The sequence below is a fragment of the Amnibacterium flavum genome, from assembly GCF_003097495.1.
Classification (GTDB): domain Bacteria; phylum Actinomycetota; class Actinomycetes; order Actinomycetales; family Microbacteriaceae; genus Naasia; species Naasia flava.
Map to the genome: position 1 here is coordinate 111,352 of NZ_QEOP01000004.1, position 57,671 is coordinate 169,022.

50 protein-coding genes (1 of these 50 running past the window's edge) are annotated in these 57,671 nt (G+C 69.9%); 26 read left to right on the forward strand and 24 right to left on the reverse strand.

What is annotated here, in order from left to right; genetic code table 11:
- Positions 1-89: 89 nt before the first annotated feature.
- Entirely contained in the window at positions 90-458 is a 369-nt protein-coding gene (locus DDQ50_RS15730; RefSeq protein ID WP_377940272.1) for a UBP-type zinc finger domain-containing protein, read from the forward strand.
- 465 nt (positions 459-923) lie between these two features.
- Here the strand turns inward: DDQ50_RS15730 and DDQ50_RS15735 are convergent, their stop codons facing one another.
- Together DDQ50_RS15735 and DDQ50_RS15740 are read right to left on the reverse strand one after the other, a co-directional pair.
- Positions 924-1,883 carry a Dyp-type peroxidase gene (locus DDQ50_RS15735; RefSeq protein WP_116757750.1) on the reverse strand — a complete coding sequence of 320 codons (960 nt, stop codon included), beginning with the start codon at positions 1,881-1,883 and terminating at the stop codon, positions 924-926.
- The gene (locus DDQ50_RS15740) at positions 1,880-2,665 is read right to left on the reverse strand and encodes an aquaporin (protein ID WP_240614469.1); all 786 of its coding nucleotides are present in this window, start codon (positions 2,663-2,665) and stop codon (positions 1,880-1,882) included. Before DDQ50_RS15740 ends, DDQ50_RS15735 begins: the two co-directional genes overlap by 4 nt.
- 215 nt (positions 2,666-2,880) lie before the next feature.
- On the opposite strand from DDQ50_RS15740, the gene DDQ50_RS15745 reads away from it, so the two are divergent.
- Both DDQ50_RS15745 and DDQ50_RS15750 read left to right on the forward strand, forming a co-directional pair.
- Positions 2,881-4,137 carry an NAD(P)/FAD-dependent oxidoreductase gene (locus DDQ50_RS15745; RefSeq protein ID WP_116757751.1) on the forward strand — a complete coding sequence of 419 codons (1,257 nt, stop codon included), beginning with the start codon at positions 2,881-2,883 and terminating at the stop codon, positions 4,135-4,137.
- Between the two features lie 175 nt (positions 4,138-4,312).
- The gene (locus DDQ50_RS15750) at positions 4,313-5,494 is read left to right on the forward strand and encodes a class I SAM-dependent methyltransferase (protein WP_116757752.1); all 1,182 of its coding nucleotides are present in this window, start codon (positions 4,313-4,315) and stop codon (positions 5,492-5,494) included.
- A 51-nt stretch (positions 5,495-5,545) separates the two neighbouring features.
- Here the strand turns inward: DDQ50_RS15750 and DDQ50_RS15755 are convergent, their stop codons facing one another.
- Complete coding sequence (locus DDQ50_RS15755; protein WP_165829859.1) at positions 5,546-6,727, reverse strand: polysaccharide pyruvyl transferase family protein; 1,182 nt, start codon at positions 6,725-6,727, stop codon at positions 5,546-5,548.
- Between the two features lie 166 nt (positions 6,728-6,893).
- On the opposite strand from DDQ50_RS15755, the gene DDQ50_RS15760 reads away from it, so the two are divergent.
- Together DDQ50_RS15760 and DDQ50_RS15765 are read left to right on the forward strand one after the other, a co-directional pair.
- Positions 6,894-9,050 (forward strand): glycosyltransferase, encoded by a 2,157-nt coding sequence (locus DDQ50_RS15760; protein WP_205663674.1) that lies wholly within the window; start codon positions 6,894-6,896, stop codon positions 9,048-9,050.
- A complete protein-coding gene (locus DDQ50_RS15765) occupies positions 9,047-10,354 on the forward strand; it encodes a glycosyltransferase (protein ID WP_116757754.1) in 1,308 nt (435 codons plus the stop codon). The genes DDQ50_RS15760 and DDQ50_RS15765 overlap by 4 nt, the downstream gene beginning before the upstream one ends.
- Here the strand turns inward: DDQ50_RS15765 and DDQ50_RS15770 are convergent.
- The 6 genes from DDQ50_RS15770 to DDQ50_RS15795 form a co-directional block, all read right to left on the reverse strand.
- On the reverse strand, positions 10,297-11,022 hold the full coding sequence (locus DDQ50_RS15770; protein WP_116757755.1) for a glycosyltransferase family 2 protein: 726 nt from the start codon (positions 11,020-11,022) through the stop codon (positions 10,297-10,299). The genes DDQ50_RS15765 and DDQ50_RS15770 overlap by 58 nt on opposite strands.
- A 25-nt stretch (positions 11,023-11,047) precedes the next feature.
- Positions 11,048-11,380: a hypothetical protein gene (locus DDQ50_RS15775; RefSeq protein WP_116757756.1), complete on the reverse strand. Its 333-nt coding sequence runs from the start codon at positions 11,378-11,380 to the stop codon at positions 11,048-11,050.
- A gap of 122 nt (positions 11,381-11,502) precedes the next feature.
- Positions 11,503-11,733, reverse strand: a complete 231-nt coding sequence (locus tag DDQ50_RS15780) for a hypothetical protein (RefSeq protein WP_116757757.1) — start codon at positions 11,731-11,733, stop codon at positions 11,503-11,505.
- A 148-nt stretch (positions 11,734-11,881) separates the two neighbouring features.
- Positions 11,882-12,265, reverse strand: coding sequence for a fluoride efflux transporter CrcB (gene crcB / locus DDQ50_RS15785; RefSeq protein ID WP_116757758.1), 384 nt, complete (start codon positions 12,263-12,265; stop codon positions 11,882-11,884).
- A complete protein-coding gene (locus tag DDQ50_RS15790) occupies positions 12,262-12,762 on the reverse strand; it encodes a fluoride efflux transporter FluC (protein WP_240614471.1) in 501 nt (166 codons plus the stop codon). Before DDQ50_RS15790 ends, crcB begins: the two co-directional genes overlap by 4 nt.
- 4 nt (positions 12,763-12,766) lie before the next feature.
- The gene (locus DDQ50_RS15795) at positions 12,767-13,672 is read right to left on the reverse strand and encodes an aldose 1-epimerase family protein (protein ID WP_338065169.1); all 906 of its coding nucleotides are present in this window, start codon (positions 13,670-13,672) and stop codon (positions 12,767-12,769) included.
- Between the two features lie 89 nt (positions 13,673-13,761).
- Here DDQ50_RS15795 and DDQ50_RS15800 point away from each other — a divergent pair, with 89 nt between their 5' ends.
- Complete coding sequence (locus DDQ50_RS15800; RefSeq protein ID WP_116757760.1) at positions 13,762-14,184, forward strand: pilus assembly protein CpaE; 423 nt, start codon at positions 13,762-13,764, stop codon at positions 14,182-14,184.
- A gap of 8 nt (positions 14,185-14,192) precedes the next feature.
- On the opposite strand, the gene DDQ50_RS15805 is transcribed toward DDQ50_RS15800, so the two are convergent.
- On the reverse strand, positions 14,193-15,191 hold the full coding sequence (locus DDQ50_RS15805; protein WP_165829860.1) for a DUF4349 domain-containing protein: 999 nt from the start codon (positions 15,189-15,191) through the stop codon (positions 14,193-14,195).
- 185 nt (positions 15,192-15,376) lie between these two features.
- Between DDQ50_RS15805 and DDQ50_RS15810 the strand changes: the two genes are divergently transcribed.
- The gene (locus DDQ50_RS15810; protein WP_116757762.1) at positions 15,377-16,360 is read left to right on the forward strand and encodes an aldo/keto reductase; all 984 of its coding nucleotides are present in this window, start codon (positions 15,377-15,379) and stop codon (positions 16,358-16,360) included.
- Positions 16,361-16,466: 106 nt separating this feature from the next.
- On the opposite strand, the gene DDQ50_RS15815 is transcribed toward DDQ50_RS15810, so the two are convergent.
- Positions 16,467-17,264, reverse strand: a complete 798-nt coding sequence (locus tag DDQ50_RS15815; RefSeq protein WP_116757810.1) for an aldo/keto reductase — start codon at positions 17,262-17,264, stop codon at positions 16,467-16,469.
- A 166-nt stretch (positions 17,265-17,430) separates the two neighbouring features.
- Here DDQ50_RS15815 and DDQ50_RS15820 point away from each other — a divergent pair, with 166 nt between their 5' ends.
- Positions 17,431-17,985, forward strand: a complete 555-nt coding sequence (locus DDQ50_RS15820; RefSeq protein ID WP_116757763.1) for an NADPH-dependent FMN reductase — start codon at positions 17,431-17,433, stop codon at positions 17,983-17,985.
- A gap of 187 nt (positions 17,986-18,172) precedes the next feature.
- On the opposite strand, the gene DDQ50_RS15825 is transcribed toward DDQ50_RS15820, so the two are convergent.
- Positions 18,173-19,381, reverse strand: a complete 1,209-nt coding sequence (locus DDQ50_RS15825; RefSeq protein WP_116757764.1) for an MFS transporter — start codon at positions 19,379-19,381, stop codon at positions 18,173-18,175.
- 544 nt (positions 19,382-19,925) lie between these two features.
- Between DDQ50_RS15825 and DDQ50_RS15830 the strand changes: the two genes are divergently transcribed.
- From DDQ50_RS15830 to DDQ50_RS15840, 3 genes are all read left to right on the forward strand, one after another.
- Complete coding sequence (locus tag DDQ50_RS15830; protein WP_116757765.1) at positions 19,926-21,479, forward strand: MDR family MFS transporter; 1,554 nt, start codon at positions 19,926-19,928, stop codon at positions 21,477-21,479.
- Positions 21,480-21,615: 136 nt separating this feature from the next.
- Positions 21,616-21,924, forward strand: coding sequence for a PadR family transcriptional regulator (locus DDQ50_RS15835; RefSeq protein ID WP_116757766.1), 309 nt, complete (start codon positions 21,616-21,618; stop codon positions 21,922-21,924).
- A 332-nt stretch (positions 21,925-22,256) separates the two neighbouring features.
- Positions 22,257-23,630: an HNH endonuclease signature motif containing protein gene (locus DDQ50_RS15840; RefSeq protein WP_165829861.1), complete on the forward strand. Its 1,374-nt coding sequence runs from the start codon at positions 22,257-22,259 to the stop codon at positions 23,628-23,630.
- An 18-nt stretch (positions 23,631-23,648) separates the two neighbouring features.
- On the opposite strand, the gene hrpA is transcribed toward DDQ50_RS15840, so the two are convergent.
- Complete coding sequence (gene hrpA, locus DDQ50_RS15845; protein WP_116757811.1) at positions 23,649-27,536, reverse strand: ATP-dependent RNA helicase HrpA; 3,888 nt, start codon at positions 27,534-27,536, stop codon at positions 23,649-23,651.
- A gap of 185 nt (positions 27,537-27,721) precedes the next feature.
- On the opposite strand from hrpA, the gene DDQ50_RS15850 reads away from it, so the two are divergent.
- Positions 27,722-30,919, forward strand: coding sequence for an ATP-binding protein (locus DDQ50_RS15850; RefSeq protein ID WP_116757768.1), 3,198 nt, complete (start codon positions 27,722-27,724; stop codon positions 30,917-30,919).
- Between the two features lie 10 nt (positions 30,920-30,929).
- Here the strand turns inward: DDQ50_RS15850 and DDQ50_RS15855 are convergent, their stop codons facing one another.
- Together DDQ50_RS15855 and DDQ50_RS15860 are read right to left on the reverse strand one after the other, a co-directional pair.
- A complete protein-coding gene (locus tag DDQ50_RS15855; RefSeq protein ID WP_116757769.1) occupies positions 30,930-31,748 on the reverse strand; it encodes an ABC transporter permease in 819 nt (272 codons plus the stop codon).
- Positions 31,745-32,776, reverse strand: a complete 1,032-nt coding sequence (locus DDQ50_RS15860) for an ATP-binding cassette domain-containing protein (protein ID WP_116757770.1) — start codon at positions 32,774-32,776, stop codon at positions 31,745-31,747. The genes DDQ50_RS15855 and DDQ50_RS15860 overlap by 4 nt, the downstream gene beginning before the upstream one ends.
- 170 nt (positions 32,777-32,946) lie before the next feature.
- On the opposite strand from DDQ50_RS15860, the gene DDQ50_RS15865 reads away from it, so the two are divergent.
- From DDQ50_RS15865 to DDQ50_RS15880, 4 genes are all read left to right on the forward strand, one after another.
- Positions 32,947-33,792 (forward strand): aldo/keto reductase, encoded by an 846-nt coding sequence (locus DDQ50_RS15865; RefSeq protein ID WP_116757771.1) that lies wholly within the window; start codon positions 32,947-32,949, stop codon positions 33,790-33,792.
- Positions 33,793-34,060: 268 nt separating this feature from the next.
- On the forward strand, positions 34,061-34,885 hold the full coding sequence (locus tag DDQ50_RS15870; RefSeq protein ID WP_116757772.1) for a sulfite exporter TauE/SafE family protein: 825 nt from the start codon (positions 34,061-34,063) through the stop codon (positions 34,883-34,885).
- Positions 34,882-36,732 (forward strand): thioredoxin domain-containing protein, encoded by a 1,851-nt coding sequence (locus tag DDQ50_RS15875; RefSeq protein ID WP_116757773.1) that lies wholly within the window; start codon positions 34,882-34,884, stop codon positions 36,730-36,732. The genes DDQ50_RS15870 and DDQ50_RS15875 overlap by 4 nt, the downstream gene beginning before the upstream one ends.
- Before the next feature lie 85 nt (positions 36,733-36,817).
- Positions 36,818-37,207 (forward strand): hypothetical protein, encoded by a 390-nt coding sequence (locus DDQ50_RS15880; RefSeq protein WP_133245990.1) that lies wholly within the window; start codon positions 36,818-36,820, stop codon positions 37,205-37,207.
- 104 nt (positions 37,208-37,311) lie between these two features.
- On the opposite strand, the gene DDQ50_RS15885 is transcribed toward DDQ50_RS15880, so the two are convergent.
- Positions 37,312-38,979, reverse strand: a complete 1,668-nt coding sequence (locus DDQ50_RS15885; protein ID WP_240614472.1) for a dolichyl-phosphate-mannose--protein mannosyltransferase — start codon at positions 38,977-38,979, stop codon at positions 37,312-37,314.
- An 80-nt stretch (positions 38,980-39,059) separates the two neighbouring features.
- Here DDQ50_RS15885 and rsmI point away from each other — a divergent pair, with 80 nt between their 5' ends.
- From rsmI to DDQ50_RS15920, 7 genes are all read left to right on the forward strand, one after another.
- Positions 39,060-39,875, forward strand: coding sequence for a 16S rRNA (cytidine(1402)-2'-O)-methyltransferase (rsmI, locus tag DDQ50_RS15890; RefSeq protein ID WP_116757812.1), 816 nt, complete (start codon positions 39,060-39,062; stop codon positions 39,873-39,875).
- 188 nt (positions 39,876-40,063) lie between these two features.
- Positions 40,064-40,984: an NADP-dependent oxidoreductase gene (locus DDQ50_RS15895; RefSeq protein WP_205663675.1), complete on the forward strand. Its 921-nt coding sequence runs from the start codon at positions 40,064-40,066 to the stop codon at positions 40,982-40,984.
- 76 nt (positions 40,985-41,060) lie between these two features.
- Positions 41,061-42,668 carry a methionine--tRNA ligase gene (gene metG / locus DDQ50_RS15900; protein ID WP_116757776.1) on the forward strand — a complete coding sequence of 536 codons (1,608 nt, stop codon included), beginning with the start codon at positions 41,061-41,063 and terminating at the stop codon, positions 42,666-42,668.
- Positions 42,669-42,672: 4 nt separating this feature from the next.
- On the forward strand, positions 42,673-43,632 hold the full coding sequence (locus DDQ50_RS15905) for a TatD family hydrolase (RefSeq protein ID WP_116757777.1): 960 nt from the start codon (positions 42,673-42,675) through the stop codon (positions 43,630-43,632).
- Positions 43,633-43,642: 10 nt separating this feature from the next.
- Entirely contained in the window at positions 43,643-44,494 is an 852-nt protein-coding gene (rsmA, locus tag DDQ50_RS15910) for a 16S rRNA (adenine(1518)-N(6)/adenine(1519)-N(6))-dimethyltransferase RsmA (RefSeq protein WP_116757813.1), read from the forward strand.
- 90 nt (positions 44,495-44,584) lie between these two features.
- On the forward strand, positions 44,585-46,018 hold the full coding sequence (locus tag DDQ50_RS15915) for a sialidase family protein (RefSeq protein WP_133245991.1): 1,434 nt from the start codon (positions 44,585-44,587) through the stop codon (positions 46,016-46,018).
- A 121-nt stretch (positions 46,019-46,139) separates the two neighbouring features.
- Complete coding sequence (locus DDQ50_RS15920) at positions 46,140-47,069, forward strand: 4-(cytidine 5'-diphospho)-2-C-methyl-D-erythritol kinase (RefSeq protein WP_116757779.1); 930 nt, start codon at positions 46,140-46,142, stop codon at positions 47,067-47,069.
- Positions 47,070-47,209: 140 nt separating this feature from the next.
- On the opposite strand, the gene DDQ50_RS15925 is transcribed toward DDQ50_RS15920, so the two are convergent.
- The 4 genes from DDQ50_RS15925 to DDQ50_RS15940 all read right to left on the reverse strand — a co-directional run bounded on the left by DDQ50_RS15925 (position 47,210) and on the right by DDQ50_RS15940 (position 51,947).
- Positions 47,210-48,145 (reverse strand): linear amide C-N hydrolase, encoded by a 936-nt coding sequence (locus tag DDQ50_RS15925; protein WP_116757780.1) that lies wholly within the window; start codon positions 48,143-48,145, stop codon positions 47,210-47,212.
- Positions 48,146-48,330: 185 nt separating this feature from the next.
- Entirely contained in the window at positions 48,331-48,861 is a 531-nt protein-coding gene (locus DDQ50_RS15930) for an MOSC domain-containing protein (protein ID WP_116757781.1), read from the reverse strand.
- Positions 48,862-48,917: 56 nt separating this feature from the next.
- Positions 48,918-50,513, reverse strand: coding sequence for a hypothetical protein (locus DDQ50_RS15935; protein WP_116757782.1), 1,596 nt, complete (start codon positions 50,511-50,513; stop codon positions 48,918-48,920).
- A gap of 9 nt (positions 50,514-50,522) precedes the next feature.
- Entirely contained in the window at positions 50,523-51,947 is a 1,425-nt protein-coding gene (locus DDQ50_RS15940; protein WP_116757783.1) for a glycosyltransferase family 87 protein, read from the reverse strand.
- A 90-nt stretch (positions 51,948-52,037) separates the two neighbouring features.
- Between DDQ50_RS15940 and DDQ50_RS15945 the strand changes: the two genes are divergently transcribed.
- Entirely contained in the window at positions 52,038-53,303 is a 1,266-nt protein-coding gene (locus DDQ50_RS15945) for a molybdopterin-dependent oxidoreductase (protein WP_116757784.1), read from the forward strand.
- Positions 53,300-53,746 (forward strand): hypothetical protein, encoded by a 447-nt coding sequence (locus tag DDQ50_RS15950; RefSeq protein ID WP_116757785.1) that lies wholly within the window; start codon positions 53,300-53,302, stop codon positions 53,744-53,746. Before DDQ50_RS15945 ends, DDQ50_RS15950 begins: the two co-directional genes overlap by 4 nt.
- Here DDQ50_RS15950 and DDQ50_RS15955 read toward each other — a convergent pair.
- The 3 genes from DDQ50_RS15955 to DDQ50_RS15965 are packed head-to-tail and all read right to left on the reverse strand — an operon-like array spanning position 53,695 to position 55,723.
- Positions 53,695-54,393, reverse strand: a complete 699-nt coding sequence (locus DDQ50_RS15955; protein WP_116757786.1) for a class I SAM-dependent methyltransferase — start codon at positions 54,391-54,393, stop codon at positions 53,695-53,697. The genes DDQ50_RS15950 and DDQ50_RS15955 overlap by 52 nt on opposite strands.
- Positions 54,390-55,034 (reverse strand): TIGR04282 family arsenosugar biosynthesis glycosyltransferase, encoded by a 645-nt coding sequence (locus DDQ50_RS15960; protein WP_116757787.1) that lies wholly within the window; start codon positions 55,032-55,034, stop codon positions 54,390-54,392. The genes DDQ50_RS15955 and DDQ50_RS15960 overlap by 4 nt, the downstream gene beginning before the upstream one ends.
- A complete protein-coding gene (locus DDQ50_RS15965; protein ID WP_377940309.1) occupies positions 55,031-55,723 on the reverse strand; it encodes a glycosyltransferase family 2 protein in 693 nt (230 codons plus the stop codon). The genes DDQ50_RS15960 and DDQ50_RS15965 overlap by 4 nt, the downstream gene beginning before the upstream one ends.
- A 225-nt stretch (positions 55,724-55,948) precedes the next feature.
- On the opposite strand from DDQ50_RS15965, the gene DDQ50_RS15970 reads away from it, so the two are divergent.
- The gene (locus DDQ50_RS15970; protein WP_116757789.1) at positions 55,949-56,635 is read left to right on the forward strand and encodes a hypothetical protein; all 687 of its coding nucleotides are present in this window, start codon (positions 55,949-55,951) and stop codon (positions 56,633-56,635) included.
- 69 nt (positions 56,636-56,704) lie between these two features.
- Here the strand turns inward: DDQ50_RS15970 and DDQ50_RS15975 are convergent, their stop codons facing one another.
- A protein-coding gene (locus DDQ50_RS15975) for an NAD-dependent epimerase/dehydratase family protein (RefSeq protein ID WP_116757790.1) crosses the window boundary here: on the reverse strand, positions 56,705-57,671 show its 3' portion. The gene runs 98 nt beyond the window's last position; only the last 967 of its 1,065 coding nucleotides appear in the window; its start codon lies off the right edge, out of view; the stop codon is at positions 56,705-56,707.

Consider the following 57,671-nt stretch of genomic DNA (forward strand, 5'->3'; position numbering starts at 1 on the left):
ACAGGGTCTGGACGGAACGAGCGTGCGGGGCGATGCTGTGACGAGCGATCGTCGGCCCTCGACGCAGTCGTCGACCCGAGGAGGTCCCCGTGGCAGACCTGGCCCAGTTCATCGATCCGTCGGTGCCGCCCAGCGGTGCGGGATGCGTCGAGTGCGACGCGGAGGGCAGCTGGTGGGTGCACTTGCGACGGTGCGCCTTGTGCGGGCACATCGGCTGCTGCGACGACTCGCTGAATGCGCACGCGACGGCCCACTTCCGGGCGACCGGTCACCGGATCATGCGGAGTTTCGAACCGGGTGAGGACTGGTTCTGGGACTACGTCGCCGATGACTACACGGAGGGACCCGAGCTGGCCCCGCCGACGAGTCACCCCGAGTCGCAGTCCACGCCGGGCCCCGCCGAGCGCGTCCCGGTCGACTGGCAGCTCATCCTGGCGGAGCACCGCGCCGAGGGCTGACCTCGTCGAAGTGCCCTGCGTTTCGCTGCGCTCAACGGGCGGGGGTGCCCGCTCACTGAGCGGAGCGAAGTGAAGGGCGTTCGGGCCCGCTCACTGAGCTCGTCGAAGTGGAGGGTCTTCGTTTCGACGGGCTCAACGGGCGGGGTGCTCGCGGAGCTCGTCGGAGTGTCCTGCGTTTCGCTGCGCTCAACGGGCGGGGGCGCCCGCCCACTGAGCGGAGCGAAGTGAAGGGTGTGCGGGCCCGCTCACTGAGTTCGTCGAAGTGGAGGGTCTTCGTTTCGACGGGCTCAACGGGCGGGGGGCTCGCGGAGCTCGTCGAAGTGTCCTGCGTTTCGCTCTGCTCAACGGGCGGGGGTTGCCCGCCCACTGAGCGGAGCGAAGTGAAGGGTGTGCAGGCCCGCTCACTGAGCTCGTCGAAGTGGAGGGGCTTCGTTTCGCTGGGCTCGACGGGCGGGCGGCGGCGGGTCAGTCGGCGAAGGTCTCGAGGACCGCGTTCGCCGGGGCGAAGAAGTTGCCGCCGGTGACGGCCTTCGAGAAGTCGAGCATCCGGTCGTACGAACCCGCGGGGTCGCCGATGAACATGTTCTGCAGCATCTTCTCCGTCACCCACACGTCGCGCGAGTAGCCGATGAAGTAGGTGCCGTACTCGCCGTGCCCGGGTCGCCCGAACGGCATGTTGTCGCGCAGGATGTCGTGCTCGACCCCGTTGTCGTCGACGATCGTCGCGAGGCTCTTGTGGGACTTGCGTGGTGCCGCGTCATCATCGAGTTCGACGTTGTCGAGTTTGGTGCGGCCGATGATCATCTGCTGGAGCTCGGTGGGGAGGGCGTCCCAGCCGGCGAGGTCGTGCAGGTATTTCTGCACGACGACGTAGCTGCCGCCGGCGTTGGCGTGATCGTCGTCGGGGCTGACGAGAGCCCAGTGAGCCATGCCCGATCCGGTGGGGTTCTCGGTCCCGTCGACGAACCCGAGCAGGTCGCGGCTGTCGAAGTACCGGAATCCGACGGTCTCGTCGACGACGGTGACCGAATCGCCGAGAGCGTTGAGGAGGAGCCGCTCGAACTCGAAGCACATGTCCTCGCGCTCCGCCCTGATGTGGAACAGCACGTCCCCGGGGGTCGCGACGGCGGTGTGACGGATGCCCTTGACCTCGACGAACGGGTGCAGCTGGGCGGGTTTCGGGAGGCGGGCGACGCGATCCCACGCATCCGACCCGATGGACACGACGCACGACAGGTGACCCGCGAGGTCGCGGAACCCGACCGCGCGGACGAGCCCGCCGATGTCGCCGATGACGCTGCGTGCCCTGTCGGCGGCGTCGGCCGCGTCGGACAGGGTGACCGTGAGGAACACCGCGGAGCGCGACAGGGGAGCATCGACGCTCTGCGGTTCGATCGGGACCCGCGACCATGTCTCACTGCTCATGCAGCCACCGCCTCGTCTTTCGGTGCGAAGAGTCTCGGGTAGACGAGCGCCGCGAGGGCGCCGCCGATGACCGGGACCAGGATGAAGACCCACACTTGCACGAGCCAGTCTCCACCGCCGAACAGCGCGGTGGCGAGCGAACGGGCGGGGTTCGATGACGCGTTGTCGATCGGCAGGGCGACGAGGAGCATCGAGCTGAGCGTGAGCCCGATGACGAGCGGGGCGGCGGGCGTGCCCTTGGTCGGATGCATGGTCGCGAGGACGACGAAGAGGAGAACCGCCGTCGCGATGAATTCGACCGCGACGACGGGGAGGAGACCGAACCCGCCGGGGGAGAGGTCGGCGTACCCGTTCGAGGCGAACCCGGATGCGATGGCGGTGTCGAGGAATCCGGAGCTGCCACCCGCGATCAGCCCGAAGACGGAGGCCGCGCCGGCGACGGCTCCCACGAACTGGGCGATCAGGTACAGCGGGACGAGCCTCCATGGCAGCCGTCCGGCGATCGCGACGCCGACCGTGACGGCCGGGTTGAAATGGCCGCCCGAGATCGGGCCGAACGCGTATCCGCCGGCGGTCACGGCGAGGCCCAGCGCCAGAGCGACGCCGAGGAGCCCGGTGCCCGGCTGCGAGCCCGCGCCGTTCGTGTCACCCGAGGTCAGCAGCGCCGCTCCGACGAGCCCGAAGACGAGGAGGAAGGTTCCCGCGACCTCGGCTGCCGCGCGCGAATACGGTCGGATGCCGCCGGGAACGGGGCGTTCTGCGGGTTCGTCATGCCCGGACACTAGGGCGGCCGTTACGCCGGACGCTCGGACCGTTGTCGCAAGGTCCCTCGACCCGGCGCGGAGGGACGAGCCCGCTGACGGGGACAAGAGCATCGCGCGAGTCGAGCCGGCCGAGCGTGGGATCAGCACGGTCTATCCAGGCGCCCGCGCGGCATCTACGGTGGCAACCAGCACGGAGTGTTCCGTCAGGAACGATCGGAGAGGAGGACGTCGCGATGGTCGCCCCGCACGCCGACAAAGTCAGGCTCTACGGTCACCGCCGAAGCCGCGACGCCTACGCGATCCGCGACTTCCTCACCCGCAGCGTCGTCCACTTCACCTGGATCGAGGTCGACGACGATGCCGCATGCCTCCGCCTGCTCGGACTGCCGCTGCGCGACGCTCGGCTGCCCGTCGTCGACCTGCCGGATGGGACGCGCCTCATCGACCCGAGTGTCGAGGCGATCGCCGCGCACCTCGGCTGGATCGCCCGGCCGCGGCTGACGGAGTACGACCTCTCCATCTACGGCGCCGGCCCGGCCGGCCTGTCGGCAGCGGTGTATGCGGCGTCGGAAGGGCTCGACGTCGTGCTGGTCGAGCGCGAGACCGTCGGCGGTCAGGCCGGATACAGCAGTCTCATCGAGAACTACCTCGGCTTCCCGGCCGGGGTGGCCGGTGCCGATCTCGCCGAGCGCGCCCGCCAGCAGGCCGTGAAGTTCGGTGCGGAGCTGCTCCTGATGCGGGGCGGGATCCGCGGCCGCTTCGAGGGCGGGCGCCTTCACGCCGACCTGACCGATGGCACGCGGATGGTGTCGAGGTCGAACATCTGCGCCACGGGTGTGGAATGGCGCAGGCTCGGCCTGGAGCGGGAGGACGACTTCCTCGGCGTCGGCCTCTACTACGGCGCAGGCACCAGTGAGGCCGCCGACTGCACGGGTGACGACGTGGTCGTCGTGGGCGGCGGCAACTCGGCGGGGCAGGCGGTCATGAACCTGTCGGCGTACGCGCGTCGGGTCACCATGGTGGTCCGCGGGTCCGATCTGTCGTCGACCCTCTCGGACTATCTGGCGCAGCGGGTGCTGCGGGCGCCCAATGTGGAGATCCGACTCGACACACGTGTCACCCGGCTCGACGGTGACGAGACGCTCAGTGGTGTGCGCCTCGAGAACACACGGACCGGCCTGGCCGAGGATCTGGCGGTCGGGCGGATGTTCGTCTGCATCGGCGGTGAGCCCGACACGGAGTGGGCGACCGACACCCCGATCGTGCGCGACGAGCTCGGTTACCTCGTCACGGGTCCCGACCTGCGCGGGCGCGTGGCCGACGGAGTCTGGCCTCTGCGGCGCGACCCGTTCTTCCTGGAGACGAGCGTGCCGGGTTCGTTCGCCGTGGGGGATGTGCGCCACGGCTCGGTGAAACGCGTCGCGAGCGCCGTGGGGGAGGGTGCGATGGCGGTCACGTTCGTCCACCGCTACCTCTCCGAGACCTCGTGACCCCCGCCCGCTGAGCGCAGCGAAGCGAAGGGGTCTCGGTACGCGCCGCGCGCTGCTCGACCTCCGGCGGTAGCCCGCCCGCTGAGCCCGTCGAAACGAAGGGGTGGATGGGTCTCGGTCCCGCCCACTGAGCGCAGCGAAGTGAAGGGTCCCGGCCGACCCGTATGGTGGGGCGGTGGCTGAGTTCTCGTTCGATCTTCTGCGGCGGAGGCCCGACGTGGAGGCGCCGAACCTGTTCGCCGTCGACGCGAGCGACCGACTGATTCTCGACGAGGCCGCTGAGGCGCTCGCATCGGCGAAGCCCGGCGAGGTCGCTGTGCTCGGCGACAGATACGGCGCCCTCACCCTCGGAGCTGCGGCGCTCCACGGGGCGACCGGGATCCGCGTCTACCAGGACGCCCTCGTCGGCGAACGCGCGCTCGACCGGAACGCCGCCGAGCAGGGGTTCGGCGGCGCCTACACATCTCATCCGCTCGATGCCGGACTGCTCGACGGTGCGCGGGTCGTCCTCCTGCAGCTGCCGCGCAGCCTCGCCGAACTCGGGGAGTGGGCGGAGGCGATCGCACGGCTCGCCTCCCCGGACGTGGTCGTCGTCGCGGGCGGACGCATCAAGCACATGACGCTCGCGATGAACGAGGTCCTCGCGGGCTCGTTCGGTCGAGTCGATGTGGGCCGGGCGCGCCAGAAGTCGCGGACACTGACCGCGACGCTGCCCCGGACCGCCGCCGCGACCGCCGGCTACCCCGTCCGCCGCGAGGTGTCCGCCCCGGAACTGCCCGGTGGCCGGGCGACGGTCGTCGCGCACGGGGGAGCGTTCGCCGGGGCGGCGCTCGACATCGGAACCCGGTTCCTGCTCGGCTTCGTGGCCGAGATGGGCGTGCCGTCCACCGACTCGGCGGGCCGCCCCCGCGGACGCACCGCGCATGATGCCATCGACCTGGGCAGTGGGACCGGCCTGCTCGCCGTGGCGCTCGCCGCCACCCATCCCGAGCTGCGCGTCGTCGCGATCGACTCGTCTCGCGCCGCTGTCGCTTCGACGACCGCGACGGCGGAGGCGAACGGAGCCGCCGATCGGATCGTCGCGGTGCGCGAGGACGCGCTCTTCGAGCGCCCCGACGAGAGCGCCGACCTGATCGTCTGCAATCCGCCGTTCCACAGCGGCGCGACGGTCCAGGCCGAGGTCGCCCTCCGCCTGCTCGAGGACGCCGGTCGTGTGCTGCGCCCGGGCGGGGAGCTGTGGACCGTCTTCAACACGCACCTGGCCTATCGCGACGCGCTCGTGCGCATGGTCGGCCCGACCAATGTCGCCGGTCGCGGCGACAAGTTCACGGTGACGGTCAGCCGCAAGCCGGTGTGACGTGCGGCCGTGTCCCGGTCGCCGGTGATCGGTCGGCGGTGACCGGTCCTGTCAGAACTGAGCGGCGACCCGGTCCCACCAGGCGGCGGATGCGTCGCGATGGCTGATCGATCGGATGATCCCATCCTCGCGGATGGTGGCGCGGTCCCGCCATACCTGCGCGGCGAGGCCGTGCCCGTCGCCCGCGATCAGGGCGTCGATGCCGAGAACCGAGCTCTGCCCGAAGCCGCCGAGCGCGCCGGTCAGTTTGACGACCGTGTAGGAGTCGGTCGAGATCCCGATGGTCGGCACCCCTGCAGGAACAGCGAACACGGCCGGATGGTAGCGACCGGTCACGAGCAGCCCGGCCCCCCGGGCGAGGCGGGCCGCGTGCGCCGAGTCGACCGTGGGAACGACCTCCGACCCGGCCTTCATCGCCTGGCGGACCTCGTCGTGCAGGATCGAGTCCCCGCGCACGGAGGAGGGATCGAGTGCCGCCCAGTGCGCGTGGAAGCGCACCTCCAGCCCGGTGTCGTGGGCCACGCGGTCGAGCACTGAGGCGAGAGCTGCGACGAACGCGGGCCGGTCGCGTCCGGCCAGGTGCGTCGAGAGGCTCACGAGGAGGTAGCCGCTGTCGGCCGCCGCGTCGTCGACGAGGAAGCTCGCGTCGTCGACCGTGCGCTGCAGCCGGTCGGCCGGAACGCCGAGTCGGGCGGCGAGGGCGGCTGATGCATCCTCGCGGGCGCCCACGACGCGCGACTCCCCGAGCAGCTCGGCGACGAGGTCGACGTCGGTGCCGGTCAGTTCGGGACCGAACGTCTGACCCGACACCGCGCTCGGAAGTCCGAGCGCCGTCGCGATGCCGACGAGAGCGCGCCGTTCGTAGATGTGGACCGGCCAGGTCGACGCCAGATTGCCGCCGCCTGCGACCGCGACTCCGGAGGACGAGCGGACGGCGTCGATGACGGTGAGCGCCGGATCGTCGTCGGCGAGAGTGCTCTCCCCGGTGGCGGCGCGGATCACGCGTCCGAGGCGCTCGTCGGCGGCGGGCCGCCCGAGGGACAGGTCGAAGCCGATCCGGGGCACGGTGTCGATCCCGTACCTGACCGCCGTCTCGGCCGGCTCGGAGGAGACCCCGACGACCTCGACCCCGCGACTGCCGAGCTCGGTGACGAGGGCTTCGAACATGGCCTCGTCGCCGATGTGGATCATGTCGTCGCGAACCCCGACATCGCCGACGGTGACGATCTGCACGGGCATTCCTCTCAGCTGCGGCGCTCGAGCTGATGCAGGTGCGCGGTCGACCCATCACGGTAGCCGAAACCCCGCGCAGTCAGTTGTCGCTTCTCATCGCTATCATTCAGCTTGCCGCCACCGGATCACCGGCGATCGTGGCGTGGATCATCAGGTGGGGAGCGACGTGGGTATTCAGACCTCACTCGATGCGGTGCGCGGTGCCGAACGCGTCGTCGACGCCATGCGCCTCGCCGACGAGCTCGCGTTCGAGAGCAGCCGCGATCCGGGCGTGCGGACCATCCGAGTTCTGAAGTCCACCCTTCGCGACGACGACCAGATCGCCGCCATCTCCGCAGTCCACGGCCTTGCGCTCATCTCCGACGAGGAGGCCGCCCGATCGCTGGCGGGGCTCCTCTCGAGCGAGCGCCTCTTCCTCCGCGAGCACGCCGCCTGGGTGCTCGGCACCCGACTGCCGCGGGCCGATTCCACGGCTCGGCTGATCAGCATGATCGCGGGCGGCGGCTTCGGCGGCATGCTCGCCCAGCGCTCGCTCGAGCAGTGGTCGTCGGGAGCGCCCGAGCAGATCGCCGTCGGGCTCGAATCCGCGCTCCTCGGGGTCGACGAACCCGGCGCGAGGGCTCGCCTCGTTGAGACCCTCGGCCTCGTGCGCCACGTCATCACGATCCGCCCCCTCGTGAGCATCGCGGGCGACCGCGGCGAGAGCGAAGAGGTGCGGATCGCCGCGATCGCGGCCCTCGGACAGCGCCGCGGCGACACCGGCGTCGCCAGCGTGCTCATCGACCTCGCCATGGGCTCCGACATCCTCGCGGATGTCGCCCGCCTGTCGCTCATCGATCTCGATGCCGCCCTCCCGGTCAGCGACGAGATCCGCGACGGTCTCACGGTCGGTCAGCTGTTTCTCCATGCGGACATCGACGCCGATCTCACCTCGGCCGGCGCCGGCGACAACGGCGGTATCGCCACGCTCCTGGTCCGTCTGGGCGACGCACTCGTGGCCCCGGGCCGGCAGGTCGCCACGCCCGTCAGCCGGGTCATCACGATGTCCCGGGGGTCCGTCACCCAGGCCGCGGCCGATCTCGACGCCCTGGGTGCCGCCGGCCACCTGTACGGTCGGGTGCCGCTGCTGCGCGATCCCGTTCCCTCCGCGGCGGCGTGGCCGCTGCGCGTCGCCGCACGCCGAGGCATCCGGCGCGTGCTCCGGGCGGCCGGCGGCGTCGACATGCTGCACCTGCGCATGGCCGACGTCGGAAGCCTCGCCGCGGCCGATGTCGCGCGCGAGCTCGACATCCCCGTCATCTTCACCGTCGCCCCCGACCCGCACGCGGTCATCCAGTCGCTCGATCTCGCCGGTCGACTGACCCGCGAGAACTTCGGCGACGTCGACGAGAGCGAGCACTTCTGGTTCCGGGTTCGCCTGGTCCAGCAGCTCGCCGCCAACGCGGCGCACACCGTGCTGTTCCCGCGCCCGTCCCTGCGACGCGACATGCGCCAGCTCGTCGGCATCGACATCACCGCGCGCCCCGAACGGCACACGATCGTGCCGGAGGGCGTCGACCTCCAGGTCATCGACTCCGCCGTCGCCGAGGCGACCGCGCACATGGCGGGCGAGGCCCCGTCCGACGCCGTCCGGGAACTTCGCGGTCTCGTCGAGGAGCTCCCGATCGAGCGGCGCGGGCTGCCCCTCATCGTGAGCGTCGGCCGACTGCATCGCGTGAAGGGCATGGCCTCACTCGTCTCCGCCTGGGCGCAGAGCGGACTGCACGAGCGCGCCAACCTCCTCATCGTGGGCGGCGATCTCGCCGACCCGTCCGACGACGAGCGCGAGCAGCTCGACCTCATCGACACGGTCGTACCGGCCGATCAGCGCGCGCAGGCGGGTCTCCTGCTGCCCGGGCACCGCCGCAACGACGTCGTCGCCCGCTGGGTGGCCGCCGCGCGCACCGGGCTCCCCGGCCTGACCGCTCCCGGCGGCATCTACGTCTGCGCGAGTCTCAAGGAGGAGTTCGGCATCGCCCTCCTCGAGGCGATGGCGTCCGGTCTCCTCGTCGTCGCACCCGACGGAGGCGGCCCCGCGACCTACGTCGTCGAGGGCGTCACCGGTTATCTCACCGCCACCTGGGACACGGCGCGCCTCAGCGAGGCCATGGTGTCGGCGCTCGATGCCTCCCTGGCCGAGACCGACCGGCGCCGGGCGGACAGGTCGCATCGCACGGTCGAGAAGAGCTTCACCATTCAGCGCATGGCCGAGAAGCTCGTCGATGTCTACGCGGGTGTCGCCGATGAGGAACTCGGCGTCGCCTCGATGGTCGCGGGGCGATGACGCTCCTCATCATCAGCCCCGACTACGCCTCGCACCTTCTGCCGCTCGCCTCCCTCGGCGCGGCCTGGCAGCAGGCCGGTGAACGGGTCGTCGTCGCAACCGGCCCGGCGACGGCGGACATCGTCGCCTCCTTCGGCTACGAGCGGGAGCACCTCCAGCTCGGTCGCGGCTCCAATCCCGGCGTGATCCGCGCCGAGAACCAGGTCGACGAGGAGGCGGACTCCCTGCGCGGGTTCTTCGACGCCACCAGGCGCGGAATGGTGCCGACGCTGCGCTACCAGGCGCAGGAGCGCCTCGTGGATCTCATGTGGCAGCCGGTGCAGTCGGCCCAGGCCACGCTCGAGGTCGTCGATCGCGTTCAGCCCGACGCGATCATCGTCGACCACCTCGCCTACAGCGCGCGCCTCGGTCTCTGGGCAGCGGGCATCGACTACGGCGACGTCGTGCTCGGCCACCCGACGGCGCTGCCCGTCGGCGGCGAGGTCTACGGCTACCCGCCCGATTGGCCCGCTGCGTTCTCGCCCGACACCGGGGAGCTGGCCGATCTCGACGCGCTCTGCCGTCGTGTCGCGTCCGGCTTCACCGCCGAGTGGAATCTCGCCGCCCGTCGGCTGGGGGTCGGGGGGCGCACCGTCGAGGACGCCTTTGCCCTCCACGGTCCGCTGGTGCTCTACAACTACCCGGCCGGGCTCGCCGATCCGCGGCGCGAGGGCGAGCTGCCCGCCCACCGCTACCTGGGCGGCGCGCTCCGCCCCGAACCCGCTGACGCCGAGGTCGACGCGTGGCTCGAATCGGATGAGCCGTTCGTCTACGTGAGCTTCGGCAGCTTCCTCTCGGTGCGCGACGATGTCCTCGCCCGGGTCGCCGAGGCACTGCGCACCCTCGGCGTGCGTGCCGCGATCGCGAGCGGATCAACGCCGATCGAGGCTCTCGGGCCGACCCCGTCCGGTTGGCTCGTCCGTGCCTACCTGCCGCAGGTCCGGCTGCTGCGCGGGGCCGCTCTCGCCGTCACGCACGGCGGCAACAACTCGGTCACCGAGGCGGTGGGCACCGCCACCCCGATGCTCGTCCTCCCGTTCTCGACCGATCAATTCGCGGGCGCGGCGGCGATCGAGCGTGCGGGCTTCGGCGAAGCGCTCGCTCCGAACAGTGCGACGGTCGACGAACTGCGAGCGGCGATCGAGCGCGTGCTCGCGCGCGGTGAGCAGGGAATCCCGGACCTGGTCGAGGCGGCGCGGGAGCTCGATCAGGACCCGGGCGCGACCAGGGCGTTCCGGGCGCTCACGGAGTCGGCGAGCAGCTGACCCAGGGCCTCGCGGTCGCCGGACGCGTCGCGGTACCGCTGCATGAGAGCCGCGTTCGCCTCGTACTGGGTGCCGCTGCGTTCGGCGGCGACGTGATGCAGCGCGTACACCCGACCGGGGATGCGGATCGGGGGAGTGTCGAGCATGGTCGAGTGGGCGATGTACCAGGCGGCGTCCTCGAATCCCCAGCCGCGGAAGCGCTCATCCTGGCCGCCGTGGGCGCGCCAGGTCTCGGCGGTCGCGACGTAGACGCCGGAGCAGGCGCCGTGCACGAGCTCGAACGCGCAGTCCGCTGCCGCGACACCGGCGGCGTACTGGGCGCTGCCCTGCGCGCCGAACCAGCGGTACTCGTCGTAGGGCAGGTGGACCGCTCTGGTGGTCGCCGCACCGTCGATGGCACGCAGCAGCGCATCGCGCTCGGGCAGGGTGTCGGCATCGTTGATGATGAGCACGTCGCCGTCGGCGAGGTCGAAGGCGAGGTTGCGGCACCGGGCGAGGTTGAACACCGGGTCGTCGGAATCGATGGTGCGAACGTCGATGTCGGGCAGGTTCTCCGCGTACCAGGCCAGGACCCGGTCGAAGGCGTCGAGCCTCGAGGGCTGGGGGCGCCACGGGATCACCACCGTGGCGGAACGCGTCGGGGTCGCTGCAGCCTCTGATGCGGTCACGTCGACAGCATAGGGGCGGCGGGGGTCACACCTCGTCGAGGTCGGCTCGGCTGCTGGTGTCGTCGTCGAACGGCACCTGGGGCACGCGGGCGAGGGCGTTCATGCGCACAGCGAGTTCGTCGAGGGTGTCGGCGACGTCGAGCTCGATGGGGCTCGCCCCGGCGTCGACCGCGATCAGTTGACTCGCCGGTCCGAGGAGCAGCGAGGCACGGGTGAGGTGCCCGTCGTGGTCGACAGCGGGGATCTCGAACACGTCGGATCCGTTGGACCGCGCGAGCAGCGCGGCGTACTCGAGCACGGTGTCGGCGATCCGGTCATCGGTGAGGATGAAGTCGTCCGAATAAGAGATCCTCTTCACGGCTGACGCCTCCCGGGTCGTGGCACTCCGCGATCGCGGCGACGCCACGCTAACAAACCACCTCGGGGATTCGCTTGAGGTACCGCAAATTTCGACGCCGAACCGCGGTCGGTCCAGAGGATTCAGGCGGCCCGCTGCTGCGCGAAGGTGTTCTCGACCGGAGCTGCGACGACGGTGACGCTGACCTCGGCTCGGGCGATGACCCGGCCGGCCGCATCTTCGATCAGCCAGTCGCCGCAGGGGCACGAGATGGCGACCGCGCCTTCGCCGAAGTCGGCTGAGGCGTCGGTGAAGGACAGGAGGTTGCCGCCGCCGTCGACCTCGTCGTCGTGCGTGCATCCGAAACCGGTCATCGGTGTCTCCTTCACAGGTCGGCCCGGTCGGGGGACCGGGTTGCTTCGATCGTCACCCCGCTCGGGCGGAGCGGGGGTCTGCCACGCCGGACACTCTGCCGCCTCCCACCGACATCGACTCGGACCGGGGAGGGGGAGACGCCGAGGATCAGCCGGAGATGAGCAGGCCGACGGCGATTCCGGCGGCTGCGGCGGCGGTCGAGACGACGACGGTGCCGACGGCGTTGAGGGCGGCGGCACCGAGGCGCCGGGCCTGGACGAGTCGTACGGTCTCGTAGCTCGCCGTGCTGAACGTCGTGTAGCCGCCGAGGAATCCGGTGGCGACGACGAGGCTGACCTCCGTCGGGAGGACCCCGCCCGCGACGAGCCCTGCCACGAGACCGATGGCCAGAGAGCCCGAGATGTTGATGACCACGGTGCCGAGCGGGAATCCGGGCCGGGTCCGCCCCCGGATGACGCCGTCGAGGAACAGTCGGAACGCGGCGCCCACCCCGCCGGCTGCGGCGGTCGCGACGAGGAGCAGCAGCGTCACCGTGCACCCTCCGACCCGGCGCGATGGAGGGAGGCCACGACGATGCCCGCCCACGTGGCCACCGCGCCGATGAGGACGGTCGCCGCGAGGTAGGCGATAGCCGTGGCGGCATCCCCGGTGCGGAAGAGGAGCGCGGCGTCGAGCGCGAAGGCGCTGTATGTCGTGAAACCGCCGATCATCCCGGTGCCGACGAGCAGGCGGACGGTTCGGCGGCGGCCGCTGTCGTCGCCGCGCCGGACGAGCCCCTCGAGGAGGGCCCCGAGGGCGAAGCTGCCGACGAGGTTGACCACGAAGACGGTCCACGGGAAGCCGGCCGTCGGGAACGCCTCGGTCAGCGCGGCTCGGACCCCCGTGCCCACGACGCCGCCGAGCGCGACGAGGGCGAGAGCCGCCGGACGGACGTGGAGCGGGCGGTCCGCCGCCGCCCCCAGGTCGCTGTCGAGCGGCAGCTCACCGGACGGCTCCCTGCCGGCGGGGTCTGGGGGCACGGCGTTCACGCGATCAGAGTGCGCTGATGACCCACTCGGCCGAGTGCGCCTCGCCGGGGGCGATGAGGATCAGGCCGGTTCCGGTGTTGAAGGCGTCGGGTGCGCAGGTCATGGGCTCGACCGCGATGGCGCGTCGGCGCCAGACGGGATCGGGCAGGTCGCCGGTGAAGATCTGGACCCAGTCGAGGCCCTCGCCCCAGCTGAGTTCCGCGCCGTGCCCGTCTGCGCCCGTGACGCGCACCGCGGCGCGACCGTCGGCACCGCGGGAGACGCCCGTGTAGGCGTTGTCGATCTCGACGTCGCCGACGAGCTTCGGGGAGCGGAAGTCGAACTTCTCGGTCACCTCGATCAGCTCGGTCGGTGCCAGGACCGCGTCGACCTCGAGCACCTGCGAGGCGGGCACCTCGAGAGTCCACTCGTCGACGACGCCCTCGCCGCCGAGCAGGTACGGGTGCGGTCCCACGCCGTAGGGGGCGGCGACCGAGCCGTTGTTCGTCGTCGTCACCAGGGTGGTCAGCCCGTCCCCGTCGAGGCGGTACTCGACCGCGACGCTCAGAGGGAACGGGTAGGAGGTCTCGGCGGCGACGTTCGCCGTCAGGACGACGCGGTCCTCGCTCTGCTCGGCCACCGCGAAGTCGAGCCAGACGGCCAGTCCGTGCAGCGCATGACCGCGGTCGGGCTCGGTCAGCGCGAGCTGGAAGGACTGGCCCTCGTAGGAGTACCGACCGCCGACCACCCGATTGGGCCAGGGCACGAGGATCGCGCCGAAGTAATTCGGGCGCACCTCGTCTTCGCCGAACGGGGAGACCAGGTCGCGTCCCTCGAAGCTGAGGGTGCGGAGGCTGGCGCCGACCGAGGAGATGTCGGCCACGTAGCCGGAGGACGAGAGACGCACCTGGGTGCCGGAGAGAAGGGTCACCAGATGATTCTGCCCGTGCGGCGGACCCGCCGCCTACACCGCCCGAGCGGGAGGGGAGAAGCTCAGGACGCGCGCGGATAATAGGCGCGATGATCTCCATTCCGCTGGCAAGGGCGCTGCGAACCGCGGGGCTGCGCTGGAAGCCCGTGTCGGGCGACCGATTCGTGCTCGACGAGACCGAGGCCGAGGACGCGGTCTTCACGGTCAGTGACATGACGATCGAGGCGCACAGCTATCCGACCGGCACGATCCTCGGATTCAACGGCACAACGGAATGGGCGCTCGATTCCGTCTCGCTCGACGATGCGCTCTGGCTGCCGTCCGAGGCGCAGCTGCGCGAACTGCTCCGGGGCGCCTTCCGAGCTCTCCGAGCCGACGGCGCGGGCGACGAGGCCACCTTCTCGGTCGACATCGACTTCCGGGGCGAGACCGCGACCTTCTCCGCGGCCAGCGCATCCGATGCGTACGGCGAGGCCGTACTGCACCTGGTCGGCGCCGCGACGCTGCGCTGACCGAGCGCTCAGGCGTCCGGGGCTGATGCGCCCGGCGCCGGCGGGGGAGTCGCCTGGTCACCGGATGGCGCCGCATCGGGAGCCGACGGAGCCGACGGAGCCGACGGAGCATCGGTCGCAGTCGCAGTCGCAGTCGCGGCCGGACGCCGGCGTCTGATGCGTCGCACCAGTCGCACGATTCCGATCACGATCGCCGCGACGATGGCGATCGCAACGATCCAGGGCAGGACCACCCCGAATGCGATCACGAGCGCGCCGAGGCTGGCCACCAGTCCGGTGAATCCGGCGACGACGGCTCCCCAGAAGTCCTGAGGGCCGGCGGGAGGCGTCTGATCGGCGGTGGTGAACGAGATCGAGACCGTCGCGTAGTCGACCTGATCGCCGAGGTAGTCGCGCTGAGCTGTGAGGCTCTCGAGCTCGGCCTCCCTCTCGCTCAGCGCCGTCTCGATGGCGATGAGGTCCGTCGTGGTCGCCGCCGAGGCGAGCAGCTGGCGGAGCCGTTCGACGGCGGAGGTCAGGCTGTCGATCCGGGCATCGAGGTCGGTGGTCTGCTGGGTGACGTCGGTCGCCTGGGTGCTGAGCGAGCGCACAGCGCCGAGGGCCGAGATCTCGTCGATGGCCGTCTCGAGGTCGTCGGCCGGCACCCGGGCGACGATGCTCGCCGAGGCGCTCTGGTAGTCGGAGGCGGGCTGACTGGTGGAGGAGTCGATGCGACCCTGCCGCGAGGTCACGAGGTCGGTCGCCTTCGCGGCCGACTCGACCGGGTCCTCGACGACGAGGTCGAGCTGCGCCGTGGTGATCACATCGCGCACGGCGGCGTCGGAGTCCGCGGCGGCGTCGGAGCGCCCCGGATCGACGAGCTCGGGGGCCGAGCCGTCCACGCTGCTGTCCGAGCCGCCGCCCATCGGGCCGGAGTCGAGCGAGGTCGGCGACGACGTGCACGCTGAGAGAGCGAGCCCGACGGCGATGAGGAGACCTGCGGCGGGGAGGAGGGCGGCTCTGCGCATGCCCTGAACATAGAACCGCTTCGGCGCCGGTGGTCGAGACCGTCGCGCGATCGTTATTCCCTGCGCTGACCGGTCCGGCATGAAGCCGGGCGGGCATCCGGTCGACCGGACGGTCTTCCAGGCGGGATGCGGCAGGATCGGTAGCGAGCCCGCAGGCTCCCCACCCTCGTCGAAGGAGACTCCTCGTGCAGCAGCGCCAACTCGGTCGGACCGGTCGTGACGTCTCGGTCATCGGCCTCGGAACCTGGCAGCTCGGCAGCGACTGGGGCGAGGTCGACCCCGCCGATGCCCGCGCGGTGCTCGACGCCTCCGCCGAGGCGGGTGTGACGATCTTCGACACCGCCGATGTCTACGGCGACGGACGCAGCGAGAGCATCATCGGCGAGTGGCTGGCGGCGAATCCCGGCAGCGGAGTGACGGTGGCGACCAAGATGGGCCGGCGTCTCCCGCAGGAGCCCGAGAACTACTCCCTCGCCAACTTCCGAGCCTGGACCGACCGCTCGCGCCGCAACCTCGGGGTCGAGACGCTCGACCTCGTCCAGCTGCACTGCCCTCCCACGCCGGTGTACTCGTCCGACGAGGTGTTCGACGCGCTCGACACCCTCGTCGACGAAGGCGTCATGGCGGCCTACGGGGTCAGCGTCGAGGAGACCTCCCAGGCACTGACGGCCATCGCGCGTCCGGGAACCGCGACGGTGCAGATCATCCTCAACGCGTTCCGGCTCAAGCCGCTCGACGAGGTGCTGCCCGCCGCCCGAGAGGCCGGGGTCGGCATCATCGCGCGGGTCCCGCTCGCATCGGGGCTGCTCAGCGGCAAGTACACCGAGGACACGACCTTCGCGGAGAGCGACCACCGCAACTACAACCGGTCGGGCGACGCGTTCGACGTGGGTGAGACGTTCTCCGGGGTGCCGTTCGAGCGCGGGGTCGCCGCCGCTCGCGAGTTCTCGGCGCTCGCTCCCGCAGGGGTCACGCCCGCCCAGGCTGCTCTCGCCTGGATCGCTCAGCTCGACGGGGTGAGCACCGTGATCCCGGGTGCTCGCGACCCCGAGCAGGCGCGCGCGAACGCGGAGGCCGGGTCGCTGCCCGACCTCGGCGACGACTTCCGCGCCGGCGTGACCCGGATCTACGACGAGTACTTCCGGGAGATCGTCCACCCGCGCTGGTGACCGCGCCGCCGGGCGACACGAATCGGGGAGTCGGGCCCGCTATTGGGCGGAAACCGGCCGTTTCGAGTCGGATTCGGCGCCGAACTCCGCGATTCGTGCAGTCGGGTCAGCCGTTGTCGGGGTGCATCCCGGTGCGCTCGCCCGAGTCGAGGGTCGCGATCTGCGCCATGTCGTCCTGATCGAGCGCGAAGTCGAAGACGTCGGCGTTCTCGGCGATCCGCGACGGTGTGACCGACTTGGGGATGACGACGTTGCCGAGTTCGAGGTGCCAGCGGATGACGACCTGTGCGGGCGTCTTGCCGTACTTGGCGGCGATCCGGTCGAGCACGTCGTTGCCGAGCACCCGGCCGCGGGCGAGCGGTGACCAGGCCTCCGTGAGGATCCCGTTCGCGGTGTCGTAGTCGCGCAGCTCGGTCTGGGGGAGCCACGGGTGCAGCTCGACCTGGTTGAGCACGGGGACGACCTCGGCCTCCTCGCGGAGTCGGTCGAGGTGGCGCTCGGTGAAGTTCGAGACGCCGATCGACCGTGCGCGCCCGTCGGCCTTGATCCGCTCGAGCGCCTTCCAGGTGTCGACGTAGCGGTCCTTGCTCGGAACGGGCCAGTGGATCAGGTAGAGGTCGACGTAGTCGAAGCCGAGGCGTTCGAGACTGTCGTCGAACGCCCGGAGCGTCTCGTCGTAGCCGTGATCGTCGTTCCAGACCTTCGTCGTCACGAAGACGTCCTCGCGGGGCACGCCCGAATCGCGGACGCCGCGGCCCACCCCGATCTCGTTCAGGTAGAGCTTCGCGGTGTCGACGTGACGGTAGCCGAGCTCGATGGCAGTGCGCACCACCTCCGCCGCCTCGTCGTCGGGCACCTTGTAGACACCGAGACCGAGCTGCGGGATCTCGTGGCCGTCGTTCATCTGCAGGGCGGGGGAGAAAGGGGAGGAGGTCACCGGACCATTATCCGTCGTGCCCTCCGCGTCACCCGGGAGAGCGACTCGGCGGAATACCCGCGGGGGCGCGGGCCTTGGAGTCCTGGGGCCCGAAACGCGGGCGGAAGCAGGAGCGAAGTTGTCGACTCGAGTCATGGTGATCATCGGAAGCGTTCGCCCCGGGCGCGTGGGCCTGCCGGTGGCCGAATGGGTCGCGACCGACCTGTCCGCCGTCGAGGGGATCGAGGTCGACCTCGTCGACCTGGCCGAACTCGCGCTGCCTCTCATGGACGAGCCGAACCACCCGATGCAGCGCCGCTACACGAAGCCGCACACGATCGCCTGGAGCGAGCGCGTCGCCGCCGCCGATGCCATCGTGCTGGTCACGCCCGAGTACAACCACAGTTTCTCGCCGGCGCTCAAGAATGCGCTCGACTACCTGAACCACGAGTGGCGGCACAAGCCGGTCACCTTCGTCAGCTACGGCGGGGTCTCCGCGGGAACCCGCGGGGTCGAGGGACTCAAGGCGGTGACCAGCGGGCTCGGTCTGTACACGACGGCCGCGAACGTCGAGATCAACTTCCCGACGAACCTCATCACCGACGACGGCATCTTCGAGCCGAGCGAGACCCACCGGGGCCGCCTCGCGGCTGCGACGGCCGAGCTGATCGCCCTCACGGACGCCCTCCGCCCCCTGCGCACCCCCTGACCCGGCGGCCCGCCCGCCCCCGCCCGCTGAGCCCGTCGAAACGCCCCCGCCCGCCCGCCCGCTGAGCGCAGCGAAGCGCAGGCCGACGCCCGCCCGCTGAGCCCGTCGAAACCACCCCGCCCCCGCCCGCTGAGCGCAGCGAAGCGCAGCCCGCCCGTTGAGCCCGTCGAAACTATCCGCTCGCCCGCTAACTGGGCTGGATCGGCACCGAGTCGGTGTCGGGGAGCGGACTCGCGTCCCGTCCGCGGAGGTCGGGCACCCACTGCCGGCCGAGCAGTGCAACGAGCGCGCCGAGGGCGGCGAGTCCGACGGCCACCCAGAACGCGCCACCGGCCCCCTGGCCGTCGATGACGAAGCCGGCCACCGCCGAGCCGATCGCGGCGCCGATGAGCTGACCTGTGCCGATCCACCCGTACGCCTCGGCGGTGTCGCTGAACTTCACGCTGGCCGCCGTCATGGCGAAGATGACCGCGAGAGCGGGGGCGAGGCCGAGGCCGGAGATGACGAGCGTCACCGCGAGCCACCAGAAGTCGAGCATGAACGCGGCGGCCGCGAGTCCGACGGTGACGATCGCCATGCGCCGCGCGAGCGCCCAGGGACTGATGGGGGTGTGCCCGAACGCGAGTCCACCGACGAGCGAGCCGATCGACCAGATGGCGAGGATGATGCCCGCCTCGGGTCCGTGGTCGCCGAACGTCGAGACGACTCCCGCCTCGATCGCCGCGCATGAGCCGACGAGCAGGAATCCGACGATGGTGCCGAGCAGCACGGTCGGTCGGGTGAGGACGACGCCGAAGCGGCGCTTGCTGCGCGGGATGCGGACCCGGCCGAGTTCGGGTGACGAGATGAACCAGATGCCGCCGCCGAGGAGCATGGCGACGGAGAGCAGGATTCCCCAGACTGTTCCGATCTGAGTCGCGACGAAGGTCACGAGCACCGGACCGCCGACCCAGATGAGCTCCTGCGCCGACGCGTCGAGCGAGAACAGCGGCGTGAGCTGTCGCGAGTTGACCATCTTGGGGTAGATGGTGCGCACCGCGGGCTGAACCGGCGGGTAGGTGAGTCCGGCGATGAGCGCGACGATCATCGAGATCGGGACGGGCTGCTCCACGAGGGCGATCTCGGTGATCGCGACCGAGCAGGCGAGCGTGGTGACGATGAGGACGGGACGCATGCCCACGACGCCCATCAGACGACTCGTCAGCGGTCCCGAGACGGCCTGACCGATGCTCAGTGCGGCGAGCACGAGCCCGGCCGCGCCGTAGGACCCGGTGGTCTTCTCGATGTGGAGGAGGAAGCCCAGCGACAGCATCCCGGAGGGGAATCTGGCGGTCAATTGGGCGCCCATGATGCGCCCGACACCCGGGGATCTGAGCAAGCTCACATAACTACTCACAGCTTGCTCAGTCTAGGTCCCGGCAATCTCCAGGGGTGCGTCCTAACCTGTGGATAAGTACGGCTGGTTATGCACACGGTGTGTACGACACGCCGCAATATCTAGGGTTGTGGGCTATCGCTCAGCCCCATATATAGTGATGCACGGCTGATATGGCCACACGGTTTGCCGGTCTTCGGGTGGCTCGGCAAGCCATGGTCCAGCTGTACGGAATCGTTCTCCGGACCCCGGCCTTCGGGTGGCCCGGGGTCCGGAGACGAACCGTATCCCTCTCCTCTCATCGCCGCGATTCCGGCCATCTGTGCCGCGCGCGACCGCCCTCTGTCGGAGGTTGTCGGCAGGCTCGTCGCATGATCTCGCAGGCCGCCTCGTCCGACTTCGGTGCGGTCATCTCGAATTGGTTCCGCGGATCGGGAAGACAGTGGGGACCGCTCTGGTTGTCGTCGGTGGAGTCCCGTAATGTGGACGCCGTACACTTCGGCGGGGTCGAGCGATGAGAGCCTCCGTCACCTCTTCTCCTCCGCCCACTTCCGAACGGAATCCCATGACGCAACGCGCCGAATCGACCGCTCCCACCACGAGCTCCGATCTCGACGAGACCCGCTACGACGGAACCGTCGACGCCGGGCGGAACGCCGACGCCGGGCGGAACGCCGACGCCGGAACGAGTAACCGTCTGCCCCGGGCGCACCGCAACGTGATCGCCCTGCTGCTCATCGCGGCCTTCGTCGTCATCCTCAACGAGACGGTCATGAGCGTCGCCCTGCCGGTGCTGCAGCGCGACCTCGGAGTCGAACCGAGCGTCGGCCAGTGGCTGACGACGGCGTTCATGCTCACCATGGCGGTCGTCATCCCCACGACCGGATTCCTCATCAACCGGATCCGCACCAAGGCGCTGTTCATCGCGGCCATGAGTCTGTTCAGCACGGGAACCCTCGTCGCGTTCCTCGCGCAGGACTTCACCGTTCTGCTCGTCGCCCGTGTCATCCAGGCGTCGGGTACCGCGATCATGATGCCCCTGCTCATCACAACGGTCCTCACCCTGGTGCCGGCTGCGCGTCGCGGTCAGATGATGGGCAACATCTCGATCGTCATCTCGGTCGCTCCCGCGCTCGGCCCCACGGTCTCAGGGTTCATCCTCGAGCACTTCGGCTGGCACTGGATCTTCGGCTTCGTGCTCCCGATCGCACTCGTCAGCCTCGCGCTCGGCGCCAAGTGGGTCGTGTCCGTCTCCGAGCTCGGCAACGCCAAGCTCGACGTGATCTCGGTCCCTCTCGCCGCGCTCGGCTTCGGCGGCCTGGTCTACGGTCTCGCCAGCTTCGGCCAGTCGGCTGATGCGCCTCCCGTCGTGCCCAACTGGGTCTTCTTCGTGGTCGGCGGCGTCGCGCTCCTCGCCTTCCTGCTGCGCCAGCTGCAGCTGCAGCGGGCCGATCGGGCCCTGCTCGACCTGCGCGTCTTCACCTCACGCATCTTCACGGTGTCGATGGCGACGATGATCCTGGCGACCCTGAGCCTCTTCGGTGTCATCATCCTGATCCCGCTGTACGCGCAGACGGTGCTGGGGCTCGAGCCGCTGGTAACCGGGCTCATCACCCTGCCCGGTGGGCTCCTCATGGGTATCGCAGCCCCCTTCATCGGTCGTATCTACGACCGGGTCGGTGCGCGGGTGCTCATCATTCCGGGAACCGTCCTCGTCAGCCTCTCGCTCTGGATGCTCGCCTTCGTCGGGCTCGACACCCCGGTCTGGTACCTGATCGTGGCGAACATCCTGCTGAGCGTCGGTCTGGCCGGCACCTTTACCCCGGTGATGACCTCCGGTCTCGGGGCGCTCAAACCCCACCTGTACTCGCATGGCTCCGCGGTGCTGAGCACCTTCCAGCAGGTGGCGGCGGCCGCGGGCACGGCGTTGTTCGTCACGGTCATGTCCGTCGGCGCGGTCACCGCGGCCACCGGCGGAGCAGAAGCTGCCCCCGCGATGCTCGAAGGCGTCCGGTCGGCGTTCTTCGTCGGCGCGGTGCTGTCGCTCGTCCTCATCGCGGTCGGCGCGTTCGTCACCAAGCCCGCCGATGCGCCTGCCGGAGCAGCACCTGTTCACTGATCCTCTCGTTCAGCAGTGACTTCGACGCCTCAGCAGGCGGGATCCGCCCGGATCCTCCTGCTGAGGCGTTGTCGTTGCTGCTGAGGGCGACCGGGGCACGCGCAGGCGCGCTATCGGATATGCGTAGGGTAAGCGCATGAGTGGTGTTGAGCGGGTGACCGAGCCCACCGTGCTGGTGCTCCGGGTCCTGATGGCCGAGACCGAGCCGATCTGGGGCTTGGCGGTTGTGAAGCAGACCGGCAAGCCGACCGGCACGGTCTATCCGATCCTCACCCGACTGGAGCAGAGCGGCTGGCTGCACGCCGAATGGGAGGCCGAAGGGGTGCGGCCGGGCCCGCGTCGACGCCTCTACCGGTTGACGCCTGAAGGACAGCGCGAGGCTGAGCGCGTCGTCGCGATCTACGACGCCAAGATGGCGGCAAGAGCGGAGTCTGCTCGGCCGTAGAGCTCGGGCGGTGTGGCGTGGCGGTCGGGCGATCGGCGCGCGGTCCCGAGGTGGGCGCGGCGGTGGAGGGCGGCGGGACGGGATTTTGCGGGGGTTCGGGCGCGTTATCGACGATGCCTTGGTCCATCGATGCCGGGATGACGTCCGTGGGGTTTGGTCGGTGGATCGGCGTGCGTTGAGCGCGTCGCATCGGGTGATTCGGGTGTGCTCGGCGGGTACTTCCACCACCTTGTTCGGGGCATCGGAATCTTTGCGAGAATCTTTTCGAATCCGCCTCTGATCAGGTCGATTCGGCCCTCTCAATGTCGGTGGTCACCTGGATAATCAGGGGTATGAGCAGCCCGATCGACCTCCTCGCGGAGCAGGCCGGCGCGCTCGCCGAGCTCATCCGGGGAATGGTGTCGGCGGGTGCCGATTCCACGCTCGATGAGCTGCTGTCCGGGGCGAAGGACTCCACGGTTCTCGATCTGGCTGCGCGACTCGGTCAGATCGCGAAGCTCACCGACGCGGCCGCCGTTCGCGTGGCGGGCGAAGTCGCCAAGAGGTCCGACAGGGCACTCGCCGAACCCCTCGCCAAGCGGCTCGGCGAGAAATCCGCGACCCACGTCCTCGCCCACACGGCGGATGTGTCACCCACCCGGGCCGCCGACTGGTGCAGGGTCGGCGAACAGCTGCACGCACGGACCGCTCTCACCGGCGAGCCGCTTCCCTCCCTCCGTCCCGTCGTCGCAGACGCCGTCGACCGCGGGCTGATCGGCCTCGACGCCACCCGAGTCATCCTCGACGCGCTACGTGCCGTCGACCCGTTCCTCTCGCTCGACGACCTCCACTCGCTCGAGACATCCCTCGTCGACCAGGCGCAACTCCTCGGCCTCCTCGACCTCACCAAGCTGTGCCGCTCACTCCCCGACATCCTCAACCCCGACGGCATCGAGCCGCGCGAAGAGCAGATGCGCGAACTGCGCTCCATGACCGTCTCCACCAAACGCAACGGCATGATCCGCGCCGTCATCGAATCCGACCCCGAATCGTGGGGATTCATCGGCACCGCGCTCGACGCACGCGTGGCGCCCCGCCGTCCCGTCGCCTTCGTCGACGCCGACGAGCTCGACAACCCCGACCAGGCAGCCGCCGACACCCGAACCCTCGCCCAGCGCCGCCACGACGCCCTCGTCTCCATGGCGCGCGACAGCCTCAGCAGCGACACCGGCGACATGTCCGGCACCCCCGTCACGATGCTCGTCACCGTCAGCCACGAAACGCTTGTCTCCGGCATCGGCTCCGCCACCATCTTCGGCATCGACGAGCCCATCAGCGCCACCACAGCCCGGCGCCTCGCCTGCGACGCGAACATCATCCCGGTCGTCCTCGGCGGCGACTCCCAACCGCTCGACCTCGGCACCGGTCGACGACTCTTCACCCTCGCCCAACGCCAAGCGATGGCCATCCGCGACGGCGGATGTGTGTGGCCCGGGTGCGACGAACCACCATCGCGATGCCAAGCAGCCCACATCACCCCCTGGCACGAAGGCGGCCCCACCGATCTCACCAACGGGGCACTGCTCTGCCCGTTCCACCACCGAAGATTCGACCTCGACGGCTGGACGCTCGAGGTGCACGGACCCGAGCGCTACCTCATCCCACCGATATGGGTCGATGCCGCCCGCACCCCGCGCCGCATCATCACCCCGCGCCTCGCCGCCTGAGCGGAGCGCCGGCCCCGCCTACTTCCCGGCGAGAACCTTCGTGATGCGCTGAACCGACACCGGGCCGAGCGCACCCAGATGCTGAGCGAACAGACTCAACCGCAGCTCCTCGATCATCCACCGCGCCTCCGCCAACCGCGGCTCCGCGTCGCGCGAGAGCGGCAGCGAGCCTCCCGCCTCCAGATAGCGATCGGTCGCCGACTGGACCTCGTTCATCCACACCCGATCCCGATTCGGGTTCTCCTGCAGCTTCGCCACCCGATGCTCCGCACCCGCCAGATACACCGGCAACCGGCTGAGCCGGCGCACCCCGGTCGCCGAGATGAAACCCGGATAGACGAGCGCCGCCAGCTGACCTCGCAGATCGGTGAGCGGCGACAGCAGCGCCATGCTCGTCGCATCCTTCACCGCGATCGACGCGGCACGGAACCCCAGCAGAACCCGCGACACCAACGACACCAGTGCAAACAGATCCGGTATGGATGCCGCGGAGATCGCATCGCGCGCCGCCTCGAAATCGGCCTTCGTCCAGATCAGCCCATCGGGAGTCCGCTCCCGGAGCCGATCATCGATGACCGCGAGCAGCGCATCATCGAACAGTGCACGGCTGCTGGGGTACGGGCTCGTCGCCAGCGACAGCTTCTCGGCGCTCGTCAGATGATCGTTGAGATACGACACGGGGGAGGGGATCGCGAGCTGCAGCAGACGCAGAACACCCGCGCGATGCGACCGCACCTGCTCTTCCCGGGTCGCCAACAGGGTGATGGAGACGCTGCTGCCGTGATCGACCAGAGCCGGATACGCGCGGATGCTCCCGCCGCCCCGGCGCACCTCGAGGGTCTCGGGCAGTTCGTCGAAGTCCCACGTCGTGATCCCGGCCCGCTCGATCGATTGGACCGGAGCAGCCGGAGCGCCCGGCCCGGGCCGTCGCTCGCGTCCCCGCGGCGCCTCGCTGAACACCTTCGCGACCGAGTCCCGCGCCCGCTCGGCGAACCGCTGCTGCAACGTCTCGAGACTGGTGCTGGTGGCCAGAAGCCGCCCGTTCTCGTCGATGACCGCGAAGCTCATCCGCAGATGCGGCGCGAGGCGTTCGACATCGAAGTCCTCAGCGGTCGCCGGAGCGCCCGTCGCACGGCGGATCGCGGTCGCCAGCGTCGCGGCGAGCGATCCGCTCGGCTGCTCGGGCAGATCGGCCTCGAGTCGTGTCGCCCAATCCGCGGCGGGCACCACGGTGCGGCGGATCGCCTTCGGCAGGGTCTTCAGCATGGTGGTGACGAGCTCGTGCCGGAACCCGGGGACCAGCCAGTCGAAGCCGTCGGAGGTCAGACGCGGCAGCAGCGCAAGAGGCACCTGCGCCGTCACCCCGTCATCCTCGGCTCCCGGCTCGAACCGGTAGCGCAGTCGCAGTGTCTGATCGCCCTGCGTCCAGCGGGGCGGGTACGCAGCCTCCTCGGTCTCGGGTTCGTCATCCTCGTCGACCAGGTCGGAGCGGCGCATGAGCAGCCGCTCGGGATGCGCGATCCGCTCCTTCGCCCACCAGGTCTCGAAGCTGCGGACGGACACGATGTCGGCGGGGAGACGATCGTCGTAGAAGTCGACGACGGCTTCGTCGTCGACGAGGATGTCGCGGCGGCGGGTGCGCTCCTCCTGCGCCTCGAGCTCACGGCGCAGCTTCGCGTTGGCGCGCTCGAAGTCGAAGTTGCGGTCACGAGACCGGTCGATGTTCGGCGGCCACTCGCCCTCGACGAGCGCATGCCGGATGAACAGCTCCCGCGCCAAGGGTGCATCGATCCGCGACCACTGGATACGTCGACGTGCCACGAGCGGCACCCCGAAGAGCGTGACCCGCTCCCAGCCGACGGCGGAGCCCTGCTTGGCCTCCCAGTGCGGCTCGCTGTGACTGCGCTTCACCAGATCGCCGGCCAGCTGCTCGGCCCACGCCGGATCGATCGCCGCGACCGTTCGGGCGAAGAGGCGGGAGGTCTCGACCAGTTCGGCGGCCATCACGGCGGCGGGACGCTTCTTGCCGAGACTCGACCCCGGGAACACCGCGAACTTCACCTGTCGTGCGCCGACGTATTCGACGTTCCGCGCATCGGGGCCGCGACGCTCGCCGCCCCGCCCGGCGTTCGCAGCCACCGGCTTGGCGGTGCTCCGCTCGTCGAGCACCCCGATCTGCGACAGCAGCCCGGCCAGGATCGAGCGGTGCACGCCGTCGGGGTCGGCCTTCGGCTCGCCGATGGTGAGATCGAGCGGCTTCGCGAGCCGGCGGAGCTGCGATGAGACATCCGCCCATTCGCGCACGCGCAGATAGTTGAGGTACTCGGCTTTGCAGAGCCGCCGGAAGGCGCTCGATGAGAGTTCGCGCTGCTTCTCCTCGAGGTAGTTCCAGAGGTTGAGCAGCGACAGGAAGTCGCTGGTGGGGTCCGCGAACCGGGCGTGCTTCTCGTCGGCCTGCGGACGCTTCTCGAGAGGACGCTCCCGCGGATCCTGGATGCTCAGCCCCGAGACGATCGCGAGCACCTCGCGGGTGACGCCGTGCTTCTTGCTCTCCACGAGCATCCGAGCGAATCGGGGATCGAGGGGGAGTCGTGCGATGTCGCGGCCGACGCGGGTGACGCTGCCGTCGGCTCGGACCGCACCGAGCTCGCGCAGCAGGTCGAGGCCGTCCTTGATGCCGCGCGCGTCGGGCGGCTGGAGGAACGGGAAATCGGCGATCTCGCCGAGCCCGAGCGTGAGCATCTGCAGGATGACGGCCGCGAGGCTCGTGCGCAGGATCTCGGGATCGGTGAACTCGGGCCGCTTCTCGTAGTCCTCCTCCGAGTAGAGGCGGATCGCGATACCGTCGCTGGTGCGACCGGCGCGACCGGCGCGCTGATTGGCGGACGCCTGCGAGACCGCCTCGATAGGGAGCCGCTGCACCTTCGACCGGGCGCCGTACCGCGAGATGCGGGCGGTGCCGCCGTCGATGACGTACTTGATGCCTGGCACGGTGAGGCTGGTCTCTGCCACGTTGGTGGCCAGGATCACCCGACGCCGGACGCCGGACGAGCGTCGCTGCTCGAAGACACGATGCTGGTCCGCAGCGGAGAGTCGCCCGTAGAGAGGGAGCACCTCGGTCTGCGGCAGCCCCGACAGCGCGTCGGAGGCGTCGCGGATCTCGTTCTCGCCCGAGAGGAACACGAGCACATCGCCGGGCGCCTCCCCGTCGAGCTCGCGCAGGCCGGCCTGGATGCCGCCGAGCAGGTCGAGATCCTCGGCGGCCGCGCCCTCGTCATCCTCACCGGGCAGGGTGTCGGCGACGAGCGGCCGGTAGCGGATCTCGACCGGATAGGTGCGCCCCGACACCTCGATGATCGGGACAGGGGTGCCGTCGGCGGAAGCGAAGTGCTTCGCGAAGCTCTCGGGATCGATCGTGGCGCTCGTCACGATGACCTTGAGGTCGGGACGCTTCGGCAGCAGCTGCTTCAGGTAGCCGAGCAGGAAGTCGATGGTGAGACTGCGCTCGTGCGCCTCGTCGAGGATGATCGTGTCGTAGCGGCGCAGCATCCGGTCGCGGGTCAGCTCGTTCAGCAGGATGCCGTCCGTCATCAGCTTGATGCGGGTCGACGCGCTCGCCTTGTCGGTGAAGCGGACCTGGTAGCCGACGAGGGTGCCGAGCTCGACCCCCATCTCCTCGGCGATGCGCTCGGCGATCGTGCGCGCGGCGATGCGTCGCGGCTGGGTGTGCGCGATCGAGGTGCGGCCCAGCTCGAGCGCGATCTTCGGGATCTGGGTCGTCTTGCCCGAACCCGTCGCCCCCGCCACGATCACGACCTGGTTGTCGCGGATCGCCTCGGCGATCTCATCGCGCATCGCACTGACCGGGAGCTCCGGCGGGTAGGAGATGCGCAGCTCTTCGGACATGACCTCCCTATTCTCCCCGCTGCGGCCGCCGGCTCGGCGCGAGGGGGTCGCACCCGGGTGGACGACGCCGCTGGACACGGTCCACTCGCCGACGCGCGCGCAGCCGACCGGGGTCGACCGGGCCTCTCCGGCCCGGCCGGCGCCGGCGGTCATCTCCGTCGGCGACCGAGTCCTAGGATCGGCGGGTGACGGTCGCTGCGATTCGGGTCGCTGTTCTCGGCCCCGTGCTCCTCGCGGGGCGCGACGGCGAGCTCGTCGAAGTGACGGGAACCCTCGCCAAGCGGTTCGTCGCAGCGCTCGCGCTGGCGGGCGGCTCCACCGTGGGGGTCGACCCGCTGACCGATGCGCTCTGGGAGGACGATCCTCCCCGCAACCCGCGCGCCGCGCTGCAGACCCTCGTCTCCCGCCTGCGTCAGGGCACGGCCGAAGGAGTCATCCTCTCGTCGGCATCGGGATACGCGATCGCGGCCGACTCGACCGACCTTCTGCTCGTGCGCCGGGCGGCGCAGGCGATCGCGTCAGACGGCGACCCCGACCAGCGGATCCGGGCGTGCGATGCGGCCCTCGCCCTGTGGAGGGGCGAGCCGGGCGATGATCTCGGCGGCGGAGAGCTCGCCGGCGAGCTCGCAACCACCGCCGCATCTCTCGGATCCGCGCTGCTGCGTTCTCGTGCCATCGCGCTGGTCGACGCGCATCGACCCGCCGACGCGCTGGCCGACCTCGCCGTCCTCCTGACGCAGCACCCGTTCGACGAGATCCTGCACGAACTGCGCCTGCGCGCACTCGTCGCCGCGGGCCGTCGTGCGGAGGCGCTCGCCGCGTTCGCCGCGTTGCGGGAGACCCTCCGCGACGAGCTGGGCAGCGAACCGGGCGCCCGGCTGGTCGAACTGCACGCCCGGATCCTGCGCGAGGAGGGGGCGCCCCGCACGACACGGGTGGGGGTGCGCTTCGCGACCACGGAGCTCATCGGGCGCGACGAGGACGTCGCCGCCCTCCTCCATTCGGTCGCCACGACACGACTCACGACGATCCTCGGCGCCGGAGGCCTCGGCAAGACCCGGCTCGCCCAGGAGGTCGCCCGATCGGCCGAGATCCCGCGCGTCGTCCTCGTCGAACTCGCCGGCCTGAGAAGCGCCGACGACCTGCCGTTGGCCGTCGCGAGCGCGCTCGGCATCGTCGAATCCCGGATCGGCAACAGGGCGGTCGACAACGCGGTCATCCGCATCAGCGTGCGCGAGCGCGTGCTGTCGGCGCTCGCGGAACGCGCGACCCTGCTGGTCCTCGACAACTGCGAGCACCTCATCGACGGGGTCGCGGTCTGGGTGGACGACGCGCTCCGATCCGTCGACGGACTCCGGGTCCTGACGACCAGCCGTTCCCCGTTGGCGCTCGCGGGGGAGCGGGTCTACCCCCTCGAGCCGCTGCACGCCGACGGCGGTGACGGACCCGCCGTGCGCCTCTTCGTCGAGCGGGCGACGGCGGTGCGTCCCGCGGTCTCGCTGCCCGGGCCGACGATCGTCCGCATCTGCGAACGGCTCGACGGTCTGCCGCTCGCGATCGAGCTCGCCGCCGCACGGGTGCGCACCATGTCGGTCGACGAGATCGAGAGGCGGCTCGACCACCGTTTCGCCCTGCTCGCTGGCGGCGACAGGACGGCTCCCGAGCGTCACCGCACCCTGCTCGCGGTGATCGAGTGGAGCTGGGATCTGCTGACCGAGCCGGAGCGCAGGGTCATGCGGCGTCTGTCCCGCTTCCCGGACGGGTTCTCGAGCGACGGCGCGGCAGCGGTCGCGGGATCGGGTACCGAAGTCCTCGACGAGCTCGAGGCCCTCGTGCAGCAGTCCCTGCTGCAGACGACGGAGCTGCCGCGAACGGGCAGAGTCCGCTACCGCATGCTCGAGACGGTCGCGGAGTTCGGTGAGCTGCAGATCGCCGAAGCGGGGGAGGACGAGCTCGTCACGCGCGCCCTCATCGACTGGGCAGTCGACTTCAGCGTCATGCAGGTGGATGCGATGCGCACGAACGAGCTGGTGCGCGGCGTCCTCCTGGTCGACGAGGAGCAGGACAACCTGATCGCCGTCCTCCGCGCGGCGATCAGGGATGGCGACGCCGAGACCGCCTACGCCGTGTTCGGGGCGCTCGGGCAGTTCTGGACCATCCGCGGCGCCCACAGCGAGGTTCTGCAGATGGCGCCCGGTCTGACGCGCATGCCTCTCGCCTTCGTGCCGACACCCCGGACCGTCGTCGCCACCGTGTCGGCTCTCGTCGTCGGCGGGGTCACCCTGCTCGTCGACCCGCGACTGTCCGCCTTGCGCCTGCTGGTGCGACTGCGCCGCATCACCGAGTGCACTGGCCCGCTCGACCGCTCGCTCGCCGCGCTCGTCCGGCTCGCCCTGCTCGCTCCCCACGCGCCCGAACTCGCCGCCGAGCTGGAACGCCAGTCGCGGGACGGCGACCCGGCGGTCGAGACGTTCGCCCTCCTGGCCCTCGCCCAGTTCAACGAGAACCGGGCGCAGACCGACGAGGCGACACGACTGGCCCGTCGCGCCTTCGATCGGGCGACCTCGGTCGGCAGCCTCTGGGGGCGCTCGATGGCGGCGCAGGCGTTGGCGCATCTCCACAGTCAGCGCCGTCGACCCGCGCTCGCCCTCGAATGGGCGGCGATCTCCGGCGACGGCATGCGCGCCATCGGGGCGACCAACGAACTCGGTCAGATCTCGTGGATCTCGGGGCTTGCCCATCTGTCGCTCGGCGACGTGGCCGCGGCGAAAGCCGAACTGGAGCCCCTCACCTCGGGTGACGACTCGGGCACCGACTTCGCCGACCTGAGGATGGTCGGATGGGCCGGCCTCGCCGAGATCGCCGCCGCGGAGGGCGATCCTCGCCTCTCGCTCGAGCTGTTCCGGCGCGTCCTCGGTCGCGGCTCGGGCCGGGAGTCCCGCATCCCGGGTCCGTGGGGCCTCATGGTCGGATCCGCGTGCTTGAGCATGGCCGCTCTGGCAGGCAGCGACGTCTGGGACGACGCCGAGATCGTCTGGCTCGGCTGGGCTGCCCGACGTCTGCGGGTGGGCGGGATCGTCGAGCTCCGGACGCAGGGCGAGACGAGTGACCTTCCCGCCATCGGCGCCGTCCTCGTGGGATGGGCGGGGTGGCGGATGCTCAGCGGAGGCGATCCGCGCGACATCGCCGACACGCTCGCCCTCGCGCGCCGGCTCGGCGCACGCCAGGACCTGCCGAGCGTGGACCTCGACCGCTTCGACGCTCTCGCGCGGCGACGGGGCGGCGAGGACATCATCCGCGAAGCGCACGAACGGCTCGCCACCCTGTCCGAGGACGAGGTGACGAGCCGTGCGCTCGAGCTGCTGAGCGCCGCTCGCGGGTGAGCGGCGGGGCTCAGGCCTTGCGCATGTAGGCCCGAACGGTGAGCGGGGCGAAGATCGCGACGATCACCGCGGCGCCGACGAGCGAGACGACGAGGTCTCCTCCGACCACCCCGTCGTTGACGAGCGAGCGGACCGCCGTCACGAGGTGCGAGACCGGGTTCATGTTCACGAACCACTGCAGCCAGCCCGGCATCGTGTCGACGGGGACGAACGCGTTCGAGAGGAACGTGAGCGGGAACAGGATCAGCATCGAGATCCCCTGCACGCTGCTCGCGGTGCGGGCGATCATCCCGAAGAACGCGAAGATCCAGCTGATCGCCCAGGCCGAGACGATCACGATGAGACCGGCGAGCAGGACCGCGCCGATCCCGCCCTCGGGGCGGAAGCCCATGATGTAGCCCATCGTGAAGGTCAGCGTCGTCGCGATCGTGTACCGGACCGTGTCGGCGAGCAGCGCGCCGGCGAGCGGGGCGATGCGGGCGATCGGGAGGGAACGGAACCGGTCGAACACGCCCTTGTCCATGTCCTCCCTCAGCTGGGTCCCGGTCACGACCGAGGTGGTGATGACGGTCTGGACGAGGATTCCGGGGATGATCACCGGCAGGTAGCTGGCGACGTCTCCGGAGATCGCTCCGCCGAAGATGTAGGTGAACATCAGGGTGAAGATGATCGGCTGCAGCGTCACATCGAACAGCTGCTCCGGCGTCCTTCGGATCTTGAGGAGACCGCGGTACGCCATGGTGAGCGACTGCCGGACGGTGTCGCCGAGGGTGGTGTGGGAGGTGACCCGGCGGGAGACGCCGGGGGCGATCTGCGTGAGGGTGCTCATGCGTTCGCTCCTTCGGGGGAGAGGCGGGCTTCGGGGGTGACGTCGTCGGACGCGGTGTCGTCCGCGGCCGGACGTCCGGTGATGGTGAGGAACACCTCGTCGAGCGTCGGCTGCTGCACGCTCAGCTCGGTGACATGGATTCCCGCGGCGCGGAGACCGATGAGCATGTCGGCGACCCGGTCCGCGTCGGGGAGGGGCGCGGTGATCCGGCCGGCCTCGGGGGAGACGACGGCGGCGGTGTCGAGCGCGAACGACACGATCGAGCGCGCCTCCTCGATCCGGTCGCGGTCGTCCACCCGCAGGTGCAGGGACGTGCTGCCCACAGACGCCTTGAGGTCGTCGGCGGTGCCCTCGGCGATCACCCTTCCGTGGTCGATGACCGCGATCCGGTCGGCGAGCTGGTCGGCCTCGTCGAGGTACTGCGTGGTGAGGAGGACGGTCGATCCCGTCGCGACGAGGCGGCGGATCGTGTCCCACATCTGCGCGCGGGTGCGCGGATCGAGGCCGGTCGTCGGCTCGTCGAGGAACAGTAGCGGCGGCTGCGAGATGAGGCTCGCCGCCAGGTCGAGGCGGCGTCGCATGCCGCCCGAGAAGTTCTTCAACGGGCGAGCCGCGGCCTCGGCCAGGCCGAACTCGTCCAGCAACTCGGTCGCCTTGCGCCGCGCATCCGCGCGGGAGAGCCCGAGCAGGCGGGCGAAGATGATCAGGTTCTCGGTCGCGGACAGGCCCTCGTCGACCGAGGCGTACTGTCCGGTCACGCCGATGAGCTGGCGGACCGCGTTCGGTTCCTGGGTGACGTCGTGGCCGAACACACGGGCGGAACCGGCGTCGGGGCGCAGGAGCGTCGCGAGCATGCTGATGGTGGTCGTCTTTCCGGCGCCGTTGGGGCCGAGCACGCCGTAGACCGTGCCGGTCGCGACACGAAGGTCGACGCCGTCGACGGCACGGTTGTCTCCGAAGGTCTTGACGAGGCCGTCGGCCTCGATGGCCCACGATCCCGAACGTGCTCCGAGGTGGGGAGCTGGCATGGGTGGTGTCCTTTCGTAGGAAGTGCCCTCAGCGTGCTCCCGCCCGCTTACACGGCACTCACGTGCCGCTTGCACGCGCTGTCGCCGGCACTCGACCGCCCAGCCTGTGTCCAGGCAGTGCGTCTGCTTTTCATCGAGCGCTCTCAGCGAATGGGTGTCAGGGTTGAAGCATGACTTCGACAAACACCGTGCCAACCGTCCGGCTCAACGACGGGACCGAGATCCCCCAGCTCGGCTTCGGCGTCTTCCAGGTGGCACCCGACAAGACCAGCCGCGTCGTCGAGAGCGCCCTCGAGGCCGGCTACCGCCACATCGACACCGCCGCCGCGTACCGCAACGAGGAAGGCGTCGGCCACGCCCTCAAGCAGGCGGCGCTCCCGCGCGAGGAGCTGTTCATCACGACCAAGCTGTGGAACGCGAACCACAAGCGCGAGGACGCTCTCGCCGCGATCGACCGGAGCCTCGCGCACCTCGGCCTCGACTACGTCGACCTGTACCTGATCCACTGGCCTCTGCCCATGTTCGACGACTACGTCGAGGCGTGGAAGGCGCTCGAGGAGATCAAGGCGAGCGGCAAGGCGCGCAGCATCGGTGTCTCCAACTTCCTGCCCGAGCACCTGCAGCGTCTGTTCGACGAGACCGACACGGTGCCGTCGGTGAACCAGATCGAGATCCACCCCGATTTCCAGCAGCGCGAACTGCAGCAGTTCTCCCTGCAGCACGGCATCGAGATCGAGGCGTGGTCGCCCATCGCCTCGGGCAAGCTGTCGAAGCGCGACGACATCCAGGCCATCGCCGACAAGTACGGCAAGTCCGTCGCCCAGGTGACGCTGCGCTGGCATCTCGACGAGGGCCGGATCATCTTCCCCAAGTCCAACGACGCGGGACGTCAGAAGGAGAACTTCGACATCCTCGACTTCGAGCTCACCCCTGACGAGCTGGCCGTGTTCGACGACCTCGACCAGGGCGAGTCGGGCCGCATCGGCGCCGACCCGGCAACCGCCGACTTCCGCTGACCTCCCGCCACCCCACCCGACCTGGGTGTTCCGGGCAAACGCGCACGTTCCGGCGGGCCCCGCCTGCCGGAACGTGCGCGCGCTCCAAGGCTCACAAAGCGGACGCCTATCCCGTACGGCCGTTCAGGCCGAAAGAGCAGTCCGGAACGGACGCTAAGACCCGGAATATCCGCGTAGGGCCCGGGGCGCGCGCACGTTACGGCGTCTCGGGCCGGCCGGAACGTGCGCGCTCGCCCGGAACGCCCGGGGTGGCGCGTAGCGTTGGCGTGTGACTGATGCTCCCGCCCGACCGCACTGGCTCCCGCTCCTCGTCGTCGGTGTGATCGGCGGCGTGCTCTCCGGGGCGTTCGGCGTCGGCGGCGGGATCGTCATGGTTCCGCTGCTGATCTGGCTGACCGGCATGGACCAGCGCACCGCGTCCGCCACCTCGCTCGCCGCGATCCTCCCGTCCGTCGTCGTCGGCTCGATCGGCTACCTCCTGCGCGGGCAGGTCGACCTCGGTGCCGCCATCGCGCTCGCCGTCGGAGCCGTGCCCGGTGCTCTCATCGGAACCTGGCTGCTCCGCCGCATCAACATCGGGCTGCTCCGCTGGCTGTTCATCGCCCTCATGGTCGTCATCGCGGTGCGGATGGTGCTCATCCCCGTCGAGCGCGGTGAGCGGATCGAGGAGACATGGTGGGTGCTCGCCCTCCTCTTCGTCGTCGGAGTCGTGACCGGAATCGCATCGGGACTGTTCGGCGTGGGCGGCGGGGTGATCATGGTGCCCGTCCTCGTCGTCGGCTTCGGGGTCGGCGACCTCGTCGCGAAGGGCACCTCACTGGTCGCGATGATCGCGTCCAGCGCCGTCGGGACGACCAGCAACCTCCGTGCTCGAGCTGTCGATCTGCGCTCGGCGCTGTTCGTCGGGATCGCCGCCACGCTCTGCTCCTACCTCGGCGTCCTCCTCGCCTTCGTCATGACACCTCAGGTGTCGTCGATCCTGTTCGCCGCGCTGCTCCTGCTGTCGGCCGGACAGCTCTCCGTCCGCACCATCCGGCGCGGTCGGGCCGACCGGCGTGCGCGCGCCGCCGACGCCGCAGCGGAGCCCGCATGAACCGCCTCGCCGACGCCGTCAGCCCGTACCTGCGCAGCCACGCCGACAACCCCGTCGACTGGTGGCCGTGGGGTGCCGAGGCGTTCGAGGAGGCCGAGCGCCGCGACCTGCCCGTGATGATCTCGATCGGCTACGCGACCTGCCACTGGTGCCACGTCATGGCCCGGGAGAGCTTCAGCGATCCCGCCATCGCGGCCTACCTCGCCGACCGGGTGGTCGCGATCAAGGTCGACCGGGAGGAGCATCCCGACGTCGACGCCGCCTACCTCGCCGCGGCGGGGGCCTTCACGCAGAACCTGGGCTGGCCGCTCACGGTGTTCGCGACGCCGAAAGGCAGGACGTTCTTCGCCGGCACCTACGCACCCCCGGTTCCCGCCCCGGGGCAGCCGTCGTTCCGCCAGGTGGTCGACGCGGTCTGGGAGGCCTGGACGCAGCGACGCGGCGAGGTGGAGGACATCGCGGGCCGTCTCGCCGACGCCCTCGCCCAGCCCGTCGTCTCGCCCGACGCCGGAATCGCCCGACGTCTCATCGACTTCGGCTCCGTCGTCGGGGAGCTGGCCTCGTACGAGGACTCCTCGTACGGCGGGTTCGGCGGCGCCCCGAAGTTCCCCGTCGCACCGGTCGTCCTGATGCTGCAGCAGCTCGGCCTGTCGGGGCTCGTCGACCCGGCCACCCGCGAGGCCGCGAGCGGGCTCGCGCGCCGCACGCTTTCGAAGATCGCCGCCTCCGACCTGCGGGACCCCGTCGAGGGTGGATTCTTCCGCTACGGCACGAAGCGCGACTGGAGCGAACCGCACTACGAGCGCATGCTCTACGACAACGCGCTGCTGCTCCGGGCCGCCGCGGTCGACGGCGACGAGCAGACGGCGGCCGGTGTCGCGAACTTCCTCGCATCGGTGCTGCGGCGGGACTCCGGCGGGTTCGGTTCGGCTCAGGATTCGGAGAGCACCGTCGACGGTGTGCGGGTCGAGGGCGGCTACTACCTGCTCGATGCCGACTCGCGTTCCGCGCAGTCGCCGCCCGCGGTCGACGGGAAGGTGCTCACGGGCTGGAACGGGCTCGCGATCGGTGCGCTCGCGGCCGCCGGCTCCCGCTTCGACCGACCCGAGTGGATCGACCTCGCGCGGGCTGCGGCGGACCACCTGCTCGCTTTCCACGTCGGTCCCGGCTCCCTGCTGCGCGCGAGCCTCGACGGGCGTCCCTCCGCAGCTGCGGCGACGCTCGAGGATTACGGCATGCTCTCCCGCGGGTTGCTCGACCTCTCGCTCGCGACGGGGGAGTCCGGCTACGCGGCCGCGGCCCGCGACCTGGTCGACCGGGTGCGGGCTGACGACGGCGGCATCCGCGTGCCGGGCGGAGGCGATCCCACCCTGGCCGCCCACGGATCCGCACTGCCCGTCGACCCGAGCGAGGGCGCCTACCCGTCCGGACTGTCGGAGTTGGCCATGGCGGCGCTCACCCTCTACGACCTGACGGGGGAGGGCGGATACCGTGCGCTGGCGGAGCGGGCCGTCGAACCGCTCGCCGAGCTCGCCTCCGCGCGCCCGATCTCCATGGGCGGCACCCTCGCCGCGCTCGCTCGACTGCGCTCGCCGTCCCGCGAACTCGTCGTGGTCACCGATGCGGACGGCGGTGGCGAGATCTCTGGGCTGGCGCGCCGGGACCCGTCGCTGACGAGCGCCGTCGTGACGGAGGCGCAGGCGGCCGAATGGACCGCCGCCGGCTTCGGGCTGTTCGACGGCCGGGTCACGCGGAACGGCCGAAGCACCGCGTATCTCTGCGTCGACCTGGTCTGCCGGCTCCCCGTCACCGAGCCCGACGAGCTGCAGGCACTGCTCGTCGGCTGACGCCCGACTCGAGCGGGCACCAGCGCACTCCCAGGCTCGCCGGATCCGTTTGGTGTGTGAGGTAAGGCGTGCCTAAACTTCTCGGGTGGCACGTACCGTTCCGGATCCCTCAGTACACGTCTTCCTCGGCGGTACCCTCGCGGATTTGGTGACGATCGAAGCGATGCTCGCCACCATGCCGCTGTGCACGTACGGCCAGGTCGTCATCGAGAGTGACGATGAAATCGCCCCGCTCAACCTTCCTCGTCGCGTCCAGGTGCGTCGGGTCGGCGTGCGCCGCTCGATCACCGGCGATGCGATCACGGGAGAGGCCGTCGCCCGGGCCGCCGACGCATGGCTCGGGGAGTGGATGCCCGGGGAGCACGAGACCCGCAGCAGCCTCTTCGCGTGGATCGGCTGCGAGGGCAGCATCGCCGCCGCCGACGCCGCTGACCGTCTCGATCACTCTCTCCGCGCCGGACTCGCCGGCAGCTGAGCCGCGCGCCCGGCTCGTCGTCGGATCGCTCCTCCCGCCCGCTGAGCCTGTCGAAGCGCGTCCCTTCATTTCGACGGGCTCAATGGGCGGGCAGTGCCGCCCGTCTACTGCCAGGTCGGCAGCCAGATGTGCAGGGTCCAGAACCAGAACGGCGTCTGCATCCCGGTCCACAGCGGGTAGAAGAAGGCGCTGACGGCGACGACGAGCGCGAGGAATACGATCACGAACCGTCGACGCACCGACGGGGTGCGCCACGACTCGGGGATCCGGGTGCGCACCAGAGCGAGGAGACGATCCGCCCGGGCCGACGACAGCGCGCGGTCGACCGCTCCCGGCTGCACCGCTCGCGTCGATCCCATCCGCGAGCCGAGGACCAGCCCCAGCACCGCCGTCAATCCGAGCACGAGGTAGGGCAGGAACTCGATCGCGTAGAACTGGAACATCGTGCGCGTCGGGTACAGCAGCCACGGGAGGTAGCCGGCGGCGATGCCGGTCAGGATCAGCCCGATCCGCGGGTCCCGGTAGCGTGCGAACCGGTAGACCAGGTACAGCGCGGCCGCGCACGCCGCCCACCAGAGGATCGGGTTCGCGATCGACCAGACGATCTCGGAGCAGTAGTCCCAGGTGCAGCCGTTCTCGCCCATCGCGCTGCCCTGGTAGTAGATCTGGGTGGGGCGGGTCAGGAACGGCCAGAGGATCGCCGGGGTCGCGTAGGGGTGGCCGACGCTGAGGCCGTTGTGGAACGCGTAGATGCCCGCATGCCAGTGCCACAGGTTCTGCAGCGAGTCCGGCACCCAGGCCAGGAGGCCGGTCCACCGCTCACCGCCGGTCGCGATCCAGTTGCGGTCGTAGCCGCCCGAGGTGACGAACCAGCCCGTCCAGCTCGCGAGATAGGCGGCAACGGCGATCGGCACCATGAGCACGAACGCGACGGGACCCTGCTTCAGCACCGTGCCCGACAGCCAGTGCCGGATCCCGGCCCGACGGCGGGCGAGCGCGTCGGAGGCGAGGACGTAGACGGCGAAGAAGGCGATCAGGTAGAGGCCCGACCATTTGACCGCGCAGGCGAGCCCGAAGGCGAGTCCCGCGGCGACCAGCCACGGCCGCGCCCATAGGGCGGGTCCCCACGGTGGTGGCCCGTCGGGGCCGGAGCGGCGGATGAGCCACTCCTCGAGCCTCCTCGTCGACTGCGCGCGGTCGAGCAGGATCGCCCCGAAGCCGAGGAGCGCGAACAGCATCAGGAAGTTGTCGAGCAGGCCGAGGCGCGACATGACGATCGCCTGCCCGTCGATGGCGAGGAGGCCGCCCGCGATGACGACGAGGGTCGGGTTGTGCCAGAGCCGCTGCGCGATGAGCATCACCAGGACGACGGCGATGATCCCGGCGACCGCGACCCCGAGGCGCCAGCCGGCCGGATTCTCGGGGCCGAGGGCAGCGATCCCGAGCCCGATCAGCCATTTGCCGAGCGGGGGATGCGCGGGGTATGACGCCGTCGTGAGGAACCCGTCGACCTGCCCGGCGTTGAACGCGGGGTTCGGGTCCTCGGGCCACGATCCCTCGTAGCCGAGGTTCAGCATCGTCCAGGCGTCCTTGACGTAGAACGTCTCGTCGAACATCAGCGACGCGGGGTGGCCGAGACTCTGCAGCCGCAGCACCGCCGCCAGAAGGGTGACGCCGACGGGGCCGCCGATGCTCCACCAGCGCGACGCGGCGAAGCGCTGCCGGCGCGACCCCTGGATCGCCTTGTCGACGACGGTCGGGGTCTGGGTCACGAGCACCAGATTAGGTGAACCGGGCCGGTGCTTCGCCCCGCTCCCGCAGGGCGCGCGAGGAGAAGATGGGACACTGGGACGTGCTCGTGCTCGCCGCAACTCCGATCGGCAACCTCGGCGACGCCACCGCCCGACTCGTCGCCGCCCTCGAATCGGCCACGGTCGTGGCAGCGGAGGACACCCGCGTCGTGCACCGGCTGCTGCAGGGGCTCGGCATCTCGAACCGTCCCCGCACCATCTCGCTCAACGACCACAACGAACGCGAGAGGATCGCCGAACTCGTCCCGCTCGCCGCCGAGACCGATCTCCTCGTCGTCAGCGATGCGGGCATGCCGACCGTGTCCGACCCCGGCTACCGACTCGTCGTGGCCTGCATCGACGCGGGCGTCGCCGTCACCGTCCTCCCCGGCGCGTCAGCCGTCCCCACCGCGCTCGCCGTGTCGGGGCTGCCCACCGACCGGTTCGCGTTCGAGGGCTTCCTCTCCCGCAAGGCGGGGGAGCGGCGCGCGTCCCTGCTCGCGCTGTCGCGCGAGAGCCGTACCCTCGTCTTCTTCGAGTCCCCGCAGCGGTTGGGCGGATTCCTCGCCGACCTGGCCGCGACCTTCGGCCCCGATCGCCGTGTCGCCGTCTGCCGCGAGCTCACCAAGATGTTCGAGGAGGTGGTCCGCGGCACCGCGGCCGAGCTCGCCGAGCGGTTCGCCGACGGCGCCCGCGGAGAGATCGTGGTCGTGGTCGACGGGGCGCCGCCGGTCGTCGTTGACCTCGCCTCGGGCGTCGCGCAGGTCCTCGCGCTGACCGCCGCCGGCGCCCGGCTCAAGGAGGCCTCGGCCGAGATCGCCGAGGCCACCGGGCTCTCCCGGCGCGAGCTGTACCAGGCCGCACTCGACGCGCGCTGATCTCCGCGCAGACCTCCGCCGCGCGCGCCTCAGGGGCGAGCCTCCACCTCCGCACTCACGCAACAGTGGCCGTGGGCTTCCGGCGTGGCGGGTGGGAGGGTCCTGAGATCGCAGGTTCGGCTCAGCCGACCGCACGCAGAATTCTCGACGTCAACACGATTCGACGAGAGGCACCCATGGCAGCGGCGGTGAGGTTTTCGAGCTACGGCGGGCCGGATGTGCTGGAGCTCGTCGACGTCGAGAACCGGAAGCCGGGTCCTGGTCAGGTCATGGTCGCCGTCATCGCGGCGGGGGTCAACCCGGGAGAGATCGGCATCCGCGAGGGCGCGATGGCCGACCGGTATCCCGCCCGATTCCCGGAAGGGCAGGGCAGCGACTTCGCAGGCCTCGTCGCCGCGATCGGCGAGGGCGTCACGTCCGTTTCGGTGGGCGATGCCGTCATCGGCTTCAGCGACGATCGCAACGCCCAGGCCGAGTTCGTGACGGTTCCGGCCGATCGGGTGATCGAGAAGCCCGAGGTCCTCGACTGGCAGCAGGCGGCCGGGCTTTACGTGGTCGGAACCACCGCCTGGGCGTGCATCGAGGCCGTCGATGTGAGGGAGGGCGATACTGTCGTCGTCGCCGGCGCGGCCGGTGGTGTCGGAGTCATCGCGACCCAGCTCGCCGTCGCGCGAGGAGCGAGGGTCATCGTGACCGCGCGCCGTGAGCACCACGGCTACCTGCGGGGCCTGCTGGCCGAGCCCGTCGTCTACGGCGCGGGTGTCGACGAGCGCATCCGCCGGCTCGCACCCGAGGGCGTCGACGCGTTCATCGACGCGTGCGGCAAAGGAAGCGTCGACCTCGCGGTACGGCTGGGCGTCTCGCCTCACCGCATCAACACCATCGCCGACTTCGAGGCCGCGACGCGCACCGGCGCGAAGTCGCTCGGTCAGTCGTCGGTCGAGCCGGCGCCGGTGCTCGAGGAGCTCGCCGGTCTGCTCGCCTGCCGGCAGATCGAACTGCCCGTCTACGCGAGCTACCCCCTCGATCAGGTTCGCGAGGCCTACGAGCGCGTCGCCGAGGGGCACGGGCTGGGCAAGGTCGTCATCGACGTCCGCTCCTACGCCTGAATCCATCCCGCCCGCCCGGGCCGCCGCCTCGTAACGGCGATCCGGGGCTCAGGGCGCCGGAAGTAAGATGTCAGCCATGTCTTCCGGCGATTCCTTCTACATCACGACGCCGATCTTCTACCCCAGCGATGTTCCGCACATCGGGCACGGCTACACCGAGGTCGCCGCCGATGTCCTGGCCCGCTGGCACCGGCAGGCCGGCGACGACACCTGGCTCCTCACGGGCACCGACGAGCACGGGCAGAAGATGCTCCGCACCGCCGCCGCGGGAGGCATGACGCCCGGCGAATGGGCCGACCGTCTCGTCGCCGAGTCGTGGATCCCGCTGCTCGAGACCCTCGACATCGCCAACGACGACTTCATCCGCACGACGCAGCCCCGGCACGAGACCGGTGTGCAGGCGTTCGTGTCGAAGCTGCACGACGACGGCTTCATCTACACGGGCGAGTACGAGGGCTACTACTGCGTCGGCTGCGAGGAGTACAAGCAGCAGAGCGAGCTCGTCGAGGGCACCGGGCCGTTCGAGGGTCAGCAGGTCTGCGCCATCCACTCGAAGCCGGTCGAGCTGCTGCAGGAGCGCAACTACTTCTTCCGCATGAGCGACTTCCAGGAGAAGCTGCTCGCCCTCTATGAGGAGCGCCCCGATTTCGTGCAGCCCGAGAGCGCGCGCAACGAGGTCGTCTCGTTCGTCAAGCAGGGGCTCGCCGACCTGTCGATCTCGCGGTCCAGCTTCGACTGGGGCATCCCGATCCCGTGGGACGGCGACCACATCCTCTACGTGTGGTTCGACGCACTGCTCAACTACGCGACCGCGGTCGGCTACGGCAAAGACGAGGAGCAGTTCGAGCGCCGCTGGCCCGGCATCCAACTGGTCGGCAAGGACATCCTCCGCTTCCACGCCGTCATCTGGCCGGCCATGCTCATGGCCGCAGGGCTCGAGGTCCCCAAGCACGTCTTCGCGCACGGCTGGCTCCTCGTCGGGGGCGAGAAGATGTCGAAGTCGAAGCTCACCGGAATCGCCCCCGAGCAGATCACCGACGTGTTCGGCTCCGACGCCTTCCGCTACTACTTCATGCGCGCCATCACCTTCGGGCAGGACGGCTCGTTCAGCTGGGAGGACCTGTCGGCCCGCTACCAGGCCGAGCTCGCCAACGGCTTCGGCAACCTCGCCTCCCGCGTGACCGCGATGGTGACCCGGTACGTCGGCGGGGTGGTTCCCGCGCCGGGCGAGTACACGGAGGCGGACCTGAAGATCCAGGCGACGGTCGCCCGCGCGACCGCCGACGCGGATGCCGCCATGGAGCGGTTCGCGATCCACGAGGCCATCGGCGCGGTGTGGACCATCGTCGAGGAGCTCAACGGCTACATCACCGAACAGGAGCCGTGGGTCATCGCCAAGGACGAGACCCGCCGCGAGCGTCTGGCCACCGTGCTGTACACCGCCGCCGAGGGGCTGCGTTCGCTCGCGGTGCTGCTCTCCCCGGTCATCCCCAAGGCGACCGCCAAGCTCTGGACCGCGCTCGGTGCCGAGGCCGGGCTCGGCGCCCTCGCCGTCCAGCCGCTCCGCGACGCCGGGGGTTGGGGTCAGCTGCCGGTCGGATCGCAGGTGACGAAGCTTGAGGCGCTCTTCCCGCGGATCGAGCAAGAGGTCGAGACCCCTGCGGCCGCGCCGGCAGGAGCGTGACGCGATGACGAGCCTTCCCCCCACCCATCTGCGCGAGCGCGGACGCGACGGAGACGAGCGAGCGGACCTCGACTACCCGCCGCTGCCCGAGGCGCTGACCGTCACGGTCTACGACAACCACACCCACCTCGAGATCGCGGACGGCGCGAATTCGCTCGATTACCGCGAGCACCTCGACCGGGCCTCCGCGGTCGGCGTGCGCGGGGTCGTCCAGGTCGGAACCGATCTCGAGACGAGTCGCTGGTCGGCCGAGGTCGCCGCGGTCGAACCCCGCATCCTCGCCGCCGTTGCGCTGCACCCCAACGAAGCGCCCGAACTCGCCGCACGCGGCGAGCTGCAGGCGGCGCTCGCCGAGATCGACGAGCTCGCCAGCCGGCCCCGCGTCCGTGCGATCGGCGAGACCGGTCTCGACTTCTTCCGCACCGGACCCGAGGGTCGCACCTCGCAGTTCGAGAGCTTCGAGGCGCACATCGAGATCGCGAAGAAGCACGGGCTCGCCCTCCAGATCCACGATCGCGACGCCCACGAGTACGTCGTCAAGACGCTGCTGCGGGTCGGCGCACCCGAGAACACGGTGTTCCACTGCTTCTCGGGCGACCTCGAGCTCGCGCGGGTGCTCGCCGACAACGGCTGGTACGCCTCGTTCGCCGGCACGGTGACCTTCAAGAACGCGCAGAACATCCGCGACGCTCTCGAGTTCCTGCCTCGAGCTCAGCTGCTGCTCGAAACCGACGCGCCCTACCTGACGCCGACGCCGCTGCGCGGGCGGCCGAACGCTCCGTATCTGCTGCCGTACACGCTCCGCTCGATGGCCGACTACCTCGGCACCGACCCCTCCATGCTCGCGGCGCAGATCAGCTCGAACACCGAGCTCGTCTACGGTTCGTGGGACTCCGAGCCCCCCGAGCCCGACCAGGAGTCCGGTGTGGGCGACACGGATCCGCTCGCCGCCGACATCGCGTGAGAGATTCAGCATGACGGGTCTTCTCGGGCCGTCGGAGGTCCGGATGATCGCCGCGCGGCTCGGGGTCCAACCGACCAAGAAGCTCGGCCAGAACTTCGTGATCGACCCGAATACGGTCCGTCGCATCGTGCGCCTCGCCGGGGTGCAGGCAGGGGAGCGGGTCGTCGAGATCGGGCCGGGGCTGGGCTCCCTCACACTCGGCATCCTCGAGTCGGGTGCGGAGGTCGTCGCCGTCGAGATCGACGACCGCCTCGGCGCCGAGCTGCCCGCGACGGTCCGCGAGATGGCGGGCGATGACGCGGCAGCTCGCCTCGACGTCCGCATCGCCGACGCGATGGTCGTGACCGAGCTGCCCGATCCCGTCCGTCTCGTGGCGAACCTGCCGTACAACGTGTCGGTGCCGGTGCTGCTGCACTTCCTCGAGCACTTCCCGAGCATCCGATCGGGGGTCGTCATGGTGCAGGCCGAGGTCGGCGAGCGCATCGCCGCCGGGCCGGGGTCGAAGGCCTACGGTTCGCCCAGCGTCAAGGCCGCCTGGTACGGCGATTTCAGCATCGCGGGCCGGGTGAGTCGGCAGATCTTCTGGCCCGTCCCGAATGTCGACTCCGTGCTCGTCGGCTTCACCCGACGGGAGGAGCCGCGGGGCGACGAGGAACTGCGTCGACGCGTGTTCGGTCTCGTCGACGCGGCGTTCGGTCAGCGCCGGAAGATGCTGCGGCAGGCGCTCGCGGGCGTGCTGGGCTCGAGCGATCAGGCCGTCGCCGTGCTCGAGAACGCCGGCATCGAGCCGACGGCCCGTGGCGAGATCCTCGTGATCGACGACTTCATCCGCATCGCTAGAGCCCAGCTGAACGTGCGCTGACCCCGGCTCGGTGAGCGTGTCGGCCCTCCGGGGGCGTCGCGGTACCCGAGGATCGATGTGCGCGATCCGATGCGCCCGGGGGATCAGTCCATGAAGTCACCGTTCCGTATCGCCGCCGTCGTGATGACTGCGGGGTTACTCGCCCTCGCTCCGGCGTTCGCTGCTTCCGCGGTGACCCAGGCGGCTTGGGCCCCGGCGTCGAGCGTGGCATCGGACGCCGACGATCCCGTCGTCGCGTCGGACGGCGCCACCATCGTGACCTCCTGGATCGACGACAGCACGCCCGGGGGTGCCATCAAGTTCCAGGTCACCACGGACGGAGGCGCCACCTGGTCCTCGATCACGACGTTGACCGCCCCGAACACGTACCCGGACGACGTCTCCGTGTCCGTCTCGGGAACCACGATCGGTTTCGCGTACTTCAGCGGCTGGAACAGCGACGTGATGGCGACGGTCAGCGTCGACGCCGGCTCGACCTTCAGCCAGCTCGTCGTCGTCTCGGGCGCATCGCAGCCCGAGATCGCCGTCGCAGGATCGACCGCGACCCTCGCCTGGATCCAGAGCGGCACCGTCTCCGCATCGACCACGTCCGACGGAGGCGTCACCTGGGGCGCACCGGCCGCGGTCTCGGCGGTCGGTTCTCCGACGGATCTCCACGCCACCCGATCGACGACGTCCTCCACGCTCGCCTGGAGCGAGTTCGACTCGGTGGTATGGGCGGACTCGTTCCACACCTCCGTCAGCATGGACGGCGCCACCTGGTCCTCGCCCGCCGTCGTCGTTCCCGCCGGCCTCGACCTCGCCCACATCGTCCAGTCCGGCTCGACGGTGACTGTGGTCTACCTGTTCACGGACCCCGGCACCTCCGACGAGTCGATCCGCGTGGTCCGCAGCGCCGACAACGGGATCACCTGGTCCGCTCCGCTGACCCTCGACTCGGTCGTCGATGCCGACGATCCCGAACTGACCCTCAACGGTGCCCGCATGGCCGTCGCCTACACGGCCGACGGTGCGTCGGGCGATCCGGTCCTCCGCGTCGTCAGCAGCACCGATGGCGGTGCGACCTGGGGCTCGCCCGTCGTGGCCTTCGACGGGGGAGGAGCCGACATCGACGAGTACCGGGCGTTCTCGCTCGACGATGCTCTCGTCGCGACCTACAACGTCGAGGTGGGTTCGAGCATGGAGCTCCGTGCCATCAGCTCGGTCGACGGGGGGCTCACCTGGACTGCACCGGTGCTCTACGACTCGACCGGCGACGGCGTGACGCCGGTGCTGGTCGGCTTCGGCAACCGGGTGTCGCTCCTCTGGGTGAGCGATTCCGGTGAGCTGTCGCGGGCCGTCCTGACGGCGATGCCCGACACCGCATCGCCTGCCGCGGCCGCGCAGCCGGTCGTCGTCGCCCCCCGCCTCCCCGACACCGGCGCCTCCCTCGAGATGCCGTTCGCGCTCGGCGCGATGGCGCTGATCGCGGGTGCAGCCCTCGTCGAGACCGCCCGGATGAGGACGAAGCGCGCCTCGGACTGACCCCGATCGCGTGAGGCCGCGAACGGCCCGCCCGGCGCCGTTCGCGGCCTCGGAGCCTTCGGCGACCCGGGCGGGAGGGGCCCGGTCCGTGAGTCTCGCCGGTACGGGTTAGGTTGGATGCATGAGCTCGCCGGCGTCTCCCGTCACCGTTCGGGCACCGGGAAAGCTGAACGTCTCGCTGCGCGTCGGCCAGCTGCAGGACGACGGCTACCACGACGTCGCGACCGCCTACCAGGCCGTCTCGCTCTACGAAGAGGTGCGCGCCTTCCCGGCGAGCGACTTCTCCGTCTCGTTCGACGGCCCGATCGACACCAGCGGCCTCGAGACCGACGGGTCGAACATCGCCATCAAGGCCGCGCGCGTGCTCGCCCGGGCCGCCGACTACCGCGGCGGAGTGCACCTCGAGATCACCAAGCGGGTGCCGATCGCCGGCGGCATGGGCGGAGGGTCGGCCGACGCCGCCGCCGCGCTCCTCGCCTGCGAGACGCTGTGGGGCTGCGGCATGAGCCGCGAGGACCTCCACGACCTCGCTGCGGGACTCGGCGCCGATGTGCCGTTCGCGCTGATGGGCGGCACCGCCGTCGGCACGGGCCGGGGTGACGAACTCAGTCCCGCACTCGCGCAGGGGGTCTTCCACTGGGTCCTCGTGCTCGCTGAGCAGGGCATGAGCACCCCCACCGTGTACCGCGAGCTCGACCTGCACCGCGAACGGAACGCGGCCGACCTGTCACCGATCGCCGTCGCCCCGCAGGTCGACGCGGGGGTCCTGCAGGCGCTGCGCGCCGGTGACCCGCACCTGCTGGCCGACAGCATGCACAACGACCTCCAGGCCCCGGCGCTGCACCTCATGCCGTCGCTGTCGGCGACGCTGGAGTTGGGCGAGAGCAACGGCGCCCTCGCCGGCATCGTGTCGGGCTCGGGCCCGACGATCGCGTTCCTCGCCGCCGACCCCGACGCCGCCATCGAGCTGCAGATCGCTCTCTCCGCCGCGCGACGTCAGGCCGTGCGTGTCACGGCCCCGGCCCACGGCGCGAAGGTCGTCCAGAACTAAGGGTCCCGGGTCTCGGTACGCGCTCCGCGCTCCTCGACCTCCGAGTGGTGAGGCGGGGATCTGTTCGGAGGTCGAGCAGGCCGCAGGCACGTACCGAGACCGGTCGAGTAGGCCGCAGACCGTATCGAGAACCCGGACCCTCAGTACGCCAGCGCGGTCGGAGCGAGAGCGCCCGACACCTCGCCCTGCAGCTCGGGGTCGCGCGGGTTCAGCGAACGCACCTCGCGGGAATCGGCGAGGTCGGCCAGATCGACCCAGATGGTGAACGGGCTCCTCGTGGAGCGGAAGTAGTAGCGCAGCGCGGTGATGTCGGCGGCGGCGAACCACCAGGTCGGGTAGGTGCCCCAGTCGCCGTCGGGCGCCCCGAACGGCACAGCCGTGTTGCCGATGACGCTCAGCACCCCGGCGACGACCTCGCGAGCGTCCGCCGGTTCGGGCAGGTGCTCGAGGAAGTAGTTGGCTCGGACGAACCGCTGCGGCGACTCGATGTCACCCGGCAGCGGCAGGTCGCCGCCGAACGCGGAGTAACGGGCGAGATTCGCGAGCTGGTCGTCCAGCTTCGGCGCATTGGTCATCACCCGGTATTCGGGCCCGTGGTGCACGACGAGTGCGCCGTCGACGAGCTCGATGATCGCGGAGTCGCCGGTCCGGTCCTCGACGGCGAAGTGCAGCGCCATGACGATCCCGTTGACCAGCTGCGAGGTGATCCGCACGTCGGCGAGGTGATCGAGCACCTCATCGACGGTGGAGTACTGATCGAGCGCCCACTGCACCCACATGACGTGCGAGAGGGTGGGGCGCTGGTCGGCCGGCTCGTAGATCGCGCCGTCGTGGTACAGGATGTGGGCGGCCAGCCCGCGCTCGTTGATTCCATCGGAGCTGCCGGTGCGCCATCCGCTCAGCACGACGCTCGAATACCGCGACGTCCATCTCGTCGAGCCGTCACCGCCGTGGCCGTCGCGCTCGAGGCCGCGCGGATAGAACCACAGGTCGGGCTCGTCGCTGAACATCCAGTCGAGGGATCGGCCGACGACCTTCGCGACCGGGTTGTCATTCCACAGGACGAGAGTGCACATGTCTGAACGCTAGGGCGCGAGGGGCGCTCGCCGCGCTCCCCACTCGGCGGGACACGACGATCCGGGCTCGGATCACCCGCCCGCTGAGCCCGTCGAGGCGCCCCCTTCATTTCGCTGCGCTCAATGGGCGGGGCGCCCGCTGAGCCCGTCGAAGCGAAAGGGCAGGACACGAGCGCACCGCGCGGTCAGTCGGCGGGTTCGCTCCTCGTGAGCACGGCGGGCCCGAGCGTGAGCACCCCGTCGGTGAGCGGCGTGGCCCGGATTCCGCCCCGACCTCGCAGCGCCTTGAACGCCCCCGGGGCGAGGGTGACGTTCATCCAGGCGCACGGATTGGCCGGACGGTTGCCCTGGAACTCGACCGGTCCGTGACCGCTGTCGAGAGTGAAGCGCGTGCCTCGCAGGGCGTCGACGTTGGCGCCGCGCAGCAGGATGTTGCGCCGGGTCGCCCTCGGATCCGGCGTCTCCTCCAGCGCGAGGTCGTCGACGAGCTGTTCGACGGACTCCATGGCCATCAGCGTCACGGCGGCACGGCTGTGTGCCGCCTTGTTGAAGTAGCGGTCGCCGACGACGCCGAGTCTCGCCCGCAGCTCGATGCGGTCGGGGGTCTCCTCTCCGACGGAGGGGAGCGGGCCGTCGGCGGGCCGGCCCTCGTACCGGTGAACGGGGGAGACGATGAGCAGTGCGATCTCCACGTCGATCGATTCCGAGCCGGCCACCCGAGAACTCTCGATGGGCCGCGCGCCGCGGGGTCTGCGGCATCTCTCCATTTTCGTCACCGGACGTACCGCAGCACCCGTACACCCTCGAAATCCCACTCGTCGTCGAGCACGAAGCCGACGCCGCCGAGCGTCGTCGTCACGGCCGGCCGCTGATCCCGCGATGTGCTGGTGAGAAGCCAGACGACGTCGGTGTCTCGCAGCTCACCGACAACGCTCGTCAAGGGGTACTCGGTCTCCCACAGCTTCCCGCTCGTGTCGAGCGATTTCGCGAGAGTGACATCGCGTAGCCCCTCGAACGCCTCCGGATACGCATATGCCGTCACCCGGGCGGATGCCAGCGGGTGGTAGCGCAATGTGCCGTAGACGATGGCCTCGCTTGTGCCCTTCGCTTGCTCGGCGCGTCTGTCGGCGAGGAAGTCGGCGACTTCCGACCAGCTCGAGTCCTGTTTCGCCTCAGGCTGCTTGTACTCGAGGTTGGGGATGAGGCAGAGGAGGAAGAGCGCGGCAACCGCGGCGATGCGCACTGAGCGCGGGCGCAGTGCTGCCAGGGCGATCGCGACGAGAACCGCGAAGGCGGGTGCGGTGAACGTGGCGTAGCGCGGTGAGTACAGCGGCGATGTGATCAGCGAGCCGATGATGAGGGCGGCGGGCGGCACTATCAGTAGAGGGAGCATGAGTTCGAGCACCGACGGAGTCAGCCCGGTGGCCGGCGCGTGCGTCTCACCGATCCGACCAGGCCGAACCCGGACGACCCGCGCAACAGCGAAGAGCACTCCCGCGATGGCGATCAGCCAGAAGAGGGTGGCGAGCTTGGCGTGCCCCGCGAAGAACTGGAACTCGATCACGTCTCTGAGGGTCTTGCGACCCACGGGGTCGATCCAGGACACCTGACCGGACTGGCCGATAGTGCGCGAGGTGAGAGGTGCCGTGATGAGGAGCGCACCGATGCTCGCGCACAACCAACCGGTGAACCCGCGGCGTGCCGCCGTGTTCCGGCTGTGCCGCACCAGGATGACGGCGGCCGTCACTCCTGCGGCCGCCACGGCGAGCGCCAGGTAGAGGACGACGGCTACCGACAGCGCAGCGAACGCGCTGTAGACGGCCCACCACAGCGTTCGAGTTCGTCGAGGAGCGTCCCCGAGCTGGAAGGCGTGAACGAAGAGCGCCAACATGCCGACCGTCAAGGCTGTGCTGAGCGCGAATGAGCGACCTTCGCCGCCCGCCCAGACCACCCGGGGAAGGAAGCTGAACACGAGTCCCGCGATCACGGCGATCCGTCGCGTCGACACGGTATGCAGCAGTGCGACGAGGCCGGCCGCGGCGACGGCGACCGCGATGGCGCTCGGCAGACGCAGGCTGAACGGCGAATAACCGACGAGATCGAACCACACGTGCATGCACGCGTAGAAGACCGCGTGTACCGAGTCCACCGAGCCCACCTCGGCGGCAAGGCCCGCCCAGCTGCGGGTCGACGATGCGACCGTCGCGGCCTCGTCGTACCAGACGGATGGCACCCATGACCAGGCAACCGACAGCAGGAAGGCGAACGCTCCGATGCTCGCAGCGTCGCGGAGGACGCGTCCGCGCTGCAGCGTCCCCGCAGGGTTCCCGATCGGGGCCGGTCTGCGGTGGAGCAGCGACGAGGTCACCGGACGAGATTAGGTGGGCTTGCTCGGAGACCGCCTCCATGGGGCCCCGAGGCGCCTGATCGTCGCCCTCTGCTCAGGCGAGGCCCGTCGCCACGAGGCGATCGCTACCACTACGCCGGCCACGATCAGCGCGATCGCGAAGACAGCTGTCGGGGGAGTGAACTGGCGGAGGGTGAGGGCCAGCACGACCGCGAACCACTCCCACCGACCCGTCATCGCCACGAACGGAACGAGAAGCAGCGCATACCAGGGGTACCGCGGACTGACGAGCAGCAGTGTGACGCCCACGAGTACGAGCTGCCCGGTCCAGGGCGATGCCGGATCCGTCTTCCAGAATACGAGGCCGGCGACGACCGCGAGGGCTAGGGCGATGAGCAGCGTGGCGACGGGGCCGGGGACGAATGGCGGGACGAGGGCGAAACGACTGCCGTTCTCATACCCTTCCTCGCTGAGGTAGCCGGGCAGGTATCCGATCACTCCGATACCCGTGCTGAGCACATAGGGCACATAGAGCAGGGCGAAGGTGCCGACGGCGGCGACGACGACGCCGAGCGGCTTGCGCCGGATCAGCGGGGGCGCGACGATGACCGGGATCAGCTTGACTGCGATCGCGGCCCCGAGAGCGATCCCTCCCCAGATGCGTCGTCCGCCGGTGACGAGCACGGTGGCGAGGAGAGCGAACGCGGCGCCGAGCGCGTCGACGTGCGAGTTCGTGACGGCCTCGGAGGCGACGAGCGGGCACCATGCCCAGAGCGCCGCCCACCATACGGGCAGGCCTCTGCGTTGGAGAGTCACCAGCAGTAGCGCCGTCACAGCCAGAGACACGACGAGGCCGGCAACCTGGAGCGCGATATAGCCCACTTCGGGCGCGACGAGCAGTCGAACCGCGGCGAAATAGATCTCGGCGAGAGGCGGATAGATGGTCGGCACCGCAGGTCGGTTCAAGGCGGTGCAGATCAGGTCGCCCGAGCCGACCTCCTTCACCCCGACGATGCGCTCGCCGACGCAGTCGGGCTCGCCCCCGCTGATCACCGGTTCGGGGAACAGCCAGGTCGGACGCAGGTCGGCGAGTGCGCCGTTGGCCGGGGTGTAGCGGTAAGGCGACTCTCCGGAGTTCTGGACGATGCCGTCCCACGCGTACCGTGCCGAGTCGGTGCTCGTGTTGGGGGGGCCCACCAGGGCTGCGATGCCGATGGCGACCGCCCCGACGATGATGACGACCGTTGCACCTCGCGGACGGAGGCGCCGAACCGCGAGCACCGCGGCTGCGAAGAGCAGCCAGCTGCCGGCGACGCAGGCGAGCAGTGGAACGGAGTCGGAGCGACCGAAGAACGCGTTCGACGGCTGCCGCTCGAAAGTGTCGAACGAGAGCACGGCGAAGGCAGTGAGTGCCGTCAGTGCGGCGAGGGGCAGGATCGCTAATGCCGCGCGCATTCGCTCATCCTGTCGCACCCGACCTGAGCGACACGGAATCCGCGAAGGCTTTAGCGACGAATAACGTGGATGTTGTGGTTCGCTTCAGGGATGCGACGGCTGCTGTTCCTCGCGAGGGCGGGCCTCGTCTCTCCGGCCCGCACGCCCCGACGGGCGGTGGTGCTCGGCCGCCTGCTCGGCGGAGCCTTCCTCCTCTGCTTCGCGACGGGGCTGGTAAGCCACTTCATCCAGCATCCGGCCGCCTGGATGGGATTCCCCAACCAGCCGTTCTGGATCTACCAGCTCAATCAGGGCGTGCACGTTGCAACCGGGATCCTCTGCATTCCGCTGATCCTCGGCAAGCTCTGGACGGTCTACCCCGACCTCTTCTCCTACCCGCCGGTGCGTTCGATCGGCCAGCTGCTGGAGCGCGGCTCCATCGCGGTGTTCGTCGGGTCCTCGTTGCTGCAGCTCGTCATCGGCGTGCTGAACATCTTCCAGTTCCTGCCGCTGCCGTTCTACTTCCTCCAGGTGCATTACGCGTTGTCGTTCGTGATCATCGGCTCGCTCGCCATCCACATCGGGGTGAAGCTACCTGTCATCTCGCGGCACTGGCGCAGGGGCCGGCCCGAGGGTGTGCTCGAGGCATACCTCGACGACGAGGACGATACCGAGCGATCGCACCGCCAAGACGATCGCCTGGACCCGACGTACGCCAGTCCGACTCGGGGGCTCACCGGCCGGGTGATGACCTTCATCGACAGCACACCGCCCCCACCCGCGAAGGTCAGCCGCCGCACGGTGATCGCCGCCGTCGGCCTCTCCGCTGTGACGCTGGTCGGTACGACCGTCGGTCAGACGCTCACCCCGCTCGACTCGGTCAACTTCTTCGGGCCACGCAAGAAGGGAGACGGGCCGCAGGGTGTTCCGATCAACCGCACCTCGAAGCAGGCCGACGTGAGGACGTCGGCTCTGGATCCAGCATGGGTGCTCACTGTCGTTGGAGCGGCCGACCGCCGGGTTCTCGACCTGGCAGCACTGCGTGCCATGCCGCAGACGACCGTGAGACTGCCCATCGCCTGCGTCGAGGGGTGGAGCCAGATGGCGAACTGGCGTGGAGTCCGCCTCGCCGAGCTCATCGCTCTGGTGGGTGAATCGGATGTGCCGGTCCGCCTGCGCAGTCTCGAGGAGCGTGGCCCGTACAAGACGACCACGATGGACGCGAACTTCGTGTCGGATCCCACCACTCTGGTCGCCCTCGAACTGAACGGCGAGACCCTCGACCTCGAGCACGGCTACCCCGCACGGATCATCGCGCCGGGCAGACCGGGTGTGCTGCAGACCAAGTGGCTCTCGATCGTCGAGGTGATCCGATGAAGGCGGCACGAGCAGCTCTGATCCTCCTCGGCGTCGGGACTGTCGTCGGCGGGGCCGTTCAGCTGCTGACCACTCAGCGAACCGACCAGATCGTCGGGGTCGCGATATGGATCCTCGGGGTCATCGTGGTGCACGATGCAGTCCTGTCACCGATAGTCCTGTTCGTCTCGTTGGCAATGCGGCGTGCGGGGAAACGAGTGCCGTGGGCAGTGCTGGGCCTGATTGAGGTCGCGCTCGTCATCGGCGCTGTTGTATCGCTGTTCGTGGTTCCTGAACTGTTCGCGCAGGCGAAGTCGCCCGCCAACCCCACGATCCTGACGGGCGACTACGGGCTGCGACTCGTCGTGCTGTGGGTGACGCTGATCGTCGTGGCCGCCGCGGGCTCGATGGTCTACCTGCTGCGCAACCGGCAGAAGGTGCGTGAGTCGACTTCCCAGACCTGATCGACCGTGAGGCCTGCCTTGTCGATGTAGTAGCTCAGGGCGTGTACTCCGACCTCGGCCCACGGGAACGGATCGCTTTCCCGCCCGTCCTCGTCGGCCAGGGTGTAATCCTCGACGGTGTCGGCGTCAGGATCGACATTGGTCTCGACGATGATCGTTCCCCCCGGTGCGAGCAGTTCACGGCAGCGGACGAGCAGGGAGGTCACGTCGCCGCCGATGCCGAGGTTGCCATCGAGCAGTAGCACGGTCTCCCAGCCGTGCTCGCGGGGGAGCGGCTCGAACACCGAGCGGGTCAGAACAGTCAGACCGGACTCGGCCGCCAGCTTCACCGCGGCGTGAGACACATCGATGCCGAGCGCGGACAACCCCTGCGCCATGGCTGCACGGACCATCCGCCCCGGCCCGCAACCGATGTCGAGCACAGGGCCCACTGAGGTTGCGAGCAGGCTGATGTCGGTCTCGTCGGCGTCGGCACGCCACCGTTCGATGTCGACCTCACCGACCGCGGCATGGCCGCGGCGCCGGAGGGTGAGAACGCGGGGAAAGGAGCTCTCGGCCAGTGCCGAAGCGTAGGGCTCCGCCCCGCCGGCGCCGAACGTGCCGACGCGCGCCTCGGTGGCGCCGTTGCGCTTCATGTCGATAGTCATCGGAGGATGTTCGGATCGAAGGCGGAAAATGATTGGAAGACGGCGGCGAACCTCCCGTCGGGGACCACGGCCGCAACAGATGCCGCTTCCTCTATGTGGTCGACGTCGACGAGCTCGGGCAGGATGCCGATTCGCAACCCTGCCTGTTCCAGGCGCTCAAGCTGCTGCGCACCTGTCGTGTCGAGTGACATTCCGACACCGCGAATCAGTGACCCGTCGGGCGCGGCCATGCCGAGCGCCCAGAATCCACCGTCGCGTGCCGGACCGAACCAGGCATCTGGCATGTTCCCACCCATTGCCAGAGCGGGGGCGAGCAATTCGGGCGTGAGCTGAGGGGTGTCCATGCCGACGAGGAGCAGCGGCTCGTCGATCAGATCGAAGAGGTGACCCAGCCGCACGTCGAGATCACCCGTGGGTTGAGGGACGACCTCGTAGCCGTGTGCTTCGGGCGGGACATCGCGGGCCCCACCCTCGAAGAAGAGGATTCGCCTCGTGGCGGGTGTCGCCGAGACAGCGTCGAGGCTGTCGGCGAGGCTCGCCGATGCCAGTTCCGCTGCATGCTCGGGGGAGAGCGGGGGAGTGAGCCGGGTCTTCACCTTGCCCGGTAAGCACGCCTTGGCGATTACAGCGATGGTCGTCATGGGGTGGTCTCCTTGGAGATCGTCTCGCGGACTTCGCGGAGAAGGCGAGTCATGTCGGTCACGGCTTGGATCGTGCCCCGCGCGGTGCCGGTCACCTTGGAGCGGCCGACCCGCGGCGAGTACCCCGTCTCCACCTCCGTGATCCGCCAGCCCGCGGACCAGGCCCGCAGGAACAGTTCGAGGGGGTAACCGCTGCGCCGGTCCTCGAGACCGAGCGACAGCGCCTCGGTGCGGCGGAAAGCCCTCATCGGACCGAGGTCGTGGACGGGGAGGCCTGTCAGGGCCCGCAATCGGCGGGCGAGTTCGAGATTGGCGATCCTTGCGTGCAGAGGCCATGCTCCGCGGCTGGTGGAGATTCTGCGACCCAGGACCAGGTCCGCCTCTCCCGCGAGCACGGGGTCCACCACTCGGGGGAGGTCCGCGGGGTCCATCGAGCTGTCGGCGTCGCAGAAGGCAACGATCTGCGCGGTTGCTGCTTCGAGCCCGGCGTGCGCGGCTGCTCCGAAGCCGCGACGAGCCTCACGCACGACGAGCGCGCCATGTGCGGCGGCTATGTCGGGAGAGCCGTCGGTGGAGCCGTTGTCGACGACGATCGAGCGAAAGCCCTCGGGAACCCGGCTGAGCACCCACGGAAGCGCGGAGGCCTCATCGAGACAGGGGAACACCACGTCGACGGTGGCGGCTTGGATCATGTCGCGACACTACTGAGGAGTTCCGTGAGAAACCTCCCGCCTACCCTGTGTGGACGCCTCGGCTCTCCGCTCCGCGATAGTCGTGCGTGGCCCCACCGACGTGGGCGGGCTCATCTCGAGTTGGGAGATTTCTGAGTATCAGCTGAGTTGGCCACTCTCTTTCGGTCAGGGCGGCGAACACCTTCACGTCCTGGAAACACAGCTTTAGGAAAAGAGAAACTCATGCGCAAGTTCTACAAGACCACAATCGCCCTCGGTGCCGCCGGCCTCATGATCGCCGGTCTCGCCGCGTGCTCGACCAGCACCTCGACCGACGACACCTCGAACGACAGTGGATCGTCTGCGACGGCAGAAGCCGCCCCGGAGCCCCTGGCTTCGATCCCGGAGCTCTCCGGTGTCGACACCCAGGTGACACTGGACCAGGGCTTCGTCGACGCTGCCACCAGCCTCGGTCTGACCCTCGGCCTGGTCGGCAACGCGACCCTCACCGACGGCACGCTGTCCTTCCCGATCACGGGCGGCAACGTCGACTACTATGATCCCGAAGAGGACTACCGTCCCTACGTGCAGGGCGAGATCGACCACATGGGTTCGGGAATCTCCCTGACCGCCGGTGAGACCGTCGTCGAACTGACCGATTTCGTCATCGACCCGGGAACCTCGCGCCTGACGGGAACCGTCACGGTCAACGGCGAGGTCGCGGGCGAGGATGTCTTCATCTTCAACCTCGACGGAACCACGCTCAAGCCGCTGGCCACCGACGATGCAGGCAACGCTGTGCTCGAAGGAACCCGTGTGCTCCTCTCCGAGGACGCAGCGCCCCTGCTGAACGAGACCTTCGGCACCGATGCACTGACGCCCGACTTCCTCGTCGGAATCGCCAAGATCACCGCCGCTGCTGCTGCTTGATCTAGCTCACGCAGAGGAAGGGCCCCGCCAACCGGCGGGGCCCTTCTTCGTGCGCGAGCCACCCGAGCCTCAGCCCGCCGCCACCGCGGGCCGGAGGGGCGCCGTCGCGAACTCGCGCATCCCGTCCTCGAATGAGACGCAGGCGGTCCAGCCGAGCTCGTCGCGCAGGCGGGCCGACGATGCCGTGATGTGCCGCACGTCCCCCAACCTGTACTCGCCGGTGATGATGGGCTCGGGCCCCCCGCGTCCGCGGCTGAGCTCATTCGCCAGGTCGCCCACCGTGTGCACGACCCCGCTTCCCACGTTGAAGGGCCGGAAGGCGCCCTCGAATCGCGCCGTCCAGTCGAGCGCAGCAATGCCCGCCGACGCCACGTCCCGAACATGGACGAAGTCCCGACGCTGCGCTCCGTCCTCGTAGACACGCGGTGCCTCGCCGCGTTCGAGAGCCGAGCGGAACAGCGAGGCGACTCCCGCGTACGGGGTGTTCTGCGGCATCCCGGGCCCGTAGACGTTGTGGTAACGCAACGCAGCGGCCGACCCGCCCGTCGCAATCACCCAGGCCGCGGCGAGATGCTCCTGTGCGAGCTTGGTGGCGGCATACACATTGCGTGGGTCGACCCCGTCGTCCTCGCTCACCAGCATCGGTTCGAGGGGACGCCCGGTGGCGGGATCGAGCGGCTCGAAGCGTCCGGCGTCGAGATCCGCGGCCCGGCGGGCGGGAGGGCGGACCCTTCGCCCTCCCGCGGCGTAGCTTCCTTCGCCGTAGACCACCATCGACGATGCGAGCACGAGTCGTCGCACCGACGCATCGGTCATCGCGGCCAGCAGCACCGAAGTTCCCAGAACATTCGAGCGCACGTAGTCGGGGGCCTCCGAGAAGTTGACACCCAGGCCGACCTTGGCAGCCTGATGGGAGACGACCTCGACCCCGTCGAGGGCCGAGGCCACGTCATCGGATGAGGTCACGTCGCCGCGTACGAACTCGACGCGATCGGGAAGCGGAGCCGTCTCGCCGTGCACATCGGAGCGCAACGAG

Coding starts and splice junctions, on each gene's coding strand:
- DDQ50_RS15735 (WP_116757750.1), bottom strand. CDS start 1,883: ATGAGCAGTGAGACATGGTCGCGGGTCCCGATCGAACCGCAGAGCGTC.
- DDQ50_RS15745 (WP_116757751.1), top strand. CDS start 2,881: ATGGTCGCCCCGCACGCCGACAAAGTCAGGCTCTACGGTCACCGCCGA.
- DDQ50_RS15765 (WP_116757754.1), top strand. CDS start 9,047: ATGACGCTCCTCATCATCAGCCCCGACTACGCCTCGCACCTTCTGCCG.
- DDQ50_RS15780 (WP_116757757.1), bottom strand. CDS start 11,733: ATGACCGGTTTCGGATGCACGCACGACGACGAGGTCGACGGCGGCGGC.
- DDQ50_RS15800 (WP_116757760.1), top strand. CDS start 13,762: ATGATCTCCATTCCGCTGGCAAGGGCGCTGCGAACCGCGGGGCTGCGC.
- DDQ50_RS15805 (WP_165829860.1), bottom strand. CDS start 15,191: ATGCGCAGAGCCGCCCTCCTCCCCGCCGCAGGTCTCCTCATCGCCGTC.
- DDQ50_RS15815 (WP_116757810.1), bottom strand. CDS start 17,264: ATGAACGACGGCCACGAGATCCCGCAGCTCGGTCTCGGTGTCTACAAG.
- DDQ50_RS15820 (WP_116757763.1), top strand. CDS start 17,431: ATGGTGATCATCGGAAGCGTTCGCCCCGGGCGCGTGGGCCTGCCGGTG.
- DDQ50_RS15830 (WP_116757765.1), top strand. CDS start 19,926: ATGACGCAACGCGCCGAATCGACCGCTCCCACCACGAGCTCCGATCTC.
- DDQ50_RS15835 (WP_116757766.1), top strand. CDS start 21,616: ATGAGTGGTGTTGAGCGGGTGACCGAGCCCACCGTGCTGGTGCTCCGG.
- DDQ50_RS15840 (WP_165829861.1), top strand. CDS start 22,257: ATGAGCAGCCCGATCGACCTCCTCGCGGAGCAGGCCGGCGCGCTCGCC.
- hrpA (WP_116757811.1), bottom strand. CDS start 27,536: ATGTCCGAAGAGCTGCGCATCTCCTACCCGCCGGAGCTCCCGGTCAGT.
- DDQ50_RS15855 (WP_116757769.1), bottom strand. CDS start 31,748: ATGAGCACCCTCACGCAGATCGCCCCCGGCGTCTCCCGCCGGGTCACC.
- DDQ50_RS15860 (WP_116757770.1), bottom strand. CDS start 32,776: ATGCCAGCTCCCCACCTCGGAGCACGTTCGGGATCGTGGGCCATCGAG.
- DDQ50_RS15865 (WP_116757771.1), top strand. CDS start 32,947: ATGACTTCGACAAACACCGTGCCAACCGTCCGGCTCAACGACGGGACC.
- DDQ50_RS15875 (WP_116757773.1), top strand. CDS start 34,882: ATGAACCGCCTCGCCGACGCCGTCAGCCCGTACCTGCGCAGCCACGCC.
- metG (WP_116757776.1), top strand. CDS start 41,061: ATGTCTTCCGGCGATTCCTTCTACATCACGACGCCGATCTTCTACCCC.
- DDQ50_RS15905 (WP_116757777.1), top strand. CDS start 42,673: ATGACGAGCCTTCCCCCCACCCATCTGCGCGAGCGCGGACGCGACGGA.
- rsmA (WP_116757813.1), top strand. CDS start 43,643: ATGACGGGTCTTCTCGGGCCGTCGGAGGTCCGGATGATCGCCGCGCGG.
- DDQ50_RS15915 (WP_133245991.1), top strand. CDS start 44,585: ATGAAGTCACCGTTCCGTATCGCCGCCGTCGTGATGACTGCGGGGTTA.
- DDQ50_RS15920 (WP_116757779.1), top strand. CDS start 46,140: ATGAGCTCGCCGGCGTCTCCCGTCACCGTTCGGGCACCGGGAAAGCTG.
- DDQ50_RS15925 (WP_116757780.1), bottom strand. CDS start 48,145: ATGTGCACTCTCGTCCTGTGGAATGACAACCCGGTCGCGAAGGTCGTC.
- DDQ50_RS15940 (WP_116757783.1), bottom strand. CDS start 51,947: ATGCGCGCGGCATTAGCGATCCTGCCCCTCGCCGCACTGACGGCACTC.
- DDQ50_RS15945 (WP_116757784.1), top strand. CDS start 52,038: ATGCGACGGCTGCTGTTCCTCGCGAGGGCGGGCCTCGTCTCTCCGGCC.
- DDQ50_RS15950 (WP_116757785.1), top strand. CDS start 53,300: ATGAAGGCGGCACGAGCAGCTCTGATCCTCCTCGGCGTCGGGACTGTC.
- DDQ50_RS15955 (WP_116757786.1), bottom strand. CDS start 54,393: ATGACTATCGACATGAAGCGCAACGGCGCCACCGAGGCGCGCGTCGGC.
- DDQ50_RS15960 (WP_116757787.1), bottom strand. CDS start 55,034: ATGACGACCATCGCTGTAATCGCCAAGGCGTGCTTACCGGGCAAGGTG.
- DDQ50_RS15970 (WP_116757789.1), top strand. CDS start 55,949: ATGCGCAAGTTCTACAAGACCACAATCGCCCTCGGTGCCGCCGGCCTC.